This is a genomic window from Pantoea sp. A4 (assembly GCF_000295955.2).
In the GTDB taxonomy this organism is placed as follows: Bacteria; Pseudomonadota; Gammaproteobacteria; order Enterobacterales; family Enterobacteriaceae; genus Pantoea; species Pantoea multigeneris.
Genome location: NZ_ALXE01000033.1, coordinates 1 through 57671 on the forward strand (window position 1 = coordinate 1; position 57671 = coordinate 57671).

41 protein-coding genes (1 of these 41 running past the window's edge) are annotated in these 57671 nt (G+C 52.0%); 24 read left to right on the plus strand and 17 right to left on the minus strand.

Translation table 11 applies throughout. The features are described from left to right. A partial coding sequence (locus tag B880_RS25110) for a porin (protein WP_017348361.1) occupies positions 1 to 324 on the plus strand: 324 nt, incomplete at its 5' end. A 47-nt stretch (positions 325 to 371) separates the two neighbouring features. On the opposite strand, the gene accC is transcribed toward B880_RS25110, so the two are convergent. Continuing rightward, a complete protein-coding gene (gene accC / locus B880_RS0115540) occupies positions 372 to 1718 on the minus strand; it encodes an acetyl-CoA carboxylase biotin carboxylase subunit (protein WP_017348362.1) in 1347 nt (448 codons plus the stop codon). A gap of 11 nt (positions 1719 to 1729) precedes the next feature. Next, positions 1730 to 2176, minus strand: a complete 447-nt coding sequence (gene accB, locus B880_RS0115545) for an acetyl-CoA carboxylase biotin carboxyl carrier protein (protein ID WP_017348363.1) — start codon at positions 2174 to 2176, stop codon at positions 1730 to 1732. A 297-nt stretch (positions 2177 to 2473) separates the two neighbouring features. Between accB and B880_RS0115550 the strand changes: the two genes are divergently transcribed. Then, positions 2474 to 3076: a cupin domain-containing protein gene (locus B880_RS0115550; RefSeq protein WP_017348364.1), complete on the plus strand. Its 603-nt coding sequence runs from the start codon at positions 2474 to 2476 to the stop codon at positions 3074 to 3076. A 30-nt stretch (positions 3077 to 3106) separates the two neighbouring features. Next, on the plus strand, positions 3107 to 3412 hold the full coding sequence (locus tag B880_RS25115) for a hypothetical protein (RefSeq protein WP_017348365.1): 306 nt from the start codon (positions 3107 to 3109) through the stop codon (positions 3410 to 3412). Between the two features lie 21 nt (positions 3413 to 3433). Here B880_RS25115 and B880_RS0115560 read toward each other — a convergent pair whose 3' ends face one another. Then, positions 3434 to 4225 carry an AraC family transcriptional regulator gene (locus B880_RS0115560; RefSeq protein ID WP_017348366.1) on the minus strand — a complete coding sequence of 264 codons (792 nt, stop codon included), beginning with the start codon at positions 4223 to 4225 and terminating at the stop codon, positions 3434 to 3436. 105 nt (positions 4226 to 4330) lie between these two features. Between B880_RS0115560 and B880_RS0115565 the strand changes: the two genes are divergently transcribed. The 10 genes from B880_RS0115565 to B880_RS0115610 all read left to right on the plus strand — a co-directional run bounded on the left by B880_RS0115565 (position 4331) and on the right by B880_RS0115610 (position 15669). After that, positions 4331 to 5506 (plus strand): MFS transporter, encoded by a 1176-nt coding sequence (locus tag B880_RS0115565; protein WP_202813424.1) that lies wholly within the window; start codon positions 4331 to 4333, stop codon positions 5504 to 5506. Between the two features lie 184 nt (positions 5507 to 5690). Then, a complete protein-coding gene (locus tag B880_RS0115570) occupies positions 5691 to 5909 on the plus strand; it encodes a hypothetical protein (protein WP_017348368.1) in 219 nt (72 codons plus the stop codon). Positions 5910 to 5952: 43 nt separating this feature from the next. Further along, positions 5953 to 6216, plus strand: a complete 264-nt coding sequence (locus B880_RS0115575) for a hypothetical protein (protein ID WP_017348369.1) — start codon at positions 5953 to 5955, stop codon at positions 6214 to 6216. Positions 6217 to 6686: 470 nt separating this feature from the next. Further along, positions 6687 to 7577 (plus strand): GNAT family N-acetyltransferase, encoded by an 891-nt coding sequence (locus tag B880_RS0115580; protein ID WP_026042693.1) that lies wholly within the window; start codon positions 6687 to 6689, stop codon positions 7575 to 7577. Positions 7578 to 7700: 123 nt separating this feature from the next. After that, on the plus strand, positions 7701 to 8861 hold the full coding sequence (locus B880_RS25120) for an efflux RND transporter periplasmic adaptor subunit (protein ID WP_051005709.1): 1161 nt from the start codon (positions 7701 to 7703) through the stop codon (positions 8859 to 8861). 1 nt (position 8862) lies between these two features. After that, positions 8863 to 11982 (plus strand): efflux RND transporter permease subunit, encoded by a 3120-nt coding sequence (locus B880_RS0115590; RefSeq protein WP_017348372.1) that lies wholly within the window; start codon positions 8863 to 8865, stop codon positions 11980 to 11982. Beyond that, positions 11982 to 13358 (plus strand): efflux transporter outer membrane subunit, encoded by a 1377-nt coding sequence (locus tag B880_RS0115595; RefSeq protein ID WP_017348373.1) that lies wholly within the window; start codon positions 11982 to 11984, stop codon positions 13356 to 13358. The genes B880_RS0115590 and B880_RS0115595 overlap by 1 nt, the downstream gene beginning before the upstream one ends. A gap of 46 nt (positions 13359 to 13404) precedes the next feature. Continuing rightward, positions 13405 to 14103, plus strand: a complete 699-nt coding sequence (locus B880_RS0115600) for a response regulator (RefSeq protein WP_237761020.1) — start codon at positions 13405 to 13407, stop codon at positions 14101 to 14103. Then, positions 14100 to 15176, plus strand: a complete 1077-nt coding sequence (locus B880_RS0115605) for an ATP-binding protein (RefSeq protein ID WP_017348375.1) — start codon at positions 14100 to 14102, stop codon at positions 15174 to 15176. Before B880_RS0115600 ends, B880_RS0115605 begins: the two co-directional genes overlap by 4 nt. A 10-nt stretch (positions 15177 to 15186) precedes the next feature. Then, positions 15187 to 15669 carry a glutathione peroxidase gene (locus B880_RS0115610; protein ID WP_017348376.1) on the plus strand — a complete coding sequence of 161 codons (483 nt, stop codon included), beginning with the start codon at positions 15187 to 15189 and terminating at the stop codon, positions 15667 to 15669. A gap of 160 nt (positions 15670 to 15829) precedes the next feature. Here the strand turns inward: B880_RS0115610 and dctA are convergent, their stop codons facing one another. Together dctA and purB are read right to left on the minus strand one after the other, a co-directional pair. Further along, complete coding sequence (dctA, locus tag B880_RS0115615) at positions 15830 to 17122, minus strand: C4-dicarboxylate transporter DctA (RefSeq protein WP_017348377.1); 1293 nt, start codon at positions 17120 to 17122, stop codon at positions 15830 to 15832. A gap of 58 nt (positions 17123 to 17180) precedes the next feature. After that, positions 17181 to 18536, minus strand: coding sequence for an adenylosuccinate lyase (purB, locus tag B880_RS0115620; protein ID WP_026042695.1), 1356 nt, complete (start codon positions 18534 to 18536; stop codon positions 17181 to 17183). A gap of 103 nt (positions 18537 to 18639) precedes the next feature. On the opposite strand from purB, the gene B880_RS0115625 reads away from it, so the two are divergent. After that, positions 18640 to 19371, plus strand: coding sequence for a GntR family transcriptional regulator (locus tag B880_RS0115625; protein WP_017348379.1), 732 nt, complete (start codon positions 18640 to 18642; stop codon positions 19369 to 19371). A gap of 98 nt (positions 19372 to 19469) precedes the next feature. Here the strand turns inward: B880_RS0115625 and B880_RS0115630 are convergent, their stop codons facing one another. Further along, on the minus strand, positions 19470 to 25352 hold the full coding sequence (locus B880_RS0115630) for a DUF3320 domain-containing protein (RefSeq protein WP_017348380.1): 5883 nt from the start codon (positions 25350 to 25352) through the stop codon (positions 19470 to 19472). Between the two features lie 1184 nt (positions 25353 to 26536). Between B880_RS0115630 and B880_RS0115635 the strand changes: the two genes are divergently transcribed. From B880_RS0115635 to B880_RS0115660, 6 genes are all read left to right on the plus strand, one after another. Continuing rightward, a complete protein-coding gene (locus B880_RS0115635) occupies positions 26537 to 28966 on the plus strand; it encodes a membrane-bound PQQ-dependent dehydrogenase, glucose/quinate/shikimate family (protein ID WP_017348381.1) in 2430 nt (809 codons plus the stop codon). A gap of 82 nt (positions 28967 to 29048) precedes the next feature. Next, positions 29049 to 29873, plus strand: a complete 825-nt coding sequence (locus B880_RS0115640) for a sugar phosphate isomerase/epimerase family protein (RefSeq protein WP_026042696.1) — start codon at positions 29049 to 29051, stop codon at positions 29871 to 29873. Positions 29874 to 29981: 108 nt separating this feature from the next. Continuing rightward, positions 29982 to 30896, plus strand: coding sequence for a myo-inosose-2 dehydratase (iolE, locus tag B880_RS0115645; protein ID WP_017348383.1), 915 nt, complete (start codon positions 29982 to 29984; stop codon positions 30894 to 30896). Positions 30897 to 30910: 14 nt separating this feature from the next. Then, complete coding sequence (locus B880_RS0115650; protein WP_017348384.1) at positions 30911 to 32341, plus strand: sugar porter family MFS transporter; 1431 nt, start codon at positions 30911 to 30913, stop codon at positions 32339 to 32341. 258 nt (positions 32342 to 32599) lie between these two features. Further along, complete coding sequence (locus B880_RS0115655; protein ID WP_017348385.1) at positions 32600 to 33715, plus strand: metallophosphoesterase; 1116 nt, start codon at positions 32600 to 32602, stop codon at positions 33713 to 33715. Between the two features lie 376 nt (positions 33716 to 34091). After that, positions 34092 to 34919: a radical SAM/SPASM domain-containing protein gene (locus tag B880_RS0115660; RefSeq protein ID WP_017348386.1), complete on the plus strand. Its 828-nt coding sequence runs from the start codon at positions 34092 to 34094 to the stop codon at positions 34917 to 34919. A 118-nt stretch (positions 34920 to 35037) separates the two neighbouring features. Here the strand turns inward: B880_RS0115660 and B880_RS0115665 are convergent, their stop codons facing one another. The 3 genes from B880_RS0115665 to yncE all read right to left on the minus strand — a co-directional run bounded on the left by B880_RS0115665 (position 35038) and on the right by yncE (position 39139). After that, complete coding sequence (locus B880_RS0115665; protein ID WP_017348387.1) at positions 35038 to 35961, minus strand: Gfo/Idh/MocA family protein; 924 nt, start codon at positions 35959 to 35961, stop codon at positions 35038 to 35040. Positions 35962 to 36066: 105 nt separating this feature from the next. After that, complete coding sequence (locus B880_RS0115670; protein WP_017348388.1) at positions 36067 to 38067, minus strand: TonB-dependent receptor domain-containing protein; 2001 nt, start codon at positions 38065 to 38067, stop codon at positions 36067 to 36069. Between the two features lie 13 nt (positions 38068 to 38080). Next, positions 38081 to 39139 (minus strand): 7-bladed beta-propeller protein YncE, encoded by a 1059-nt coding sequence (gene yncE / locus B880_RS0115675; RefSeq protein ID WP_026042697.1) that lies wholly within the window; start codon positions 39137 to 39139, stop codon positions 38081 to 38083. Positions 39140 to 39386: 247 nt separating this feature from the next. Here yncE and B880_RS0115680 point away from each other — a divergent pair, with 247 nt between their 5' ends. Then, complete coding sequence (locus B880_RS0115680) at positions 39387 to 41120, plus strand: ABC transporter ATP-binding protein (protein ID WP_017348390.1); 1734 nt, start codon at positions 39387 to 39389, stop codon at positions 41118 to 41120. A gap of 101 nt (positions 41121 to 41221) precedes the next feature. On the opposite strand, the gene B880_RS0115685 is transcribed toward B880_RS0115680, so the two are convergent. The 3 genes from B880_RS0115685 to B880_RS0115695 are packed head-to-tail and all read right to left on the minus strand — an operon-like array spanning position 41222 to position 46602. After that, positions 41222 to 42811, minus strand: coding sequence for an ABC transporter substrate-binding protein (locus B880_RS0115685; protein WP_017348391.1), 1590 nt, complete (start codon positions 42809 to 42811; stop codon positions 41222 to 41224). A gap of 3 nt (positions 42812 to 42814) precedes the next feature. Next, a complete protein-coding gene (locus B880_RS0115690) occupies positions 42815 to 44500 on the minus strand; it encodes a hydantoinase B/oxoprolinase family protein (RefSeq protein WP_017348392.1) in 1686 nt (561 codons plus the stop codon). Then, positions 44497 to 46602, minus strand: coding sequence for a hydantoinase/oxoprolinase family protein (locus B880_RS0115695; RefSeq protein WP_017348393.1), 2106 nt, complete (start codon positions 46600 to 46602; stop codon positions 44497 to 44499). The genes B880_RS0115690 and B880_RS0115695 overlap by 4 nt, the downstream gene beginning before the upstream one ends. A 225-nt stretch (positions 46603 to 46827) precedes the next feature. Between B880_RS0115695 and B880_RS0115700 the strand changes: the two genes are divergently transcribed. Genes B880_RS0115700 through B880_RS0115710 form a run of 3 tightly spaced genes read left to right on the plus strand, consistent with a single transcriptional unit; the run spans position 46828 to position 50372 of the window. Then, positions 46828 to 47817 carry an ABC transporter permease gene (locus B880_RS0115700; protein ID WP_017348394.1) on the plus strand — a complete coding sequence of 330 codons (990 nt, stop codon included), beginning with the start codon at positions 46828 to 46830 and terminating at the stop codon, positions 47815 to 47817. Further along, on the plus strand, positions 47818 to 48690 hold the full coding sequence (locus tag B880_RS0115705; RefSeq protein ID WP_017348395.1) for an ABC transporter permease: 873 nt from the start codon (positions 47818 to 47820) through the stop codon (positions 48688 to 48690). It abuts the gene before it with no gap. Further along, a complete protein-coding gene (locus tag B880_RS0115710; RefSeq protein ID WP_017348396.1) occupies positions 48690 to 50372 on the plus strand; it encodes an ABC transporter ATP-binding protein in 1683 nt (560 codons plus the stop codon). The genes B880_RS0115705 and B880_RS0115710 overlap by 1 nt, the downstream gene beginning before the upstream one ends. A 100-nt stretch (positions 50373 to 50472) precedes the next feature. Here B880_RS0115710 and solL read toward each other — a convergent pair whose 3' ends face one another. The 5 genes in view from solL to B880_RS0115735 are tightly spaced (at most 46 nt apart) and all read right to left on the minus strand, a layout consistent with a single transcriptional unit that may run on beyond the window. Beyond that, entirely contained in the window at positions 50473 to 51906 is a 1434-nt protein-coding gene (gene solL, locus B880_RS0115715; protein WP_017348397.1) for a solanimycin export family MATE transporter SolL, read from the minus strand. Positions 51907 to 51952: 46 nt separating this feature from the next. Further along, a complete protein-coding gene (locus B880_RS0115720) occupies positions 51953 to 52495 on the minus strand; it encodes a MaoC/PaaZ C-terminal domain-containing protein (RefSeq protein WP_017348398.1) in 543 nt (180 codons plus the stop codon). A gap of 27 nt (positions 52496 to 52522) precedes the next feature. Next, positions 52523 to 53788 (minus strand): glycosyltransferase, encoded by a 1266-nt coding sequence (locus B880_RS0115725; protein WP_017348399.1) that lies wholly within the window; start codon positions 53786 to 53788, stop codon positions 52523 to 52525. A gap of 36 nt (positions 53789 to 53824) precedes the next feature. Beyond that, positions 53825 to 55123, minus strand: coding sequence for a solanimycin biosynthesis cytochrome P450 SolI (gene solI / locus B880_RS0115730; RefSeq protein ID WP_017348400.1), 1299 nt, complete (start codon positions 55121 to 55123; stop codon positions 53825 to 53827). A gap of 24 nt (positions 55124 to 55147) precedes the next feature. Then, a protein-coding gene (locus B880_RS0115735; protein WP_017348401.1) for a non-ribosomal peptide synthetase crosses the window boundary here: on the minus strand, positions 55148 to 57671 show its 3' portion. 2288 nt of this gene lie beyond the right edge of the window; 2524 of the gene's 4812 nt are visible here — the last part of the coding sequence; its start codon lies off the right edge, out of view — the gene reads right to left on this strand; the stop codon is at positions 55148 to 55150.

Consider the following 57671-nt stretch of genomic DNA (forward strand, 5'->3'; position numbering starts at 1 on the left):
AAGGTGGGGGAGGATGTCAACAGTAATAGCCTGACGGGCGAGAGTGGCTTTGCCAATCAAACCGAAAGCTTTGAAGCAACGTTGCAATATCAATTCCTGAACGGTTTACGCCCGACAATTGCTTACGTTCAGACCAAGGCGAAGCATGTGGAAGGTGTGGGTGATGCCTATGTGCTGAAATTTATCGAGCCGGGATTAACCTATAACTTCAATAAAAATATGAAAACGTTTGTCGCCTGGAAAATTAACCAAATTAACAGTAATAATAAATTAGGCCTGGCCGGTGATGACCAGGTGGCACTCGGTATTGTTTATCAATTCTGACAGCAAAAAAAAGCCAGCAAATATGCTGGCTTTTTTCTTCTCTGCATTCAGGTGGCTAATCCGAGTTTTTTCTCCAGATAGTGGATATTGGTGCCGCCCAGCTGGAAGTTTTCGTCTGCCATAATTTTCATTTGCAGCTCAACGTTGGTTTTAATCCCATCGATGATCAGTTCTGCCAGCGCATTTTTCATGCGAGCAATCGCCACATCACGGTTTTCACCGTAAGCGATCAGTTTACCGATCATGGAGTCATAGTACGGCGGCACGCTGTATCCGGCGTAGATATGCGACTCCCAACGCACACCAAAACCCCCTGGCGCATGGAAGCGCGTGATTTTGCCTGGGCTTGGCAGGAAGGTATTCGGATCTTCCGCATTGATACGGCACTCAACCGAATGGCCGCGAATGATCACATCTTCCTGTTTGATCGACAGTGGCAGACCGGCAGCAATACGCAGCTGCTCTTTGATCAGGTCTACGCCCGTGATCATCTCGGTCACCGGATGCTCAACCTGAATACGGGTGTTCATTTCAATGAAGTAGAACTCACCGTTTTCATACAGGAACTCGAAAGTCCCCGCGCCGCGATAGTTGATATCGATACAGGCTTTGGCGCAACGCTCGCCGATGTAGCGACGCAGCTCTGGCGTGATGCCCGGTGCTGGTGCTTCTTCCACCACTTTCTGGTGACGACGCTGCATAGAGCAGTCACGTTCAGCCAGATAGATAGCGTGACCCTGACCGTCCGCCATCACCTGAATTTCGATGTGACGCGGGTTCTCAAGGTATTTCTCCATGTACACCATGTCGTTGTTGAACGCCGCTTTGGCTTCCGCTTTCGTCATGTTGATGGATTGTTCCAGGTCTTTGTCGCTGCGCACAACGCGCATACCACGACCACCGCCGCCGCCAGATGCTTTGATAATGACCGGATAGCCAATGCGTTTTGCAAACGCACGGTTTTTTTCCATGTCTTCAGTCAGTGAGCCGTCTGAACCCGGAACGGTAGGAACGCCGGCTTTTTTCATCGCGGTGATGGCCGAAACTTTATCCCCCATCAGACGAATAGTTTCAGCGCGCGGGCCGATGAAGATAAAGCCAGAGTTTTCAACCTGCTCTGCGAAGTCGGCATTTTCAGACAGAAAGCCGTACCCTGGGTGGATAGCCACCGCACCGGTGACATCGGCTGCGGAGATCAGGGCTGGGATATTGAGGTAGCTTTTAACCGACTGCGCCGGGCCGATGCAGACGGTTTCGTCTGCTAACAGCACATGTTGCAGGTCACGGTCAGCCGTTGAGTGAACCGCAACAGTTTTGATGCCTAACTCTTTACACGCGCGCAGGATACGCAGGGCGATCTCACCGCGGTTAGCAATGACAATTTTTTCGAGCATGGTATCCCCTGTTATTCGATGACGACCAGCGGCTCGTCATATTCCACCGGCTGTCCACTTTCAATCAGGATCGCTTTCACGACGCCCGCTTTATCCGCTTCGATCTGGTTCATCATTTTCATCGCTTCTACGATGCACAGGGTATCACCTACATTGACCCGCTGGCCCACTTCCACAAACGCTTTCGCATCCGGGCTAGGGGTACGATAAAACGTCCCCACCATGGGTGAGCGAACCAGATGGCCGCTGACTTCAGCCGCTACAGGTGCAGCTTCCGCAGTAGCAACAACGGGTACAGCAACAGGCTGTGCAACGGGGGCCGCATACGCCTGCTGCATCACAGGAGTCGCTGATGCACGGCGGATACGCACAGACCCTTCGCCTTCGGCAATTTCCAGCTCAGCGATGCCAGACTCTTCTACCAGTTCGATCAGCTTCTTAATTTTACGAATATCCATGGTTTCGCTTCTTTTCGATTGAGTCAGGATATTGTTATAGCAGGGGAATGAGATAAAGAAGGCATAGGGAGTTCAGGTGATGTGATAAGCAAAGGTTAGATAAATGCCACGAAACCCCCGCCCAGGTTCAGGTTCTCTCTGCTTTGGGACGCTGAAACAGTGACACATACCACGATACCGTTGGCTTCAAGCGAATTAGTTTCATGAGAAATAATGTAACAATCGTAATGTTGGCAAGGCGATGACTCTCGCTATACTTTGATCGCTGTCACAAATTCATCGTAAGAGGGAACAGTTATGACTGAGTTATCGCGCAGACATTTTATGTCCTGGATATCCGGCCTGGCCCTGGCGGCTCCCACCCTGTTTAGTCGTTATGCGGCTGCCGCTCCCCACGCCGACAATGTGCAGTTACTGCACCTGGAACGTAACAGCTGGGTTCCTAACAATGCTCACTTGCCGGTTATCCTCTATAAACAGGCGTTGGCTCCCGCAGCCGATCGAACCGGGGTGGCTGAAGCGCAATTTGAACATCATCAGTGGCCGCCTCAGTGGGTGGCCTCCATTTTTGACTATCACCATTATCACAGCACTGCCCATGAGGTGCTCGGCTGCGTAAGCGGCAAAGCGGACGTGATGCTGGGTGGTCCTGGCGGGCATGTCGTCACGCTCTCCGCAGGTGATGTGGTACTGTTGCCAACGGGAACCGGGCATTGCAATCAGGGAAGCAGTGATGATTTTCTGGTGGTGGGCGCGTACCCGCCACAACAAAACTGGGATATCTGCCGTGAAGCGCCCACGCAGGCGATGATTGACCGTATGGCACATCTCCCGTTTCCGGCCAGCGATCCTGTGACGGGTGCGCAAGGCCCACTGATTAGCCAGTGGCAACGCAGTTAATCAGGTATTTCGCCTAACAAGGAGCGAGCAGTGCAACAGGATGAGGTCGCAGCCCTTTTGAAAGACAAGAGCGACTTTCAAAAACGGTTGAAGCTGATTGGCGTATTAAAGGGACGCACCGATAGCCACAGCGAAGAGGCGCTACAGTATCTGGTGAAACACGATTTTGTCTTTCAGGTAAGGTTAGCCGCCTGGCAAGCGCTGAGCGACCGGGGAGTCACGTGCGATAAACCGGTCGAACGTGCCCGCTATGTGGTTTTTCTGGAAAAGCGCCTGAACAACCTTGGCGGTTTTTTGACCTGGCGTGGCAAATGGACAGATCTGTTTCTCTGGTAAGCCCGGAGCGGTTGGACCGGTTCAGGAAAAGTGCTTCGGAGACTGGCCAAACAGTTGCCTGAAAGCATAAATAAACGCCGAGGGTGTCGAGTACCCGACGGTTAGCGCGACCTCAGTGACCGTCCTGCCGGAACGTAGCATTTCAAGGGCGCTCAACAGCCGCAGACGCTGCCGCCATTGATGAAACGGTAACCCCGTTGCGCGCAGAAAATGCCGTGAAAATGATCGCGTTGACATGCATGCGAGATCGGCGGACTGTTCGAGTGTATGTGGTAGATGCGGTGCGGCCTGAATCGCAAGGCAGACATCAAGCAGCCTGGCGTTGGCAGGAAAGGGAAGGTTCAGCGGGGCATCTGGCAGGGACTGGAGTAAATCCAGCAGCACCTCTACTTTTCGGCCCTCAGTCCCCGTTTCGTCATAGTGCACCGGGAGTGACGTGCAGCCGTGATGAATAAATGCACGCACAAAATCATCCACCATCACCACCCGGGTTTCATCTGGCTTGAGGGTAATGGCCTCCGCCTTGATGTATAAACTCTCCAGCTCAACCTCTTCGCTGACCCACAGCGTGTGAAGGCATCCTGGCGGTATCCAAACGCCATAATCAGGCGGCAGTAGAATCGTCATTTCCCCAGCCTGAACCTGCATCAGGCCTTCTCGTGCGAACAGAAATTGCCACCAGCTGTGCTGATGTTCCTGTACACAGGTTCCGCCCTGAATACCGTATGCGCGAAAGTACACCTGCCGTGGCAATGTTGTCAGCGAAGAGGTGGTGGCCAGAACCCACTCTTTGTTATTCAGACTCGCTCGCACCGGCGCGCTCCTTTGGCATCTGTTCGATATATATTGTCATTATATCGAAAGCATGGATGCGGGACGACCGCTACCCTGTGTTGATTTTGCAACGGGATGAATGGAATGAAAGACAGAATGTTATTGCCCTGGTTGATGGTTTTTGGCGCAGGGCTTTGCCTGCGTACCGGTATCTCATCGCTTTCACCGATGCTGGACACCATCCAGCATCAGCTGGCGATCAGCAGCAGCTATCTTGGCCTGCTGACCGCAATCCCGGTGGTCTGCATGGGGGTGTTATCCCCACTTGGGCACGCTTTCGATCGCCGGTTTGGGCTAAAGACCTCGATGATGCTGGCTTTCATCGTGTTGATGGCTGGCCTTGCACTGCGCCTGAAAACCGAAACCTTTGGCCTTTTGTTGTTAACGGCAGCGTTGGTTGGTATCGGTGATGCTATTATTCGGCCGCTGTTAAGCGGTTTTATCAAAGAGACGTTTCACGATAAGACCCACGCGGCGATGGGCGTTTACGCCACGGCCATGGGGGTAGGCTCTGCCGTTGCTGCCTATACCACACCTTTTTTGTCCACCGCCTACGGGAGCTGGCAAGGTGGTCTGGCATTTTGGGCTATTCCGGCACTGATTGCGGCGATGCTGTGGGTGATGTGGTCAGGCGGTGCTAAGCATGAGGTTGCTGAGGTCTCGCGTGGACAATCTCAACGTCTGGATCGTCTGGGGATGGTGGCCTTGACGCTGTTCTTTGGCTTACAGGCTGGCATTAACTATACGATTGTAGCGTGGTTGCCCAGTTTATACCTCGCTTCCGGCTTTTCTCAGCAGGCGAGCAGCGGGTTTATTGCGGGATTTATGCTGTTGCAGACCCTCACCAGCCTGTTTTTCCCGCTGTTGATGCGCCTGATGCGTGTAAAGGTGGCGGGCGCGATGATCATTTTCACCGTTTGCGCGCTCACCGGCTTCCTGATGCTGGGGGATTTATCTCTCACCGTTTGGGCCCCCGCTGTGTTTCTCGGTATTGCCACCGGGGGCTTGTTCCCGATAGCCTTGCTGCTGCCACTGGAGTTTTCCTCCTCGCGTGATGAAGCGACCCGGATCAGTGGTGTGACACAGTCCGGCGGTTATCTGCTGGGTGGCGCGATGCCGTGGGTTGCCGGTATCGCCACGGCCCACATGGGGCCAGTAAAGGGCATTACCGCACTGTGTTTAGGCATGGGGATAATATTGCTTATCGTCGTTGCACAGGTACGTAAACGCTATTTACAGCGTGTTCAACAGGCGGAATAGGTGCCATAGCTGGCTTAGCGCTACTAACGCCAGATCGGCGGTTACTAAGGTTTTTTCATGCGGTTGTTCCAAAAATAGCCATAAACGCAGGTATTGTGTGTTGACATGTAGGCCCATTGGGCCCATTGTGTTTAACATAGGGCGGCGCAAGAGGCGCGGCCCGGAAATCCCGAAAGGATGAAAGATGAGTGACAACACCATGACCGCTGATGAAACCGTTAAATTGCAGGCCGAAATTTCTAAGCTGATGGCCGAAACCGTAAAGCTGAACGCTGAAGCCCAGAAGATGAATGCGGAAAGGCTGAAAATGACCCGCGAAACCTTCTGGTATCCAGTGGCCATCGCAACAGGGCTTATCGGTGCTGTGGTAGCCTGCACCACGTTGTTATCGAAAATACTGTAGTAAAAAAGCCCCCGCAAAGGGGCTTTTTGCATTTGAGGCATCTATGCGCATTTTAAAAAACTACTCAGCCCCAACCACAGACGATCTAACCCGTCTTAAAGATGAATTAGGCTACACCGGTAATCAGATGGCAGACCTTGCCGGGCTGGCCGATAGCAGACAATGGCGTAAGTACACGGGTGGCGATAAGCCTCGCTCTATCAGTGCACCTATGCTTTTCCTACTCTCCGCACAGTTGGTGCTTGATGAGAGCCAGATTGACGCCATATTCGCTAAAATGCGCGATATCGGCGCAGAGCTGACTTAATCCCCTGCCGATATTTTTCCTGTCATCCGGGCTGTTTATTCTGTCCGGTTAACTACAAGTTGTGTATTCACCTTCTCAATCGCTGCTAACAGTGGATCAATTGAAACGCAATTTACACCGTGCCAAAGCGATTTAATCCACGTTACACCTGAATCATCAGGTGCCATTCTCAGGTTGCAGGGCGTCAAAAATTCGCTCAGCCTATAAAGATCTGCATTGCAAATTTTTCTTAATTTTATTTTGAACTTTGTGTATATTTTGAGAGTGATGAAAGTTTTATTTATATCTGTGTAGAATGCGTGTAGTTAATGTGTAGGATGTGTGTAGAAATGAAATTAACAGGATTTCATTGAATTTCTCCTGCGCCCGTTTATATTTGGTTTAATCTCACTGATTTAAACAGTCACTTCCTTGTGAAATCAACCGTAACAGGTTGTCGGTTTTTTACTGTTTAACTTCAGGTGTTAATTTTGTTTCTCACACATTTAAAACTTAAACAAACGGGCTGGGAAGAGTGCGATCTTACTGCCTACACGCAAATTTATAATACTTTTGGGGGAAGTTTTTGTACCCATCCCAGGGTGCTTTCATATCTCTCTGAACGGGAGAGTCTCAGCGTTCAATACTATTTAAAATGTTCAGCTTCGGGTCCTGTCGCTGCTGTCTTTTCGGTCAATGGTTCTCTGGAATATAAAAACCCCGGCATCCCCTTTGTTTTTGATGACTTGATCCTCCCTGTGAAACCAGGGGTGAAAGTCATGCTTCCTTTTAAAACCAAACGGTTATCCCCATACTCTCAGACATCTGTACGCAACAGCATTCGCCATAACCTCTTCAAGAAGAAAATTGCTCACATTAAGTCCGATTTTTCCGCTAAATCGGTAAAAAAAAGAAATGGCGAAGTCAGACGATTTCAACAAAATGGCGGGGTTATCGAAGATGTTACCGCCTTTTCGCCTGGTGAAATCTCAACCATTTACCATCAGTTGTTTAACTTACGCTGGCAAAACACGGTTAAATGTATAAACAGAGACGTTTTGCATGAAACATTTACCGAATTCAGGGACATGATTTTTGGCAAGGTTTTATTCGTCAATGATACGCCTTGCGCGTTCGACCTTAACTATAAAGTGGAGTGCCCATCCTGGTACTACTTTGAAGACTTTAATGGCGGATTAGATCCGCAGTTCAAGTCACTGGGTATTGGCAGTGTTTTACTGTGGGAAAACATCCGCGAGGCAAAAGCGTTGTCAGCGTCAGCGAATAAAAAATGTATTTTTTCACTTGGTGCTTACAACCAGGCATGGCAGTACAAAAAACAGTGGTGTGACATTATGCCTTCGGGGAGAACGCTGTTTTAAAATTAACCCACTCTTTAAATTTACAAAATTATTTATCGTCTACACACAACCTAAACACATCCTCAACGGCCAGTAAACGCAACTTCGCTACCATTGGCCATCATTTTCTAATACGAGAGTACCATGCCCGGTATTAAACATTTCCCACTACCGCTACTTCTGATTTTAACCGGTGCTGTCCTGACGGGTTGTGATAAGAAAGTCAGTCAAGAGACAGACGTTCATCCTCCTCATGTCGCTGTTGAGGTCGTTCAGCCTCGCGTTTTATCAGTTAAAGAGACGCTGCCCGGTCGGGTTACCGCCTGGCGCACGGCCGAAATACGACCACAGGTTAACGGAGTGATCCAGCATCGCCTGTTTGAACAGGGCGCAGAGGTGACCAAGGGCGTGGCACTTTTCCAGATTAACGCCGCCCCTTTTGCAGCGGATGTCGCCAATGCGAAAGCCGGGTTACTGCGGGTAGAAGCGGCGAACGATAAAGCCCAGCAGCAAGTCAATCGCCTGAAGCCGCTGATGTTATCCGAAGCCGTCAGCCGTCAAAGTTATGACGATGCGGTTGCCAATGCGCGTCAGGCAGCGGCGGACGTTGCTCAGGCCCGTGCGACGCTGGCGCGTAAACAGCTCGACTTAAGTTTCGCCACTGTTGAAGCCCCGATCTCAGGCCGGATTGATCAGACGCTGGTGACAGAGGGGGCATACGTGACGCCAGGGGATACCAGCCCACTTGCCCGTATCTATCAAACCGATCCTATCTACGTTGACGTACGCCAGCCTGCCGAGGTCTATAACCAGCTTCGCCGTCAAGTAGGCGGTGAGCAGGATACTGCTGCTGCGCTTCCGGTGCAGGTGTTATTACCGGACGACACGGTCTATCAACACCCTGGAAAGATACTTTTCTCAGGAATTTCTGTTGATGCTGGCACGGGCGAAGTGCTGGTGCGTATTGAGCTCAAAAATCCAAATCGCGAATTATTGCCGGGCATGTTTGTACGTGTGCAGATCCCCCGGCAGCACTACGACGACGCTTTGATGGTTCCGCAGCAGGCCGTGTCCCGCCACGAGGGAACTCCCACGCTTTGGGTGGTGGATGAACAGCAGCAAGCACACCAGGTCAACGTCGATGTTGGAGAGTTATCACAGGGAGAATACCGCATATCCTCCGGTTTACCGGCAGGGAGCCGTGTCGTGGTCATGGGAATGGAGAAGCTGGCTGACGGCGTCAAAGTCGCGGCGGCGGTGGCTCCGGCGTCTCCGACATCTCTGACGATGACAGCAGGAGAGTAAAATGGCTCAGTTTTTTATTAAACGTCCGGTGTTCGCCTGGGTGTTGGCGCTGTTTATCATTTTGTTTGGCGTCATTGCGATACCTAAACTCCCGGTTGCACGCTATCCCTCCGTGGCGCCGCCGAATGTCACCATCACTGCAACTTACCCTGGGGCTTCACCGCAGACCATGAATGACTCCGTGGTGGGGCTGATTGAACGCGAACTGTCCAGTGTTAAAAATCTGCTTTATTTTGAATCATCTACCGATACCTCTGGCCAGGCGACGATCACCGTCACCTTCAAGCCGGGCACCGATCCAGAGCTTGCTCAGGTGGATGTACAAAACCGGATCAAGACGGTAGAGCCCCGTCTGCCTCAGACCGTGCGTCAAAATGGGCTGCAGGTCGAATCTGCCAGCTCAGGCTTCCTCATGATCGTCAGTCTGACCTCAAAGCAAGGCCAAATGAACAGCGAGGCCTTAAGCGACTATATGGCCAGAAATGTGGTTGACGAACTGCGCAGAATACCTGGTGTGGGTCGCGTTCAGCTGTTTGGGGCCGAAAGAGCCATGCGCGTCTGGGTGGACCCCATCAAACTGGTGGCTTTCAATCTGACGATAGGTGACATTTCCACGGCGATTTCCCAACAGAATGTGCAAATCGCGCCGGGACGGGTAGGGGATGAGCCTGCGATGCCGAATCAAGGTGTCACTATCCCTTTAACGGTACAGGGACAGCTCTCTACGCCTGAGGCGTTTGCCAATATTGTCCTGCGTGCCAATCAAGATGGCTCCAAAGTGAAGTTGTCTGACGTGGCAAAAGTCGCGCTCGGTGCGCAAAGCTACAGCATGATGATCCGTGACAACGGGAAGAGTTCAACTGGTGCTGCGATTATGCTTGCACCAGGTGCAAACGCCGTAAAAACCGCGGATGCGGTGGCGGCGCGTATGCACGAATTGAGCCTGTCAATGCCGCAGGATATTCAATATTCCCTCCCTTTCAATACTGCCCCCTTCGTAAAGCTCTCCATCGAGAAGGTGATTCACACGCTTCTCGAGGCTATGGTGCTGGTGTTCATTGTCATGTATCTGTTTTTACAGAACATCCGCTACACCTTTATACCCGCGATTGTTGCGCCAATCGCTTTGTTGGGCACGCTATCCGTGATGCTGCTCGTTGGCTACTCCGTCAACGTGCTGACGATGTTTGGGCTGGTTCTCGCGATCGGCATCATCGTCGATGATGCGATTGTCGTGGTGGAGAATGTCGAGCGCATCATGCGCGAAGAAAACCTCGAACCCCGCGAAGCCACCTCACGTGCGATGCAGGAGATCACGGGCGCGATCATCGGGATTACGTTGGTGCTTACGGCGGTCTTCATTCCGATGGGGTTTGCCAGTGGTTCAGTGGGCGTTATCTACCGCCAGTTTGCCTTCTCAATGGCGACGTCCATTTTGTTCTCCGCGCTCCTGGCGCTAACGCTTACCCCTGCGCTGTGCGCAACGCTGCTTAAAAAAATCCCGGAAGGGCATGCGCAAAGGGGCATTTTCGGCCTCTTTAACCGCGGGTTTGATCGGCTGACAAATCGCTATTCACAGTGGGTGAGAACCACGCTGAAGCGCTCAACGCGAATGCTGCTATTGTTTGTGGCGATCAGTGCGGGAATGGGGATGGCATTTAGCCAGTTGTCCTCAAGTTTCCTGCCAGAAGAAGATCAAGGGTATTTTATGACCGCGTTTCAATTACCTGCGGATGCAACCCAGCAGCGTACGCTCGCGGTCGTCAAAAAATATGAGAATGCGGTGGCTTCACGTCCCGCAATCGCGACGAACCAATCGATTATTGGTTTTGGCTTCTCTGGCTCCGGTGCCAATACCGCACTTGCCTTTACTGTCCTGAAAGACTGGAAGGAGCGGGGTAACACGTCTACCCAAGAGGAGAGCGCGTTTGCGCAGCAGGCGATGAGTGACTCGCCGGAGGGTTCAGTCATGAGCCTGATGCCACCCGCCATTGAGGAGTTAGGAACCTCTTCAGGCTTTACCTTGCGGCTTGAAGACCGCGCTAACCAGGGCTTCCAGGCACTGGAGGCTGCGCAGACTCAGCTGCTGCAACTCGCCGCGAAAAGCCACAAAGTGGTACAGGTATACCCTGATGGTTTGGCCCCAGGAACGAACATTCGCCTTGATATCGATCGTGAAAAAGCCAATGCCATGGGGGTCTCCTTTACCAGTATCAGTGACACGCTTTCCTCTGCGATGGGTTCGCTGTACGTCAATGATTTTCCTGATAAAGGTCGAATGCAGCAGGTCATCATTCAGGCAGATGCTAAAGATCGCATGCAAATCGATGACATCCTGAACCTGTATGTACGCAACAGCGATAACCAGATGGTTGCGCTGAAAACGTTTATTCACCCTGTGTGGTCAGATGCACCGCTGCAACAGGTTCGTTATCAGGGATATCCGGCAATGAGGATATCAGGCAGTGCCGCCGCAGGCGTTTCCAGCGGCGATGCCATGGCGGAAATGGAAAAACTGGCTTCACAGCTGCCGCCAGGGTTTGCGGTGGAGTGGACCGGGCAGTCGTTACAGGAGCAGGAGTCATCAGCCCAGGCACCTATGCTCATGGCACTTTCCATCCTGGTTATTTTTTTAGTCTTAGCCGCGTTATACGAAAGCTGGGCCATTCCACTGTCTGTGTTGTTGGTTATCCCATTGGGTATTGTGGGGGCTGTTCTTGCCATCATGGTACGAGGATTACCGAATGATGTGTTCTTTAAAGTCGGCTTGATCACCGTGACTGGACTGTCAGCGAAAAACGCCATTCTTATCGTGGAGTTTGCCAAACAACTGCATGAAGAGGGGCAGAGTCTCTGGCAGGCCGCCATGACCGCAGCCAAAATGCGCCTGCGCCCCATCATCATGACCTCCCTGGCGTTCGGCTTAGGCGTTGTTCCGTTGATCATTGCTTCTGGTGCAAGCAGTGAAACCCAGCATGCTATTGGCACTGGCGTCTTTGGTGGGATCGTCAGCGCGACGCTACTGGCCATTATTTTTGTCCCGCTTTTTTTTGTCAGCGTCATGTCATTAAGAAATAAACTGGCGCATCGTGGTGCCAAAAAAGCGCAGGAGAATCAATAATGAACAGAACGCTTGTTTTTATGGCGTTATTCGTCAGTGGATGTTCATTAAATCCTGCGCTAACACATGGCCCCTCGCCAGTGGCGCAACATTACGCACAGCAGAATGCGGTAACAGGGAATGGCGCAGACCTCGGCTGGCGGGAAATGTTTAAAGATCCCCAACTACAGCAGGCCATTGCCCTGGCATTATCCAATAACCGGGATTTGCGTATTGCGATGTTAAATGTCGACACGGTGCAAGCTCAGTACCGCATTCAACGCGCTGCACGTCTGCCTGGCGTGGAGATGAATGGAAGCTGGACGCGTCAGGATACCGGAACTAATGCGGCTTCAGGCACGGGAGGCATCACGGATCAGACCACGGCAGGTGTGAATCTCAGCGCGTTTGAAATTGATCTCTTCGGCCGGGTGAAGTCTTTATCTACCGCCGCTTATGCCAGATACCTGGCGACAGAAGCCGGTTCGCGGGCTGCCCGGATATCCCTGATTGCCTCGGTTGCGCGTGCCTGGTATAACCAGATGCAAACCGCAGAGCAGTTGGCGTTATCCCGGCAAACCTTACAAGACTGGCAACACTCCTTAGTGCTTGCGCGTCAATTGCAGGCCGCTAATCAGAACAGTGCGATCGATGTTGCACAAGCTGAGGGGCAGGTTGCGACGGCGGAAGCCGACGTCCAGGCGAACGAACGGGCGTACCTTCAGGCTGGAAATGCATTAAGGTTACTGGTGGGCACCCGCGAGACGCCACCTGTGCCGCAAAGTACGTTGATGAAGAGCGACATCGAAACCGAGTTGCCCGCAGGCATTCCGTCAGATTTACTGACGCGCAGACCTGATATCATTCAGGCGGAATTGAACCTGCAAGCGGCGAATGCGGATATTGGTGCAGCACGGGCTGCCTTTTTCCCGAGGATTTCCCTTACCGCGTCCTTTGGTCAGGCAAGTCCGCAGCTGTCACAGCTGTTTGACTCGGGGAGTCAGACATGGCAATTCCTGCCACAGGTCTCTATACCGCTCTTCCAGGGAGGACGCCTGCAGGACGAACTGGATGTCGCAAAGCTGAAAAAATCCACAGCAGTGGCCGACTATGACAAAGCGATTCAGGTCGCCTTCCGCGAAGTCTCTGATGGACTGGCGGGCAACGCCACCTACCGTAAACAGATGTCTGCGCAACAGCGTGTCGTGGAGAGTGCCGAACGCAGATTGCATTTGTCGATGCAGCGCTATCAGGCAGGCCTGGATAATCGCCTTGAACTGCTGGACGCTCAGCGCCAGCTTTACAGCGCGCAGCAAACGTTACTCACTTTACGGCAGAACGAGATTGATAACGCCATCACTCTGTACAAAGCGCTTGGCGGTGGTATCAACGAGTAAGGATTTATCACCCGCCACGGCGGGTGATTGCAATCATATAAGAGTCATTATGCATAACACACTGATTTTGATCGTCGAAGATGACCACGAGATAGCCGCGATATTAACCGCATATTTACAAAATGCGGGTTATCGCACTCACCATGCTGAAAACGGTGCGTTAGCGCTGGAGTATTGTGCTTCATCGCCCCCTCACTTAATCATTCTTGATGTGCGTATGCCCGTCATGGACGGGTGGCAAGTCCTTGCTGAGGTCCGACGTCGTGGCAACACCCCGGTAATCATGCTGACCGCGAATGATGATGACGTGGACAAGCTTTCAGCGCTGCGTATTGGCGCAGATGATTACGTTGTAAAACCTTTCAATCCAGCCGAAGTGGTGGCGAGGGTTCAGGCGGTGTTGAGGCGCTCACGGGCGGCGAGTTTTTCCGAAGAAATTCTGTCTACTTCCTCGCTTTCCATCAACCTGGCGCAGCATAGCGTTATTGTAAAAGCCAGCTCAGTGGATATCGCGCCGCGTTTAACCACCACTGAATTTCGCTTAATCACGCAGTTTGTGCGGGAACCGAACCGTGTGTTCAGCAGAGAGGAACTGCTGGAGGCCTGCTTCCCTGAAGGTGATACGCTTCCCAGAACCGTTGACAGCCACATCAGCAAACTGCGTAAGAAACTTGAGGATGCCGAGGCTACAGGGCTTTTGCAAAATGTCAGGGGCTTCGGTTACCGTCTTGGAGAGCGGAAATGAAGCGTCGTGGTCTCAGCCAACAGCTAAACTGGCTGATTATCAAAATTACCTTTTATTCATTTCTGACTTCATTCGCGACCTACGGATTTTATCCCACCTTTATGGGATTCTTTTCAGGCAAATTTCTGCCACCGGATTTCGACATAGGGAACGTGGGAGACTGGATAACAATGATCGTCACCACGATATTAACCATACTGGTTTCTGTCCTTGTTTCCGCAAAGTTTGCGCGTCAAATGATCGTGCCGCTTGAATCGCTAACGCAAAGCGCAAAGCGTGTTGCTGAGGGCGATTTAACCGCACGAGCCGTGGGTGGGGCAGTGGAACTTGGGGAGATCAGCGCCCTGGTAAAAGATTTCAACCGTATGGCTGAAACGTTAGAAACCATGTCTCAGGACATTCGTACGTGGAACGCCGCTATTGCTCACGAATTAAGAACGCCAGTGACGATTTTACGGGGCAGGCTTCAGGGTTTAGCCGATGGCATATTTGCGCCGGACAATAAGCTCTTCGTCAGTCTGGTCCATCAAACGGACAGTCTCACGCGGCTCATTGAAGATCTGAGAACACTTAGCCTGGCCCAGTCCGGACATCTGCATATTTATTACGATCGCGTGAATATCGATACTGAAATCTGTGCGTTATCAGGACTGGTAAAAGAGGATTTTAAAGAGAGCCACCTTTCGCTGGTGCTCAAACTTAATCCCGTTGTGATTGAGTGCGATGTTTCGCGCTTCAGGCAAGTGATGTTGGCCTTTCTGGAGAATGCACGCCGCTACTCTGTTCCCGGCGTTATCATGATTTCCTGTGAGGAAGATCGCGAAGGCGTCATGATTCATATTGATGACGAAGGGCCGGGTATCGATCAGGCGCTGGCCTCAACCCTGTGGGATGCATTTGTACGTACTGATGCATCTCGTTCGCGCAACAGCGGAGGAACAGGTCTGGGGCTTGCGGTGGTGAAAGCGATTGTCCAGGCCCACGGCGGCAAGGTTTATTGTGAACAGAACGCGCTAAAAGGCACGCGTTTTTCCTTCTGGCTTCCGAGGGCTAAACCTTCACATCTTATTTGAGGATTGCAACATGACCCCTTTTTATCAATTCACTGCCACTAGCCTTGCCGGTGAGCCTGTCTCAATGGCTGACTACGCGGGGAAGGTGGTTCTGGTGGTGAACACCGCCAGTCATTGTGGTTTCACGCCACAATATGCAGGCCTTGAAACGCTCTACAAAAAGTATGCCGACAAGGGTTTGGTGGTGTTGGGTTTCCCCTGCAACCAGTTCGGCAAGCAGGAGCCTGGCGGCGCTGACGACATCGCGAAAACCTGCCACATCAACTACGGTGTCAGCTTCCCGATGTTCGGGAAAACAGAGGTCAATGGAAGTGCAGCACACCCGCTGTTTCGGTATTTGAAAACCGCACTGCCCGGTGTGCTGGGTGGGCGGATCAAGTGGAACTTCACCAAGTTCCTGATCGGCCGTGACGGCAAACCGCTAAAGCGTTTTGCGCCGTTCACTACCCCGGAGAAGATGGAAACTGCGATCCTGGCGGCACTTGGCCGCTAGGGGGCAGCTTTCCTTTATGCCTGCGGCCCGGTGTAACGCTCATGCTCGCTTCGGCATATTGCCAGGATGGTTTCCCGTAGCCAGCGGTAAACCTGGCGATTTAACATCCTCTCCACCTTTTCGCCACGCGAATCAGGCGGGGAGGATGTCAAGACGATGCTTATAACGACAGCTCACTCTTTCGGCCCAGCATTCGGCTGTACTCCTTTTTTGCCTCATCCTCCTTAAATTCGCCACACCAGCGTGCAATCACCACGGTTGCAACACTATTGCCAATGGTATTGCAGGTGGCTACCGCCATCGACATAAAGCGGTATACGCCGAAGATCAGCGCCAGGCCTTCCACCGGCAGATGTCCTACCGTTGCCACGGTGGCGGCAAATACCACGAAAGTCCCGCCTGACACCGCGGCTGCACCTTTAGAGGTCACCAACATAATGGCGAGGATGCCAAGCTGCTGCTGCCAGCTCAAATCAATACCGTAAGCATTGGCAATAAACAGCGTACACATCGACATATAAAGACTGGTGCCGTCGAGGTTAAAGGCATAGCCGGTGGGCAGGATCAACCCGACACTTTGACGTGAGCAGCCAAACCGTTCCAGCTTCTGCAACAGGCGCGGCAGTGCGCTTTCCGACGAGGCTGTGCCCAGCACAATAAACACTTCATCTTTGATATATTTCAGGAAGCGCATCAGGCTAAAGCCAGAGAGACGGCAAATCGCGCCCAGTACAACAAAAATGAACACGGCCACGGCGACGTAAAACATCAGGACCAGATTCAACAATGACAGCAGCACAGAGGTGCCATTGCTGCCGACTGCATAAGCCACTGAACCAAAAGCACCGAGAGGGGCGAGGCGCATGATCAGGTTAATGAACTCAAAGAAACACTCTGAGATACGGCTCATCCCGTTTTCTATTACGGTGCGTTTTTCCTGGGTCAACGCCAGCAGCGCAAAACCAAAGATAATCGAAATCACCAGCACCTGAAGCAGTTGGCCGCCAGCAAATGCCCCAATGAAGTTGTCGGGAAAAATAGCGTAAATAAACTCCATGGTCCCTGACGGCGCGTGACCTTTTGCCAGCGTAGCATTCACCGCTGATGTTGCTGCCGCGCTGACGCTACTGCCCATGCCTGCACCAATATCCACCAGGTTAGCCCAGCCGAGGCCCAACGCTAACGCCAGCGTGGAGATGACTTCGAAATAGATCAGCGCGCGAATGCCGATTTTACCGACCTTTTTGATGTCTCCCGCCGAGGCAATCCCATGCACTACAGTGAAAAAAATTAGCGGGGCAACGGCAGTCTTAATTAGCTTAAGGAAGATGTCGCCGAGGATTTTAAATTTTACGGCCAGCTCAGGCTGGGCAAAACCCAGCGCTATCCCGAGCGCCATCGCAGCAAGCACCTGAAACGTCAGCCCTTTCCAGAACGGTTTTTGTGTAGACATAGCATTGTTCTCTTATTGGCAGGTAGGGTACAGGGCAGTTTGTCTGCCCTTGTCGTTATTAATTTTTTACTTTTGCAGAGGCAAGCAACGTGCGGTCAACCATTAAAGGGGCCAGACCGGTGTAATTAGCCGGTTCAGTCAGTGCCTGTAATTCCGCCAGCGTCAGTTTGGACGTGACTGTTTCATTGGCAAGCAGTGCATCCAGCAGAGAGATATTTTCGGTATTGGCAACGCGACACGCGTCATAGACCACATCATGAGCCGTCTGACGACCCAGTTGAGGAGCCAGTCCCATCATCACCGCTTCAGCAACAATCAGACCGCGCGTCATATTGAGGTTCTTACGCATGTTGTCTGGCTTCACTTCTAATCCGCCCAACATATAAACCGCCTGTTCGAGCGCGGCACTGCTTAGCATGAACGCTTCTGGTATTGCCACCCATTCGGCCTGCCACGGCCCCGTGGAACGTTCGAAGTCCTGAACCATCGCATCCAGCATTAGCCCGGCATGCTGGCGTACGCCTTTCGCTGCGGCATAAATAATCTCACAGGAAATAGGATTACGTTTCTGTGGCATGGTGCTGCTGGCTCCGCGCCCTTTGACAAAAGGCTCATATGCTTCGCCCAGTTCACTGGTCATCATCATCATGATGTCCAGTGCCACTTTCCCAAGGGATCCGGTGACCAGCCCGAGGAAATTCAGCACTTCAGCGAAACCATCACGGGCCACATGCCAGGTCGCTTGAGGAACGCCAAGACCAAGCTCTTTCATCATAGCAGTCTGCACGCTGAACCCGTCGTTACCCAGTGAAGCCAGCGTTCCGGCGGCACCGGCAAACTGGCCGACTTCAACCCGTGGGCGTAACTGGCTTAAGCGTTCTGCATGACGATCAAACATACTCAGCCAGACAGCACACTTGTAGCCAAAGGTAATGGGCAACGCGTGTTGCAAGTGCGTTCTGCCTGCCATCGGCGTATCGCGGTGTTCTTTAGCCAGTCGGGTAAGTACTTCTCTGATCTGATGAATATCGGCCTCGACAATATTCAGTGCCGCACGGATTTGCAACACCACCGCCGTGTCCATAATGTCTTGCGTGGTGGCTCCCCAGTGCACATATCGTCCAGCCTGACCGCAGAGGGTTGAAAGCTGTTCAACCAGAGGCAGGATCGGATAGCCCACAATTTCAGTTTGATGCTGCATCTCTGCCAGATCGAGGGCTTCATAGCGGGCTTTATCGGCAATTTCGGCGGCAGCTGTCGCAGGGATCACCCCACAGCTGGCCTCGGCTTTTGCCAGTGCCACTTCGGTTTCAATATAACGTTCGATCAAGGCCTTATCAGAAAATACCGCGCGCATTTTTTCTGTGGCGAACATGTTCCTGAAGAGCTGGGAATCGTATACGGTACTAGACATAACTACTCCTGGTGAATATGTACGTACAATTAAATTATGTCCGTACATATACGAGGGGTACAGGTATGCTGTCAATTTGAATCGATAACGGAATGTGAGAAATATGATCCCGGTTAGATATTTAGTCGTTGCCAGAGCACTTTCAGATGCGATCAATAATGGACAGTATCCGGTCGGATCGCTGCTGCCAACGGAGTTTGAGCTGTCCGAAATGTATCAAGTGAGCAGACATACCGTCCGGGCAGCCATTGCCCGCTTGCAAGAGCAAGGTCTGGTGTCGCGTAAAAAAAGGGTCGGCACACGGGTAACGTCCTCCACGGCACAGCAGGGCTATTCTCAGGCGCTGGCCTCGCTTTCTGACCTGGCACATCTGGCTCAAACGCAGACCAGAGAGATCAAAACGGTTGAGCATTTCATCGCCGAATTGTCAGTTGCTAAAGCACTGGGACTGGAACCCGGCAGAAAATATTTCCGTGTATCCAGCATCAGAACCGACAGTGAACACCCAGGTCAGCCGATTTGCTGGACGGATGTCTATGCGCCTGAAGAGTACGCTGCGGTTATCCCACTGGCGAAAGAGCGTAAAGGGGTGTTGATTGCCGCCATTATCGAAATGGAATTTGGTCAGACCATTTCCACCGTGGAACAACGTGTTGAAGCGGTATTACTGACCGAAACGTTGGCGCAAGTGCTGAACTCGCCAGCCGGTGAACCGGCTTTGCAGATCACTCGTATCTATCGAGATCAAGACAATCAGATGATGGCAAGGTCAGTCACCATCCATCCACGTGAACGTTTCACGCTAGTGATGCAAATTGCACGAGAGAATATTTGAGGCAGTGGCTCGACAGTAGCCAGACTGCCTGATCGTTTTAGGTGCGTTACGCCATACATTGGTGAATCTACACCAATGTATGGATGCACTAGCGCTATTTACTTAACTGCCTCAAGTCGCTGCCTTGCCTGATTCGTAAGGCGTTTAATGCCAAGTAACCTCGCCATTTCATTCACCTGATTCGCACTTGGCGTAGATAATGCCAATGCACGTAACTCTTCCATAGCAATCGAATCAATCTGACGAATATCTCTATCAGATTCCGGCAAGCGGAAAATATTCCACTCAGTACGTTGCGTCTCTGAAAGCCAGACAAAATCTTCTCCGGAATGGTCGGTTGCTAAATGGTAGTGCAGATCAACAATTTCCATAACACGTTCACGGATGAGTCTTCCGGCACGGTTAAATCCATGAACACGAGCAACCCTTTGTACAAGCGTGGTGTCGAGAAGAGGGGACTCATCGTTTACGAGCTCTGAGATCATCGTTTTCAACGTGTTGTCGTACTCTGGACTATAAAATTTTTCCGCATCTACTTTATCGCGCCATGAATGCAGTTCATTGATAACGTATTTGCCTGATTGCGCAACGGTACTGGTTTCAGGAGGAAGTGCATTTGCATATTTCAATTGGGGTGATGTCTCTTCCTCCTCTGAATGAATATGCTTCACTCCGACAACATCCTCTACAGATGTAACGATGTCCTCATCATTGGCCACTAACTGTACTGTAGTCGTTGTTTCTAGATTGTCGCTATCTACATCTATAGTGGCAATTACATTAATCGCGTGTTCTTTATCATCTGCTTTTGATATTTCAGCTTGTAAAACACGGGATTTTTCAAGCAAACTTTTGATAGCCACATCAAGCCTGTCAAGCGCACTCTCTTTATCAATCCACCATTCTGTTGACCAGAGACGAAGAAGCTTCCAGCCCAGCCCCTGCAAGATTGCACTACGCACTTTGTCACGGTCACGTGCTGTCGCTGCACTGTGATAGGTGACACCGTCACACTCAACACCAACAAGATAATCACCCGGCTTATCTGGATGAACAATCCCAAGATCGATACGGAAGCGCGATACGCCAATCTGTGGCACCACATGCCAGCCTTTTCTTCTTAGACCATTAGCGACAGCTTCTTCAAAAGGAGAGTCATAACTTCCAACGGAACCACGTACAGCCTGTGACAACGCCATGGGCCCGCGTTGAGCAAACTCAATAAAGTGTTTGAGATCGGCTACTGCTCTTGCACTGGTACGGTTAAGATCAATAAATGATGGGTCAAAGGAACTGAATACCATCATTTCTTGACGAGCCCTTGTGACGGCAACATTGAGTCGACGCCATCCTCCATCACGATTCAGGGGGCCGAAGTTCATCGACATAGTATTGGCGCCGGGCTCTGTCGGACCATACCCAATACTCAGCATGATAAGGTCTCGCTCATCTCCCTGCACCGTTTCCAAATTTTTTACGACAACCGGTTCTTCCAGATGTAACTGGAAGAATGGTTCAATTTCTGGTTGTAGTTGGCGTGCCCGGTCCAGCATGTCGATGATTAGTTTCTGCTGCTCCGTATTCAGCGTAATAATGCCAATAGATTTTCCCGATGCGATGAAAGTTTTATCCGTGAGGCGCTTGATCGTCTCTGCAACAATCGCCTCCGCTTCAGCTTGGTTATGACGGCCTTTACCTTTTGAGTACGTTCCAGCAACTTTGCACCATTGCACAGCACTCTGCTTCGTTTCTGACGCAGGGAAAGTAATCAAATTACTGTCGTAGTAGCGGTGATTTGAGAATGTGATAAGGCTTTCGTGACGGCTTCGATAATGCCAGCTCAGGCTGTGATTGTATAACCCAGCGGCAAGACATTCATCGAGAATACTTTCCATGTCTTCTTCCGTGTCATCATCAACTTCGTTTGCTGCACGGTTAAAGAAGCTGGTAGGCGGCATCTGCCTTGGATCACCAGCAATCACAACCTGTTTGCCACGCGCCATAGCACCTATGGCATCCCAGGGGGAGATTTGAGAGGCTTCATCAAAGATAACGAGATCAAATAAAGCCTGCTCGGAAGGCAAGAACTGGGCAACAGAGAGTGGGCTCATTAGCATACAAGGTGCTAGTTTAGTCATAGCCTCGCCCATATCTGTAGCCATCTGGCGTACGGGTTTGTGGCGACGCGACTTTTGCAGTTCATGTTTAAGCAGGGCAAAACCACCTTGCTTACTGATTTCATTTTTTGCGGGTATAACTCCACATAATCTGGCGCGAATATAACGGACCGTTAGTTTGGCTAGCCGATCGGTTTGTATTTGGTAGGACTCAATATCACTCATGTGCTCAGCAGGAACGAAATTATGCAGTAGCGGCTCGGAGTCAATCATCCATGAGGCAAACCAGCGGCAGTAAGCTGTTTCAAAGAGATCGACTGCACGTAATTCATCAGCATCTATATGGACCAATGAATGGACCAATGGCAATAATCCTTTGGATATTGCCTCTTCTCTTACGCGACACCAGTCACTCCAAGCCTTGAGCGCTGATTGATTCTTCACAATATCTGCAGCACTACTGCGTAAGACGACTATGGTCATTCTCTGCTCTGGTGCATTAATCAGTTGGCAGAATTGTGACTTAACGTCATTAAACTCAGTTAAACTGAGCTGCAGTTTCTGCGTTAACAATCCAATTTTCCCATCTGAAGCAATTAGCTCGTTAGCATCAATAACCAGGTTTTTAACTGCATTACGTATCTCAACAAGTTGCTGTGGTGATGAGGCCAGTCCCGCCAAAGAACTGCGAATCGCATCGGATAATCCCAGCACCTGCTCCAGATGGGCAGAGTCCGTATCTAAACCCTTCCAGGCCGGTAAATACGTCAGTACTGGTGCAAGCTCTGCTAGTCGTTGCTGCAAAGACTGCAATCTGTCAATGATTGCCAAATCTGTATCCAAATTCGGTATTCCACTGAGTGAATACTGCTGCGTCATTCCTTCTATGACTTTTTTACGGGCAATAGTGGCTAAGAACCAAAACTTCTTATCGGCCGCTTCCAGATTATTTCTAACCTGCTGTGTCTGAACATTTGCCCAGCTGTTGGCCAAATAAGATACCGATAAGCCTAATTTTGTAGTTTCAATATCCCTTAACAGGTTGATAGCTAATTTAGCCGATTCTGTGCGACCAAAAGCATCCGGAGCAAACATGAAGCTAAGGTCTATACCAGCAGCGCGGGATAGAAGTTCACAAAGTATCGTTAGCTGTAGAAGTTTTCCCGGTTCAGTGGAATCCAGGGTAATGCCGGTTGCATCGAGTAACTCCTCAGTCACTTTTTCCAACTTACTGATAATGGTAGGGACTTTATTTGCGATGGCTACCAGAGAGGCTTGCCAGCCATTCGTCCAGTCAGACTGGTTAATCCATTCAAAGTCTGCCCCATATTGCCTAAAAGCATTACGGTTAATTTCCAGACGACGCGCGATATCACGGAATGATGCCATTTGTTCGCTGTTGTGGAGAGTATTTGCAGGCCAGGTAAACTCTGGTGTTGCAGCATTTGCATCTTTTATAACCCGCCCCATCGCCTGATGAAGAGTCATGCCACTGGGCCAGCGCAGATGGAGTAATCGAACAACCTCATTAAGCTTGTCACGCAAACGCTGCACCTTTTCCGCTTCTTCTGCCCATTCTTCCGAGGAGAGGGTATCGCGGACATCCCATGCACGCTCTAGCTGTTTGAGGAAATCTATTTTTGAGGTTTTACTGGAGTGGAGTTCCAAACAAAATTCGCCTAAACCTTGGGCTTCCAGCCGCCGGTAAACAACATCCAACGCGGCTTTTTTCTCCGCAACGAAGAGTACCCGCCTGCCCAGGGCTAGGTTGTGTGCGATCATGTTAGCAATTGTCTGAGATTTACCTGTTCCGGGTGGCCCATCCAGCACAAAGTTACGTCCTTTTGCCGAAGCAACGACCGCAGCAATCTGTGACGAATCGGCAGGCAAGGGTAGGAAGAGATCTGCAGTGTTGACCAGATCATCAAGTTTCTCGACCTCAATGATCTCGCCACTATTTTCTAAAATCACATTTTCTTGGCCACGTTCGATGAGATACTTAACCAACGGACTCTGCATCAGCTGTGGTGCTCTATCAATGAGATCTTTCCACATTAGATATTTCGCAAAAGAGAAGGTGCCAATCACGACATCCCGAGTGACTTCGAATCCAGGAATATCTCTTACCGCACGTCTAACCGTGTTCCAGATACCGTCCACGTCGATGCCGCTATCATCAGTGGGTAATTCTCCATCCAGGCCGTTAATCGTCAGTGCAAAATCATTATGCAGGAGCTGGAGTAGCGTCAGGTTAAAGCGAGGTTCTTCTTCAAGCAAACGCATGGTTATACCGGAAAGTGCGCTTTTACGGTCAAGCTGTATTGGTAGCAAAATCAACGGTGCAGAATAACTTTTCGGATCTTCAGCCGATTTTTTCCATTTCAAAAATCCTACGGCAAGGAAAAGAGTGTTGGCTCCACCCTCTTCCAAATCGCTTTTGGACTTGCGATATAAATCGATTAATTCTGCTTCTAGTTTGTCCTTTTCTAAAGGAGAAACAACTTCTCCACGGTCCAGTGCCAGCCTGGCATACTCTTCCGTTAGATTTTCGTTAGTCTGCTGCTTATATAGTTCAGCATCTCGCCCGCCTGACTCCAGATTAGGCTGTGAAACGATGCGGATTCGTTTACCCTCTGCCAGTTTATCTTCCAGATGTCCGGGGTCAGAGCAGACCAGCCGGATCCCTTTGGCACTGTCTGGCAGATGGAGTAAACGATTTCGAGTGGTAAGGTCGAGTAACTTACGTTGCCACTGCACTAGACGACCAGAGGCGACATGAACACTTTCCGTCTCTATATCGAGGTCAAAGGAGGGAAGCAGAGGAGCAGCTTCAAATCCATGATGAACCTCATTAACGCTATCTCCACTGTCTTCAAGCCTGGTGATTCCCAACGCAAGCGGACGGATTTTTTGCATTCGCGCCCGGTGAGTATCAATCGCAGCATGAAAAAGTTCCTCCGTCAGATGCTTCAGCGCTTCCTCATATGCCTGACTAAATGAAGGAGGCTGGGATCTTGTGACAAGCGTAGCTTCAAACACAACTATTTCTTTCAAATCAATGCGCTTACGCACGGATGAAACATCCTCAGTGACTAGTTGTGCAAATTCCTGAGGTTGAAGCCACAAACCGGCGAAAGCATGGCCTTCACTTAGAAAAACCAACGCATTGAGTCCCATCTGCTCAAGAGCCGATGTAAATAACAGGGTCGTATCGAGGCAGGTAGCGACCTTGCCTTCAAGAATGGCACCAGGAGTACGAATTTTCTGGCCGTTACGTTCAAAACTCGCAGGAGGTAAGGCATAGCTAATGCTGAGATTACAAATCGCTGTCCAGAGCGCTGATGCAACTTCCCAAACACGCGTCCTTGAATTGCTTTTATATCCATCAAGAGCGTCATTTTTACCGGCACCGCGTAGCACATCTGAAGTTGCCTTGAGGACTCGATCAACTGCTGGGTCATTTGGCATTATGAATGAAGGTAGCAGTTCTAGCATGGCATTGCCGCCCCATTCGTTTTTAGCCAATGCTTCAAGAGGATAATTTAGAGAAAAGACTTCATTTTCACCTTCACGTAGAGTCAAGGTCACTTCACAGATTACACTCTCCGTCAGTTCAGCCAGCCATTCACCATCCAGCTTGATATCGCGGTCCCGGATGTCTAGACAGGAGCCTGGGAGCAAGCGGTCAATATTCCACTGTTTACTTTCCAAAACCGCAGGAGCCGTATGCAAATGCAACGTCAGATTTTCGTATGCTTCTTCAGATTCATTATGTAGGACGAGTTCGCGTAATAATGGAACCGCATTCTGGTGAGAAGTGAACCCCAACTTACTTGCAATGCTCACCTGCGCCTTGATGCCCATATAGACCGATCTCCTTAAGGACGTACACTCAAAAATTTAAATTGGTATAAAGAAAGGGGATATGAAACTGACCGGGGCTAGATAGATGAGTTGTTACAACGCAGGAACACAAAGCTAAAGGCACTTAATGGTTGACGGAAAAGCGCAAAAATAGCAAATGTTAAATATCAACTCATAAAACGGCGCTGGAAATCTAACTCTCAGAATCATCCTAATTTCCGATACCATAAAGTATAAAGGGATACTAATCTATAGGGATGTTACTGTTGTAGGCTCCAAAATCCCTCTTTGCAATAAAACCAATCAACTATTTGATTTTTAATCACTTATTTTTAATAAAAGGATTATTTATGATCCATTACGATAAAAAAATTTAAAAAACAGCTTCAATTCCCGATAAAATCCCGTGAAAAGTCTGTATTACCCCCTATGCCAATGCTGAGTCTTTCAAAAAAATCCAATGTTCAATATCTTTATGACGTCGTTATTTGAATGAAGCAGGGGCAGTCAACAGAACAGTATCCCTGAGTGTATAGGCAAATACCCGATGTAAAAGGATTAGTGCCTACACCCGGCATTCATTAGATCAGAGCTCGGCATATAAGCCTTGAGGTTAACCTATCACCACTGAGGTCGGTATACTCAATCTTATCAGTCAAACTAATAAGCATAGTTTTTGTACGTGATTTTTTTATCATTTGCGTTAATTGTTCCAATTTAGATGGTGATGCAAAGCTCTTACAGCTTCTAGTGCATCTGTCTCTTAGACTGCGCGGCTAAAGACATGCCATACCTTTTGCAGCGATCTATCCGGTGGTAGGCGGTGAGTAAGCGTCTAGGTAAAAGCAATCATCACTCAGATAAAATGAAGCCACTGTCTCAATTTCCCCTTCAACGCTATCTAGCCAAACACGGACAGATGAGTCTTTTTGTCTCAATTTGCCTGAGCTAACGCTATCCGCAGCCCGATTCATGCACTGCTTTAGATCGTACGGTTCATTGCAAGTCATTTCTGAAACAAAAATTCGATTTGCATCTCAGTTTTGATCATCTTTCGTTGTGTCTGTTATCAATAATGATCTATTTTGTCTCTGATGCATTTCGTAATGTGTCAATAAGAGTCAAAATGCGGCATCTATCGATACCTCATAGATAACAATGGCACGTCAGTGGAAGAAGATAAAATGAGAAAATCTGTTTGGCTACTGGGTGCGCTTGGCGCACTGGTGACTATTGCGGGGGCAGCACTGGCAGCGGGCGGTGTGTATCTCGCGGTATTAGGGGGAGCCTGGTTCTACTTATTCGCAGGGATTTTGTTGTGCATCACCGGCTACGGGCTGCTGCGCAGGCGTTTCTTTGCCTGGCCGGTGGCGCTGGTACTGGCGCTCTACAGCGTAGTGTGGGCGTGGTGGGAAATTGGCGATGACTTTTGGCAATTTTTGCCGCGCGTCACGGTGTTCCTCGGTTTCGCCATACTGGCGTCGGTGTGTGTGCCGTGGCTGAGCCGTAAAAATGGTCTGCCGGTCCCTAAGAAGTCGGCTTTCGCCACGGCGGGTGCCTTCTTGATTGCCCTGGTCGCGCTGATCAGCGGCATTTTTGTTCCCCATGCGGAAGTTACCGCCTCCGGGGAAGCCGCGCCGGTGATTAATCCTCAGGCCGATCACGAGGGAGGCAACGACTGGTCAGCCTGGGGGCGTAATACCCTCGGCGAAAAATATGTCCAGTTTGACCAGATCAACAAAAGCAATGTTAAGGACCTGAAAGTTGCCTGGACCTATCGTACCGGCGACATGGCGGTTGATGGTGCCGAATATCAGGTTACGCCGTTAAAAGTGGCTGATACGGTTTATCTCTGTACTCCGCTGAATAAAGTGATTGCGGTTGACGCCACCACCGGCAAAGAGAAGTGGCGTTTCGATCCCCACCCAACCGTATTTGAAAGCGACAAAGGCTGGAAACGCTGCCGTGGGGTGGGCTATGCCGATCTTGATCAGCTGTCGGCTCAAAATCCCACCTCTGGCGAGGTTGCTGCTACGGCTGTCACTACAGCGGCCACTTGTCGCAAACGCATCATTGAAACCACCATTGATGCCCGCATCGTGGCGCTGGATGCCGAAACTGGAAAGCTGTGTGAAGGTTTTGGTCACGGGGGTTACGTCGATCTGACAGTGAACATGCCCTCTGACGCCAAAGGCGGGCAGCAGGGTAGCTATAACGTGACCTCTGCGCCACTGGTGGCCGATGGCGTGATCATGGTGGGTGGACGTTTGAACGATAACCTTACCGTGGGCGAACCTGGCGGCGTGGTCCGTGGATATGATGTGGTCAGCGGTAAAATCCTCTGGGCCTGGGACGCGAAACGCGGTGCCAGCGACAGCAGTCCGCTGCCCGCGGGTGAGACTTACCCGCGTGAAACGCCTAACTTCTGGGGCACGGCCGCTTACGATCCTAAACTGGGTCTGGCCTATTTCCCGACAGGCAACCAGACACCGGACTTCTGGACCGGCGATCGCCATCCGTACTCGAACGAGTATACCGATGCTATCGTGGCCGTTGATCTGAAAACCGGCAAAGAGCGTTGGCACTTCCGTACCGCCAACATTGACCAGTTCGACTACGACGTTTCTACACAGCCGATTCTGTACGACATGCCGCAAAAGGATGGCACAACCATTCCGGTGATCATCCAGGGCACGAAACGCAGCCAGATCTTTGTACTGGATCGCCGTACCGGCAAGCCGGTCTACCCGGTAGAGCAGCGTAAAGTGCCGACCGATGTGATGCCAGGCATGCAGGTCTCTGAAACTCAGCCGTATTCCGCGCTCTCCGTGGGCGTTGACAAGCTGAAAGAGTCTGACATGTGGGGAGCCACGATCTTTGATCAGCTCTACTGTCGCATCCAGTTTAAGAAACTGCGCTATGAAGGTGAGTGGACACCGCTTTCGGATAAGCAGGACACGCTGATTTGGCCTGGCTACTACGGCGGCCAGAACTGGGGCAGCATGGCGATCAACCCGGCCACCGGTACGCTCTATGTGAATGACATTCGCATGGCGATGGTGGGGCGTTTCCTGTCTCGTGAGGAAGCGGCAAAAGGCGGTCTGAAACCGTCCACCGAAGGCGAATACTCCGAGCAGAAGGGCACGCCGTGGGGCGTGGAACGCGGTATGTTCCTGTCACCACTGGGTACGCCATGCTTTAAACCGCCGTTCGGTTCACTGACCGCCATCGACCTGGCGAATAATAAAGTGAAATGGCAGGTGCCGCTTGGTGGGATCCAGGATGCGCCAATCCACAATAACTTCTTACCGAAAGAGGGCATTGTGCCCAACCTGTACATCCCACTGGGCATGCCGAACCTCGGTGGTCCGCTGGTCACGGCGGGGGGCTTGAGCTTCTTCCACGGCACGCTGGACTATTACCTGCGCGCGTTCGATAACGATACCGGCAAAGAAGTCTGGCGCACCCGTCTGCCGGTCGGCGGCCAGGGTACGCCAATGAGCTATATCGGCAAGGATGGTAAGCAGTACATCGTGGTGGTGGATGGCGGCGCGACGCGAACCGGCACCAACAAAAATCGCGGCGATTACGTTATCGCCTACACCTTACCTTAAATAGTCTGTTAAACGGCGCTCTGCCTGTGCAGAGCGCCTGGCGAAAACACACGATTATTATCTGCATACTATGGTGATTATTATGCTGACCTCTTTACACGGTATTTCGACCAGTCACGGCAATTTAATAACCGATGTCCGTCTCGCTAAAGAGGCGGGTTTCGATGCGTTGGAAATCTTTTATCCTAAACTGGTGCGTTATTTAGAAAATGGCGGCACGACACAGGAAATAAAACACATTATTGCGGATGCCGGGCTCTCTGTTTCTTTTCTCAGCGCGCTGGACAGAATTGAACGGCATCAGGGAAGTGAAAAACAGCAACTGCTGGCTGAAGCGGAAAAGATCACCCGTGAAGCCGTTGAGCTGGGCACGAATACCGTCATGGTATTGCCGCGTAACGGGATTGACCACTTTTCGGATGAAAAGATCATGGACATCATGAGCGAAAACATTGCCGCTATTGCCGCCATCGGTGAACCGCACGGTATTCGCTATATGATTGAGCTGCCTGCTTTCACCAAATTCCGTACGCTGAGCCAGGCGCGGGAAGTGATCCGCCGCATTGGTAAGAAGAATGTCGGTGTAGTGGTGGATTTCTGGCACTTCTACGCCTCTGGTGCCACGCCAGAGGAGGTCGCAAAGATGGATAAAGCGATGATTTTTGGTGTGCACTTCGGCGACGGTCGCGTGCCGCACAGCCCTGAAGAAGCCTGGGATGAAACGGTATTACGCGACTGCATACCCGGCGAAGGGGAAATTGATCTGCGCGCCTGGTCAGAAGCGGTTAAATCCACCGGATATAACGGAGCCTGGTCGATTGAATTAATCAGCCCGCGCTTATGGGAACGAGATCCCGCGTTGTTAACCAGGGAACTGCTAGCCTCTGTTAAGCAATACGTTTTTTAATTTAAACAACATCAGACTTTGGGTGATAACAATCATTATTCATTAATCACTTCGGATGGTTATCGCCTGTATTACCTCCCTGCATCAATGAGTGACTGAGAAAATAATATGAATAATACGATCAAAGCTCCGCGCTTATCAGTGAAAGTGGCCATCAGTCCGCTCTCCTGGGCCAATGAAGTGATTGAAGAGTTTGGGAAAGATGCCACCGCGGATATCTGCCTGACGGGTGCCCAGGCAGCGGGTTATGAGGGCGTCGAGATGAGCCGCTTATTTCCCCGTAATCCAGACGAACTGAATGCGCTGTTATCGGGTTATCACCTCTCCCTGGCATCTGGCTGGCACAGCGGCTTTCTGGCTGAGCGCAGCGTGGATGAAGAGCTGAGTGCGGTGCATGAATTTGCCACACTGCTGCAAAAAGCCGGAGCGCAGGTGATGGTGTATGGCGAGTGTGCCGCAATGGCAGAGAATGCGCTGGATGTTCCCATGTCCCGCCGCCGCCGCTTGAACCCAGAACAGATGGCTGCCTATGGCGCACGCCTGACCGAATTCGCCAGTAAGCTGGCGCAGCGCTACGGTCTGGCCATGGCCTACCATCACCACCTGATGATGGTGGTGGAAACGCAGGATGAAGTCCGCCAACTGATGGCGGTAACCGGTGATGAAGTTGGCCTGCTGCTGGATACCGGACATGCGCTGACCGGTGGTTTCAGTTATGTCGATCTGATCACCGAGTTTGGCCCACGGATTAAGCACATCCATCTGAAAGATGTACGCACGCCAATACTGGACGCCGTACGCAGCAACGATCTCTCTTTCAACGAGGCGGTTCGGGCCGGCCTGTTTACCATCCCCGGTGACGGTGCGATCGACTTCCTGCCGCTGGTCGAGTTTATCCACGACTCGGGTTACGCGGGCTGGCTTGTGGTGGAGGCTGAGCAGGATCCTTCACTCGAACGTCCGGACATCACCGTGGCCAGAGCTCGTGACTGGCTCAGCACTGTCCTGCCTGGCCGAGCGTAACGGAGAGCAATATCATGTCTTATCAACACAAGTTTAATGCCCGGTACGTCTATATGCTCTGCCTGGCGGCTTCCGCGGGCGGATTTATGTTTGGTTACTCCGAAGGGGTGATTGCCGCTACGCTGGAGTCGATTAAGAAAAGCTTCGGGCTGAACTCGATGGAAACCGGCTGGGCTGTGTCCAGCATCATCTTTGGCGGCGTCATCGGCGCGCTGACCGCCGGAAAAATGGCGGATAAAACCGGTCGTAAACCGGTGATGCTGGCCAGCGCCATCCTGTTCGTCATCACGTCTTATCTCTCTGCCGTAGCCCATTCGTTTACGCTGTTTACCGGCGCAAGGCTGATCTGCGGTATCGCGGTGGGACTGGCGGCGACGGTGACGCCGATGTATATCTCTGAAATCTCGCCGGCCAAAATGCGCGGGAAAGCCACCGGTACTTACGACCTCTCGATTGTGGCCGGGGTGCTGGCGGTATTTACCGTCAACTACCTGATTGCGCGTGGCATGCCGCAGGCATGGATGGTTGAAACCGGCTGGCGCATCATGATGGCGGTACAGCTGGTGCCTTCGATGGCGATGCTGGTCTTGATCATTCTGGTGCCTGAGTCACCGCACTGGTGCGTCCGGCATAACCGCAGCGAGCAAGCAATCAAAGTGCTCTCGCGTATCTATCCGGAGTTTAATCAGGAAGAGGCGCGTCTGCTGTTCCAACTGCCATCGTCTGCTGGCAAAAAATCCACTACGGCACGTAAGGGCGTGATGCCGGAAAATCCGGTGCTGCGCTATATCCTGGTGGTTGGGGTGGCCATTGCCGTTCTGCAACAGTTCACCGGCATCAACGTCATTAACTACTACACGCCGATGATGCTGGAAGGCACCACCAGTAATAAAGACATTATCTTCTTCGAGACCATTTTTGTGGCCCTGCTCAATGGTATTGGCGCGTTTATCGGCATGCACCTGTTTGACCATTATGGCCGCCTGCCGATCATGAAGATTGGCACTGTGGGGGCGATCACCGGGCTGCTGATCGCTTCCTGGGGTCTGTATACCAATGATGTCGGTTATATCGCCATTAGCGGCATCCTGATCTTTACGTTGTTCTTTGGCATGGGGTGGGGCGCAGGTGCCTGGGTGATGATCTCGGAGATTTTCCCGGACAGAATCCGCGAATCCAGCATGGGGCTGGCCGTGGGCCTGATGTGGGTCACCAACTTCCTGATCACGCTGGTGTTCCCAATCGTTAACGACAATGCCTGGTTGCAGGAGCAGTTCCATGGCGCATTCTCCATGTGGATCTTTGTGGTGTTCAACGCGTTCTGTTACTGGTTCTTGTCGCGCTATGTGCCGGAAACCCGCGGCGTCGCACTGGAAGATATCGAAAAGGTCGCGGAAGCGAAGATGCTGAAAAATACGCTGTCGGTGCAGACGGAGAAAGTCTGATCCCACGGAGATTACCAGTATTACGCCTGTCATCTGCCAGGCTCGCCGTTGGCAGATGATATTTATTGCGGCCAAAATCGGGATGCTGAATGCAAAGAACAGTGGGCCTGAGATGCAAAACCCGTAGGTAACCTGAAGGGGTATTCTGGCCGTATTACACGGCCGGAGCACCTTATATCAGGATGATGTATTGGGGATCATCGGGTTAAATCCTGTACCATGCGTGATACGTTATGTTGATCAACAGGGCAGAGAGTCATGTTTCATCTCATTTTCAGCATACCGAGTTGGTATGTTATCGCACGCTTCCTTTTTCCATTAGCCATCCCACTCGGCTTAAAAATTATCTTGTCTTTGCTGGTGTTGCTGGCTTCCCAGTACCTGTTAATAAGCCGGTTTACGCCGGGCGGAATCTTCTCTCCTGAGATGCCGCGTGCCGTGACCATCCTGTTCAACTGGGCAATTGGCGCGGTTTTGCTGCTCGCGTTTATGCAATTACTCGCCGATGCGGTGACGGTACTTTCGCTGCTGGTAAGGCATCCGTTGACGATTGCCCCATGGGGACGTTATGTGATCGCACTTGTTGCAATGGTCATCTCGGCGGTGGGGGTTCATCAGGCCATCCGCGTGCCGCCGGTTAAAGAGGTGACCATCAAAATAGAGGATCTTCCGCGCGAATTTGAGGGTTACCAGCTGCTGCAGTTGACCGACCTGCACATCACCAAACTCTTCAACGCCAGGTGGACCACCGCCATGGTGAAAAAGGCGATGGCGCTGGACGCCGATCTTATTTTAGTGACCGGCGATGTGATTGACGGAACGGTGGAAAATCGCATTAACGACGTAGCCCCCTTACGCGGTTTGCATGCGCCAGACGGCGTATTTGCTATCACCGGGAATCACGAATACTTTTTCGAACAGCAACGATGGACTGAGCATCTCGCAACATTAGGGCTGCAGCCCTTGCTCAACAGCCATACGACGATCAAACGCGGCGAGGCCGAATTAGTGATTGCAGGTTTGCCCGACACCTCAGCGTCCCGCAGAGCGGCTACCGGCCCTGACCTTGAGAAAGCGCTGCAAGGAAGCCCCGCGAATGCCCCGGTTATCCTGCTCGATCATCAACCTAAAAATGCCCGTAACAACGCGACGAAAAAAGTGGATTTGCAGCTCTCCGGCCATACCCACGGCGGACTGATTCTGGGATTTGACAGGCTGTTTGTTAAACCCAATGCGGGTTTTGTCTCAGGGCTTTATCAGGTTGATGGCATGCAGCTGTATGTAAATAACGGCACCGCACTCTGGCCAGGCATGGCAATAAGACTGGGACGTCCTTCAGAACTCACGCGCATAACATTGCAACGCAAAGAGTAAAATACAGGCCTCTTTTGGAGGCCCATCGAATATCCGCTGGCGGCACACAAACCGTGATACCTTACCATGCAAAAAACACTCAAAGTCTTATGCGGGGCTGAAACGACAAAACCGCCCAAAGGCGGTTTTATCTGAAAGGGGTGGTCCTGCCAAACAGGACCAAAACGAACCTGGTGTCATCACCGATATGGTCGTCGGGAGAGGACGCTAGCCCAGGGCTGCGTTGCAATTTTATCAATCCCGCAGGGATAGTAAAAGAGATAATAGGGCGTAAAGAGTAATGCCGGCTTAATAAATTTTAAATTCTAATACCGGTTGTTTTTCATCTCGCGGAAGGGTGTAATAGGAAAAATCCTAAACCGCATTGGGAGGGCAGATGAAATTACCGTTAATTTTAAACCCTTTGTATCGGATACTTGCGCAAAACACCCCTGAAACGATAAAGCCTACGCTGAGGGGGTGGTATAACCTGCTGAACAAAATCGTCACCTATGGCTTCTTTAACCGGGATATATTTACCGCCATTGATTTTGAAATAAACTCGCATTGCAATTTAGAGTGTAGCTATTGTCCCACCTCTTTTGAGGGGGGAAGAGGGACAAAGTACATGGATGAACTGATGTTCAGGAAGGTGATTGACGATCTCGCGACCATTAATTATTCAGGTCGCGTATCGCCGCATTTTTTTGGCGAGCCCTTGCTGGATGAGAGACTGCCGAGGTTGATGGCCTATGCAAGAGAAAAACTCCCCAAATGCCAGATAATCATACACACCAATGGCATTCGGCTAAGCAAGAAAACCTATGATGAGTGTATGGCTGCTGGGGTTACGGGGTTCCTCGTTACACAACACACACCAAAAATGCCAAGAAACGTTCAGCGTTTGGTTGAAGAAAAATATGCTAAGCATGGAACGCTTAAGGTGAGAACCCTTGATAACTTAACGCTCTTCAACAGAAGCGGAAGCGTCGAACCTAAAAAATCAAGAAAGTTAAAAAGATGCTTTTATATTTCAGATGAAATCTCCGTCACGCATTTAGGTAATGTCCTTTGCACCAACGATTTCCATGAAACGACCTCTTTCGGCAACGTCAAAGAAAAAAGCATCATCGAAATCTGGAGAAGCAAGGAGTTCAGAAAAATGAGAAAGGATGTGATGAAAGGCAAGTTTGAGCTTGAGATGTGTAAATCTTGCATAAGTTAAATCATGATGTACTGGTTGTTGCTCAGAAAAAATCCGTTCGTATTTTTATGCGAGGGTCACTTTTTATATCCGTGACCCTCTCACTGCATGTTAATTGATGTCCGCAGTTAAAGACGATTTACCCTTTATGCGCATCGATCCATAATTTTTCGACCACCCGTTGCGCAATAAGCGCCTGATCACCGCTTATCAGAGGCGCTGTCTGATTTTCAGCACAGCGAATGAAATGTAACGCACAACCCACAAAACCACGCTGCTCTAGCGTACTCTGCCAGCCCGGAACAAGGTCTGTAATCAGCTTTCCTTCCTGTTCACACTGCCAGTCACGCATCTCACTGATTTGATACAGCGCACCGTTATCCACTACAGAAATACGTTCAGCCTGACTGCCAGCGTTGCGGTGCATGCTGGTTGTCACTTGTATGTTATCTACCGTGAAATGATGTTCGGCATACACCAGGCATCCCTGGTCATTGACTTGAAGGGTACCACTTTTCAATGTGCCTGCTCCGCCGCTCAGCCATAGCGCACTGTCCAGCACATGCAGATAGTCGTCTAGCAGCGTGAATATTGCATCTTCGGGTCCAATACTGTTGCTTCGATGTTTGTCCATGCGTATTGAAGCCGGCTGTTGCAGCGCAGCCTGTAGCTGGAGATAACGGGGCGCAAAACGGCGATTAAAAGCCACCATCAGTTTACGGCCTGACTTAGCAGCCAGCTCTACCAGCTGTTCCGCCTCACTTAACGTAGCCGCCAGTGGCTTATCAACGCAGACATCCTTACCCGCCCGCAGAAGCTTATCAACTATCGTAAAATGGCTTGCTGTGCTGCTATGCACAAAAACGGCATCACTGGCCTCTGCGAGCGCATCTAGCGATGAAAAAAGCGGTATGCGGTAGCTATCGCAAACTGGCTGCGCCTTTTTTAAATTAGGCGAAAATGCCCCAGCGACCTGCCAGCTGCCGGTACAGGTGATAACGGGCAGCCAGGCTTTTTGCGCAATCGCACCCAAACCTACAATACCTACGCGTAGTTTACTCATCTTGATATCTCTCTGGATTCTGCTCAATGACAGGATAGCAACTTTACATTCAGCGGCTGTAGTCGCGAACCTGTTTGCCGGGCCTTATTATCGACCCGGCTTCCATCAGAACTCGATTCGTGCACCTACGTTATAGCGTCGTCCTTCCAGCATTGCCGACTGGTTGTATGTGGTCTTATAAACAGGATTGGCATCAAACAGGTTATAAATCCCCGCCATTAATGTCATGCTCCTGTTCAGACGGTAGCGAGCGCCCAAATCAACCAGGGCATAGGCATCGGTAGCGCTGGATTTTCCAATGTCGGGAGAGTTGCTGCGCCAGCTTGCCTGGGTCCACAGTTCCAGATCGCTCATCGCCATCCAGCTCAGGGAAACATTCGCCATGCTGGTCGGGAAGTCACTCAATGCATATCCCTTATACTCACCGCTTTTCTGCTCGCTGTGCGTATAGGTATAGTTGGCGTTAATCTTCAGGTTAGCAGTGGCCTGCCAGTCACCGTTCAGCTCTAAGCCATAGATTTCCGCATCACTGACGTTGAAATATTGCGCGACGCTTTCCGCAACATAGCCATTGTAAACGCATTGCTGCGTGGCCGTCTGAGTACAGATCGTGTAGTCACTGATCTTATCTTTAAATTTGGTATGGAAGACAGTGGCATCCAGGGCCAGCGCATCCTGCTGCCAGTAAAGTCCCAGTTCGGTATTGATACTCTTTTCCGGTTTGAGCTCATCATTACCGATCCCGATGAAAGAGTAGGGATAAGCGCCGTACACGCTGGTAAAGCCTGCATTATTTTCGCGCAAATCTGGCTTCTTATATCCGGCAGAAACGCCGCCTTTGAGCGACCAGTGCTCATTGAGCGTCCAGTTACCGTAGAGTTTAGGCGTGACGTGGTAACCAAAATAGCTGTCATGATCAAGACGGGCAGACGTTGTCAGCGTAAAGTCCGGCACCATCATCCAGGCGTCTTCGGCAAATAATGCCCAGCCATTACGCGATATTTTGCTGACCGGCGTTACGCCTGGTGCCACCTTATCTTCCACATCAAAAGTGTCATTCAGCGCGTTATGGGTAAAGTTGGCCCCCAGCGTTAACTTATGGTCACCCAGCGAGAACGTATTGGCGCTGTTCGCTTCAAAGTTACGTTGTTCGATGAACTGGGGTGACATCTCAGGAACGCGATATTCGGTGCGTGCCTTTTCATAGCTGATGAAGTTTTTCGCCTCGATCATGTCGTTGGCATACCAGGCGTGTTGCGAGAGCGAGACGGCATCGCGATCAAAGCCCCAGTACCAGGGACTTGCCGCTCTGTGCGTCTTTTCCTGATGCCCGCGCGAAGCACTCAAATCCCACAGTTGGGTGTCGGTTGGCGACATTGAAACCGTGGCATCGAGATTGCCAGACTGATGCTTCACAAAACGCTCATCGGATGGGCTGTCATCATCGCGACGATCCAGATAGTCGGCACCCACACTGACGCCCAGCTTACCCGGAATAATCGGCCCCATCAGAAACGCGTTGGTCTGATTGGTGTTGCCATACTCACTTTTTTCCTGCAGGAAATAGTTATCCTCCAGCACACCGGTCCATTTATCGAGGTTGTAGGCTTTTTTCGTAATAACGTTAACAACGCCACCAATCGAATCAGAACCATAGAGAGAAGACATCGGCCCACGTATAACCTCAATGCGCTCAATAGCCGCCAACGGGGGCATAAAGGCGGCTTCGGTTCCTATGTGGTGTCCGTAGGGCCGAGATTCACGGGTCGCCTGTTTGATGCCATTCACCATGTATGAGGTATAGGTTGAATCCATACCGCGCATCTGAATATCGCCGGTGGCCAGGCTGCCATGCCCATTGCCGACCAGTACACCCGGTATCTCGCGTAGCGCTTCCGTAATATTCTGATTAGATCGGGTGTTTAACTCCTTCTCCCCGACCACCGAGATACTTGCAGGCGCATCTCGCCGTTCCTGGCTGAAACCAGAGGCGGTCACGACAAGATCTTTCTCATTATTCTGTGTGCTGTCATCTGCATAGAGAACTGCGGGCAGCTGACTCAGGGCGAGCGTGACCGCCACGGCCAGGCGTGTTTGATTTTTCAAGGCAAAATCCCTTTTAGAGTTGGGTTAAATCAATTTTGAGGACGTAGTCATCCTGATTGCTCTTTTCGTCCTGCTTCACGCTGACGTAAAGGGTGCGGGCATCGGGTGAAAGTACCAGGCTATTAGGCATAGCAGAGGTATCGAGGGTGTGTTTTACGCGATAGCTGTCGGCATCAATAATGCTGATCTGACGTGCATTGCGGTGGGTCACATAGATTTCATTGCGGGCAGCGTTGTAGAGCACCGCAATAGAGTTGGGTGTAGAGATACGATGAATGAGTTTACCGGAATCCAGCTGGACGACCAGCACATCGCGGGTGTTGGTATCCGCGATGTAGCCAATCCCGGCGTGAGTATTGAGGGCGATATTCAGAAAATAATGTTTGGTTTCTGCCGGGTCGACTTTTACCTGTGAGATGAGATCAGAAGACTGACCATCTAATGTCAGGATTTCCCCTTTCCCGGTCACGGCATACACTCTGTTGCCCGCTTCATCGACCGCGAAGCCCACAGGCTCCATCTTATCGAGCGTTTTGATAAGCTGCTGCTTCTGGGTATCTACCACCCACAGCAGTCCTTTGTCTTTACCGCCAATACCCGATACGTACAGACGATGGTGTTTTTTATCGAGAACCACTTCACGCACATGCGCTTTTTTCTCTGGGACGGCATCATCGCTTAACTGAATCGTGCGCAATTCTTTTCCGGTTTGGCTATCCAGTAAGGTCACGGAACCATCCAGCGCGTTGCCGAGATACAGCAGGTGATTCGCTTCATCCAAAGCCACGGAAAACGTGCGACGCTCTGTGGGGATTTTCTTATCAATCTGGAGCGAATCAGCATTCAGCTGAAATACCATGCCCGACGTTTTATCCTTGTCAAACGAGGGCGATGAAGCGACGAAGAGTGCATTACGATCCTTAACCAAGGCCATTTCATAGACACCATGTCCTAATGGCTGCACCTTAAAATCCCTTTCATTGAGAGTCTTCGCCATCCCAGAGGTAGAGATGATCAGTTGCGAAACCGCAAGAGAGAGTAGGGCACGCTTTGTAATTTTTTTGATAAGCACGAGATATTTCTTTACAGTTAATTACAGGTTCGTGAATGATAATCACTATCAGTAGCGTTATCAATAAGGAACTTTGACGCATTGTGAACTTAACCTGGCGACAGTATCTTTGTGGTTAAACAGGACACCGTAGCCAGATGAATCGCCCATCAGGCATTGAAGGGAAGGATAAAGGGGTTATATCCGAAGATTTTGTAGCGCCACTTATTAATGAAGTTATCGATTTTAAAATCACAAGGAGGACGCTATGTTGCGCCGTTTTTTTAATTATTACCTTCCCTACAAACGGCTGTTTTTTCTCGATTTTGGTTGCGCAATCTTCGCCGGGCTTCTGGAACTCTCTTTCCCCATGGCAGTCCGCATGTTTATCGATAAATTACTGCCAGCCCAAAACTGGGAATTGATTGTCGTTGCCTCCATTGCGTTATTGGCCATCTACCTGATTAACACTGGCCTGATGGCTATTGTGAACTACTGGGGGCATGCATTAGGCGTCGGTATAGAAACAGATATGCGCCGCGAAGCGTTTGAACATCTGCAAACCCTGTCGCTGCGCTATTACGACAATACTAAAACCGGTCATATCATTACCCATGTCACCAAAGACCTTGAAGAAGTCGGCGAGATAGCCCATCACGGTCCGGAAGATCTGTTCCTGGCCATAATGACGTTTATCGGCGCGTTTATTCTGATGGCCAATGTACATCTTAACCTGGCACTGATTACGCTGGTTCTCGTACCGGGCATGGTCTGGCTGGTCAGTCGTTATGGCGGGCAGATGACGCAGACCTGGCAAAATCTTTTTAACCAGGTGGGTAACTTCAACACCCGCATTGAAGAAAGTATTGGCGGTATTCGGGTGGTGAAGGCGTTTGCCAATGAACAGCAGGAATCCAGGCTGTTTAACCAGGATAACGCGCTGTACAAAAAAACCAAACTGCGTGCGTACCGCATCATGACCACCAGCATGACACTGAGCTACCTTTCAACGCGCTTAACCCAGCTGGTGATCATGGTGGCCGGAACGGCCTATGTGCTGCGAGGTGAACTGAGCTATGGCGGGTTCGTCGGCTTTCTTTTGCTGACCGAGGTATTCTTCCGGCCGGTCGAAAAAATCTCTGCGGTTCTGGAGAGTTATCCAAAAGGCATCGCGGGTTTTCGTCGCTTCACCAACCTGATCGATACGCTGCCTGATATTGTTGACCGTCCTGATGCCCAAGACGTGACAACCCTGAAGGGGGAGATTGTTTTTGAGCGTGTTTCTTTCGGCTATAGCGACGCCCATCAGGTACTCAAAGACATTTCACTGACAGTAAAAGCCGGGGAAACGGTCGCATTCGTCGGGCAAAGCGGGGCGGGAAAAACCACGCTTTGTGCGCTGATCCCGCGTTTTTATGACGTTCAGGACGGCGCAATTTGTATTGATGGCGTAGATGTACGCGATTACCAACAACGCGCACTGAGGAATCAGATCGGTATCGTGCAGCAGGATGTGTTTTTGTTCGGCGGCACTATTCGCGAGAACATTGCCTATGGCAAGCTGGACGCCAGTGAAAGTGAAATCCTGCAAGCTGCGCAACGCGCCCACCTCGACACGCTGATCAATAGCTTGCCTGACGGATTAGATACCATTGTGGGTGAGCGCGGCGTAAAACTCTCTGGCGGCCAAAAGCAGCGTCTGTCGATTGCCCGTGTTTTCCTGCGCAATCCGCCGATTTTGATTCTGGATGAAGCAACCTCGGCTTTAGATACCGCGACAGAGCAGTCCATTCAACAGTCGCTGAATGAGCTTTCACAAGGCCGCACCTCACTGATTATTGCTCACCGCCTGTCGACCATACAGCATGCGGATCGCATTGTGGTCGTCGGAGATCGGAAGATCATTGAGGAGGGCAGTCATGATGTCCTGATGGCGAAGCAAGGCGTATACGCCGCACTTTATCAGGCCCATCTGGCTGGAAAATCCATCGCCGCTCTTTGACGGGTTCGCGGTGATGGGTGGCTTAGTTCAGCAACAGTGCGTCGGGCGCTAATATTGTACCCGCCCGGATAAATTTGCGCCCCGAAAGGGGCGCGTTGAGTCTACTTTTTATCCAGCCACACCTGCGACAAATTACCTTCAATCCCATCTGCGGTGACCGAGTGGTCGTGCACCTTGCGGTTATAAATGGTGATAAATTGCGGCGAGATCAAATTAATATCCGGTAATTCCTGCTCGACAATTTTTTGGAACGCTTTGAACTCTTCTACCCGCTTCTGCGGGTCGTTCTCGGTTTGTGCCGCTTCTAACAGCCGATCCACTTCTGGGTTGTGGTAATCCGATGCGTTAGAGAATGGCACGCCTTTGCGGAAATTTTTCGACCAGTAAATGCGCTGAACACCTACGGTCGGATCGTAAAGATTACTGTGACCATTAACGGTGAAGGAGAAGTCCCGATCGGTATAGATACGTCGTACAAAGCTGGAAAGATCCTGCGCACGCAACGTCACCTTTATGCCGATTTTTGCCAGTGCAGAACGGGTGTATTCCGCCGTCTTACGCATATCTTCAGCAATTGGGTTGTAATCCAGTGTCACGCTGAAGCGTGTCCCGTCGGGTCCTTTCGGGAAACCGGCCTGGTCCAGCAGCGCATCGGCTTTCTTAATATCAAAATCGTAGGGCGAAGGCGAAGGGTCATAATACGCCTTAAGACCTGGCGCAATCGGTGACGCGGTCACTTGCCCCAGGCCGAAGTAGGCCACTTGTAAAATCACATTGCGATTAATCGCATGCGCAACGGCCTGGCGTACGCGTAAATCCTTAAAGTGCGGGTCATCAAGGTTGAATTGCAGCGAACTGACGTTATACGAATAGCTGTTGCCTTTGGTCTCAAAGCCCAATTGAGGCAGGGTTTTGAGGCGCGCGACATCATTCAATGCCACGGGAGTGCGATAACCCAGATCGGCTTCTCCGGTCTCAAACGCGACCGAACGGGCAGCCGCATCGGGAATGAATTTCACCACCAGCTGGTCGAGATACGGGCGGCTTTTATCCCAGTAATGTGGGTTGCGCTTGTAAAGGATGTAACTGCCACGCACCCATTTATCAAACACATAGGGACCGGTGCCAATCGGCGCATTATTATGCGGATTGGTCAGCGGATCGGTGCCCTCATAAATATGTTTGGGCACAATCGGTGACTCTGCTGCGGCAAAAGCCTTAATCAGATAAGGCGCGGGCTTCGACAGCACCAGCACGGCGGTTAAGGCATCCGGTGTTTCGACCCTGATCACATTGGCGAAGGTACTCGACGCGCGAGGATGCACCTTTTTAAGCAGCTCGATGGAGAAGGCAACGTCCGCTGATGTAAAATCCTGCCCATCATGCCACTTCACACCCGGGCGCAGGTGGAAAGTGTAACGTGTGCCATCAGCGCTCACTTCCCAACGGGTTGCCAACTGCGGTTTGGGATTCAGATCGAAATCATAGCTGAGCAAACCTTCGGTGACTTTTGCGCTAACACTCAGCGCGGGCGTGGCTACCGTCGTTAATGCAATCAACGCCGGAGGTTCATAGTTGAGCACAAGATTTAGCGTTCCACCCGGTTGTGGATCAGCCGCATGGGCAACATTTCCCAGAAGTGTTGCGCTTAATGCCGCTGCCAATAATGAGCGGCGAAACAGTGAAGTCATCAATTACTCCGTTTTATCAGACTGTTGGACGTTATGACCATAAAGGTCTTCGGCTGCCTGAGGGCTAACCAGTTGATTAGCTAAATCACGTGCGATCAGCTGTGGTTGCCGTTGCAGAGGCTGACCCAGACCGCCGCCGCCAGGCGTCTCGACAATCAGACGGCTGCCTGGAGGAATGACCTGTCGTCCCTTACCTGACAGCGTTTCACCCGTGGAGAGCGTAACGCGACCGGGCGCTCCCGCTGATCCACCTTCTGCACCTTGCGCCGGGAAGTGAATGCGATCCCAGGCTGCACCCAGTTCCATCGGCAAGTCCTGGCCGTGAGAAAGCTCAATCACCTGACCAAGCCCGCCGCGTTGCACACCCGCACCGCCAGAATCCTGACGATACTCTTTGCGCCAGAACACCACCGGACTGATCGACTCCAGAATTTCCAGCGAGACATTGCGCACGCCGCTGGGGAACGAGGTGGTAGAAAGCCCATCGAGTTGTGGGCGTGCTCCGGTCCCTCCTGTTGAGAAACTGGTGATGGAGAATCGCGGTTGGGTCAGCGTATTTTTGGCGTCGTACTGCGCCAAAATATGGCCGCCTGACAGCTGGATATTCCACAGGCAAGACGCGCCTTCCGCTGGGACTTCGCCAGGCCGTGCCTGACGCAGACAATTGAACACAATGTCCGGCAGCATCTGACCAATGATATGGCGTGAAGTTACGGCCGCGGGATAGGGCGCGTTGAGGATCGAACCTTCCGGCGCGTCAATCTTAATCACACCTAACGATCCCGCATTGTTGGGGATGTCAGCCCCAATCAGGCAGCGGATGCCAAACGAGGTGTAGGCATCGGTATAGGCTTTGACCACGTTAATGCCTTTGGCGACAAAACCTGCGCTTCCGGCAAAATCAACGTGAATCCCCTCATCGCTAAGGGTCAGTTTAGCCTGCAAACGTAGCGGCTCATCGTACCCATCAACCCACAATTCGCTCTCCCAGCTTCCGCTCGGCCAGCTCCGTACGGCGTCCAGCATGGCCTGCTCAGAACGGGTCAAAATAAACTCACCCACCGCTTGCAGATCCGGCAGGGCAAACTCATCAAGCACTGTCAGCAAACGGCGTGCGCCAACGTCATTGCAGGCCACCAGCGCCAGAAAATCGCCTTCGACCTGAGCCGGTTCACGTACGTTGGCTTTAACGATATTCAATACCGTTTCATCAAGCTTTCCGGCATGAATGAATTTGAGAATGGGCAAGAAAAGACCTTCATGCCAGATTTGCTGACCATCCGGACCTGGGCCGAGACCGCCAATGTCAATCACGTGCAACGTGGAAGCAAACAGCGCCACCGGACGATTTTGATGGAAGACCGGCGTCACCATCGTAATGTCATACAGGTGGCCAGTGCCTTTCCACGGGTCGTTAGTCAGCAGCACATCTCCCGGTTGCAGGCTTTCAATGGGAAATACGCGTAGAAAATGTTTTACCGATTCCGCCATGGAGTTAACGTGGCCAGGGGTGCCCGTGACCGCCTGCGCTACCATGCGCCCATCCGGTAAAAACACGCCCGCGGAGAGATCGCCTGCTTCACGCGTTGCGGTGCCGAAGGCGGTACGAATCAGTGCCTGCGCCTGCTCTTCAACCACTGAAATCAGCCGATTCCAGATCACCTGATACTGGATTTCTTTCTGGCTCATTGTGCAGCTCCTTTGACCGTTTGGCGTTCCAGCAAGAGATGACCTTCGCGTGTGCGACTAACGGCAAACAGTTCATCTACCCATGTGGTGGTTTCCGCATCGGCCACTAACAGTGGGCCTGCGAGGTTGTCACGAAGATGTGCACGCGTGTAAACCGGCACCTGAATACGCTGCTGTTGCTGGGGGGAATAGATCTCTCGTTGCGTAATGGCTAAGGCTGGAGGTGTATCTTCAACGACGGCCGGGAAGGTAACCTCTGGCGCGGTGGTTGAAGCCGTAACGGTCCAGCTCATAGCCTCAACGGCCACGTGATCGAGGCTTCTGCCATAGAGCTGGCGGTAGATCAGCGTGAATCGCTCGTGCAGCGCTATCACCGCCTGTTCGTCCAGGGTGTCACTTTCCAGCGCCACAGGAACCTCATGCCCTTGCCCGGCATAGCGCAGATAAACACTGCGCTGCAATGAAACGTCTGCGCCTGCATCCGCTTGCTGCACGATGCGCTTCGCCTGTTCGCTCAGCGTGGCCAGCAACGTGTTGATTGCCGCGAAATTGGCATTATCTAAGCGTTGATAAAAGCTGCGCACCGCCTGATAAGCCACCGGCGCCCACAGGAAACCCAGCGCAGAGCCAACGCCCGCAGCATGCGGTATGACTACGCGATCGATGCCAAGCTTAGTCGCAAGACGGGCTGCATGGAGTGGGGCCGCACCACCAAAGGCGATCAGCGTGTAGCTATCAACTTGCTTGCCGAGTTCGCTGGCATGCACGCGCGCTGCATTCGCCATGTTCTCAGCGATAATTTCCGTCACGGCAAGCGCTGCGTCATCGGTGGCCAGTCCTAGCGGTTCACCAATCTGTTGCACGAGGGCCTGTGCCGCTTTGCTGACGTTCAGTTCTACTTTTCCGCCGGCAAAGCGGGCCGGATCCAGCAAGCCCAGTTGCGCATTAGCATCGGTTATGGTCACTAACTCGCCACCAAGGTTATAGCTGACCGGACCGGGCGCGGAACCTGCGCTGTCTGGACCGACTTGCAGGCGTTGCAGATTGTCGATACGGGCAATAGAGCCCCCTCCAGCACCGATCTCCACCAGATCAATCACCGGAATGCGAATGGGTAGACCGGAGCCTTTTTGATGACGGTGCACACGACCAAATTCAAAGCTACGTGAAATTTGCGGCTGGAAATTATCGATAAAGCAGATTTTGGCGGTCGTGCCGCCCATATCAAACGACAGCACTTTTTTCAGGCCAAGCTGGCTGGCAATGTTACTGGCAAGTATGGCTCCACCGGCAGGGCCGGATTCCACGAGTCGTACCGGCTCGCTGATCCCATTTTCTAACGTGGTGATCCCCCCGCCGGAGGTCATCAGATAGGGCTGCACCCGAAGACCACGCGTGCGTAGCTGCTGTTGTAAGCGCTGCAGATACCCTGCAACCAAGGGCTGCACATAGGCATTCGCGGAAACGGTGGAGAGACGTTCATATTCGCGAATCTCCGGGCACACTTCGCTGGAGAGCGAGATAGTCACATTGGGCAAAAGGTCACGCAGAATTTCAGCGGTGCGCTGCTCATGTTGCGGATTGATAAAACTCTGGAGGTAGCCAATAGCGAGGCTTTCAATATTCAGCGCTTCCAGTTCACGCGCCAGCGCCACCACCTGGGGTTCGTTCAGGGGAATGCGCACGGTGCCTTGTGCATCAATACGCTCCTCCACGGTAAAACGCCATTCACGCGCCACTAACGGACGTGGCTTTTGCAGGAATACGTCATATTGCGCAAAGCGATCTTCTTGACCAATTTCTACCAGATCACGGAACCCTGCTGTGGTAATCAGCGCGGTACGCGCGCCCTTGCGTTCAATAAGCGCATTCGTCGCTAGCGTGGTCCCCAGTATCAACAGATCAATGGCGGCGAAATCCAACCCCGCCTGATGGAGTACTTCATCTATACCCGCAATCACTGCGCGCTCTGGTGCATCGGCGCTGGTCAATACTTTGGCTGAATATTGAATTGTGCCCTGTGTTAATACTATGTCGGTAAAGGTGCCGCCCACATCTACCGCTACCCGATTGGTGGGTTTTACTGCGTGTTTTTCTGACATCCCTTCGCCTTTGCAAAGAATTGAAAGTGGAGGGCGTCATTAACTGACATCACATCAGGGATGACTACTGAGTATTTCGCGTTAGCTCAGTGAATATTTGCATAAGCTCGCTTACTTCCCGAATATCTTTATTTTGGCAATGCTTTTGCTGAATGATTATTAAGCCCTGAATACATCGCCTGCTAGTTTTGCTGCTCACCAATATGCCATGCAAGGACGTCATTAATGCAGCGAGAACGCCATTGGTTGCTCTCATTTATGATAAAAACTGCGCTTCAGGTCGTGCCAACGTTTATTGGTATCTTACTGATCATGTTTATTATTCTCAAAGCAATCCCCGGGGATGCCGTTGACGTTTTGGCCGGTGAGTCTGGAGGCGCGAGTGCAGCCAGCATGGCCTTAATGCGCGAGCAATATGGTTTGAACTTACCCGCATGGCAGCAGTTCCTTAGCTGGGGACATCATATTCTGCAAGGTAATCTCGGGTTTTCGCCGCGCTTCAATACGCCAGTGACCACACTGATAGTCTCTCGACTGCCCGCAACGCTGGTTTTGATGATAGCGGCACAATTAGTCGCCTTAATGGCGGGCGTTTTGTCTGGTGTCATTATGGCGTTATTCGTTGGGCGTTGGCCCGACAGATTATTGTCCTTCGCCAGTTTACTGCTCTACTCATTGCCTGGTTTCTGGATTGGCTTAATGCTGCTGGTCTTATTCTCGGTACATTTAGGCTGGTTGCCGAGTAGTGGCAACATGACCATTGGCGCGAATTTGCAAGGCTGGGATTATCTGCGTGATGTCATTTCACATGCGGTTCTGCCGGTCTTCTCGTTGGCGAGTTTCTTCCTGGCAATTTATGCCCGGCTGACGCGCGCCACCATGCTGGAGATTATGCACCAGGATTTCGTTCGCACTGCGCATGCCAAGGGACTTTCACCGCTGCGTGTCACGCTGGTGCATGTACTGCGCTGTGCATTGATCCCGCTGGTTACCGTGAGTGGCATGCATATCGCCACCTTGTTAAGTGGTGCGGCAGTGGTGGAAACCGTGTTTTCCTGGCCAGGCCTTGGCAGGCTGGCACTGGATGCGGTGATGGCGCGTGACGTCAATATTCTGTTGGGCATCTTGCTCTTCTCCTCTTTATTGGTGCTGATCGCCAACTTTGTGGTTGATCTCATCCATGCCTGGCTCGATCCGCGTATTGCGAGAAATTAAATGGCGACGCTTTCACTCCTTTCTGACAAAAACTCATCCACTCATCGTGCCCTGCGCCAGTTTTTACACAATCCTGCGGGCCTTATCGGTCTGCTGATTTTGCTTGCGGTGGTGGTCATGGCCGTCAGCGCTCCCTGGCTATATCCGGGCGATCCCCTTGACATGGTGGCTTCTCCTTTGCTGCAACCCGGCACGGATATGCAGTGGCCGTTGGGCACCGATGCAATGGGCCGCGATCTGGCGGCAGGGATTTTTCACGGTGCGCAAATATCGCTACTGATTGGCCTTGGCGCAACGTTGATTGGGTTGGCCGTTGGCACAGTGATGGGGAGCCTGAGCGGCTATTATGGCGGCGTCATTGACAATGTGATCATGCGGATTACCACGCTGTTTCAGACCATGCCTGCGTTTTTGCTGGTTATTATTATTTTGGCCATCTCCACGCCCTCGGTTGAACTCATCACGATCAGCATTGGCATCACCACCTGGCCAACCATTGCACGGCTGGTTCGCGCCGAATTTCGCAGCTTACGTGAGGCCGACTTTGTGCTCGCAGCACGCTGTCAGGGATTCTCATCTCTGCATATCATTTTCCGCGAAATGCTGCCCAATGCGCTGCCCGCCATTATCGTGACGTCATCCGTGATGGTGGCATCAGCCATCCTGATGGAAGCCGCACTCTCATTTCTGGGACTGGGTGATCCCAACGTCGTGAGTTGGGGATTTCTGATTGGCAGTGGCCGTGAAATGTTGCGTACCGCGTGGTATCTCACCGCCGAACCGGGCCTGGCGTTAGTCATCACCCTACTGGGGCTCAATTTGCTGGGTGATGCACTCAACGATGCCCTTAATCCAAGACTGAGTGAGCAATAATGCAGCCGCTACTGAGCGTTGAGAATTTACACATCCAATTCGGCCAGCACGCGGCCGTTAATCACGTGAATTTTACCCTGGCGCGGGGTGAAATGCTGGCTTTGGTCGGTGAGTCCGGCAGCGGTAAATCAGTCACTGCCTTGTCGATCATGGGCCTGCTGAGCAATCAGGCAAAGGTGCAAGGCCGTATTCTTTTTGCTGGTCAGGAGCTGCTTAGCCTGCCGAAACCGCAATTACGTAGCCTGCGTGGCGATCAGCTTTCGATGATTTTCCAGGAGCCGATGACCTCGCTCAACCCCGTTTACAGCATCGGCGCACAGATTGCAGAGAGCCTGCGCGTTCATCAGAACCTCAGTCGTCAGCAAGCACGAACCCGTGCCATTGAACTCTTAAATCTGGTCAACATTCCTGACCCGGCACGACGCGTGGATGATTTTCCGCATCAACTCTCCGGCGGTCAACGCCAGCGTGTGATGATCGCGATGGCCGTAGCCTGTGAACCCAAATTACTCATTGCAGACGAACCGACCACCGCACTGGATATGACGGTGCAAACGAACATCATGTTGTTGCTGGACAAACTCCGCCGCGAGCTTTCCTTGGGTATTCTGATGATCACCCACGATCTGGGGCTGGTTTCACGGTGGGCTGATAAAGTGGCGGTGATGCATCATGGTGACATCGTAGAGCAGGGCCAGGCAGAAGCCATTTTCAGCGCTCCTGAACATGACTATACGCGTGGGCTGATGGCCGCTTCGTTGTTGGGCGAGAACGATCTGCACTACCGACAGCGCTTACTGACGGAAATTCGTCACGAGGGTGGCGCACAATTTCATTTACACCAGCCCGTCATGTTGCCTTTTGCGCCATTAATCCAGGAGAAGCGCCGACCCGCTTTGCTGTCTGTTAACGACCTTAACGTGAGCTATAAACAGGGCCGAAAAGCGATACCCGCGCTGAAACAGGTGAGTTTTGAGCTCTACCGTGGTGAAACACTGGGATTAGTGGGGGAATCCGGTTGCGGAAAATCGACGCTTTCACGCACCTTATTAAGGCTGCTCCAAAGTGATAGCGGCAATATTTTGCTCGATGGCGCGGATATCACCCATCAACCTGAAGCGTCTTTGAAGACACTGCGTAAAAGTGTGCAGATGATTTTCCAGGATCCTTATGCCTCGTTAAACCCGCGCCACACCATTTTTACGATTCTCGATTCGGTGCTGCGATTGCACGATCCTCTGCCTGCCGCACAGCGATTGCAGCGAATACACGCCATGCTTGACCGCGTGGGGTTGCCTAAACAATCCCTGCATCGCTATGCCCATGAATTCTCAGGGGGTCAGCGCCAACGTATTGGCATCGCCCGTGCGCTTATCGTCAAACCCCGTTTAGTGATTTGTGATGAAGCCGTTTCTGCGCTGGATGTCTCTGTTCAGGCGCAAATTCTCAATCTGCTGCTGGAAATGAAGCAGGAGTTTGGTCTTAGCTACTTGTTTATTTCCCACAACCTTGGCGTGGTGAGATACATGTCGGATCGTATTTTAGTGATGCAACAGGGAGAGATTGTGGAGTCTGGCGCCGTCGAGCAGATCTGGTGCCAACCCCAGCATACATACACTCAACAACTGCTTTCGGCAGTCAAAGGTGAGAGTGATATCCCTTTCATAAAACGCTCTGCCTAAAGATAAAAATCATTGCCCCGTAAATCCTCGCCATCGGATTAACGCCTACCGGCGTGACAGCAAGACGCTGCCACGCACCGGTTTCCCCGCGATCAAATGACTAAACAGACGGGGCATCAGCCCGGGTGGCAATCGCGCCTTGGGGTGTTTCTTCTGTTTGATTTACCAGGCTAGAACGCTGCCAATCCGTGCGAGCAAACAAAACTACGGCCACCACCGCGATCAACAGATTGGTGATCGGGAATGCATACCACAGCCCGGAGATGCCGAGCGAGGTGGAGTGCGAGAGCACCCAGGCCAGCGGGATCAGCACCACCCATTGCGAAACCAGTGCCAATATCATGGTGGTCATGGTGCGTCCCATCGCGCGGAAAGCACCGTTAATCACCATCTGTAACCCGATCAGGCCGTAACTGGGGCCAACGATATGCAGAAAATGGCTGCCCTGTTCGATAACCTGCGTCTGATGGGGGACGAAGAAGGCCACAATATCGGAGGCAAAAATAAAGGCGCACAGGCCCACCAGCGTCAACGCGACAAAGGCGATGAGGGCACTTAAACGCCCGATTGCCTGCGCCCGCCTGAAATGGCCTGCGCCAATGTTTTGGCCCACCAGCGTTGCCGTCGCTATCGACATACCAATCGCCGGCACAATCACCAATGCATTGATGTTGTTGACCACGCCGTAGGCGGCCGTCACGGTGGTTCCCAGCACGGCAACCAGCGCCACCATTCCGCTGGCGCTCAAGGCATGCGCACAAAGCTCAATAGATGCTGGCACCCCAAGCCGCAGGACGGACTTTAAGAGATCGAGGCGAGGTCTCATGGCGCGAAAATGGACTTTAAGCACCACAAAACGTGAATGCAATACGACAAGCCCAGCCACCATGGCGATACCCTGGCTGATCAGCGTCGCGATGGCCGCTCCCGTTACGCCAAAGGCAGGGAGCGCTCCCCAACCGTAGATCAATAACGGGTCCAGCACCGCATTCAGGAACAGGGTGCCTAGCGTTATCATTAACGGGATGCGGACTTCACCTGCGCCTCTCATCAGTGACTGCAACATCGCAAACCCAAAGGTAAACACCATGCCGCTGACGATCACCCGCAGAAAACTCAGCGCCAATGCGAAAATATCGTCTTGCGTGCCGAGGGTTCGCAGCAGCGCGGGCGACAGCAGATAAGCCCCTGCGGAAATCGGGATACCGAACAGCAGCGCCAACATAAAGACCTGCGAGGCAATCGTATTCGCCTCATGATGCCGGTTAGCCCCGATATACTGTGCAACCAGCGTCGCTCCCGCCACGCTAAAGCCGATCCCCAGAGCAAAAACGAGAAAAACGATCGGCTGACTGACCGATATCGCGGCAACGGCTTTGTCCCCCAGACGGCCAACCCAGAAAGCATCCACCATGATGTAACCGGATTGCAGGAGATTGGCGACAATCACCGGGACACCAATTTGGGCCAGAGAACGCAATATTGAACCTTGAAGCAACGTATTTTTTTCGCTGCCAGAAATATCAGTGACCACGCAGTGTTTCCTTAGGTTGAAAGCGACGAAGCACTTATTGTTCTGTTTAACAGGTCGCGGAGGGATCTTTTTCCCGCAAAATAAGTAAATTTCCGACCAGCTCTTGCCGTATTTTATTATCCTGACCAATGGTTGAAATATGAATGCTCACCCCGGCGCGGTCTGGACGGGCGGGAGAACGTGTGATTTTCGTGATAGTGGCGCTGATTCGCAGTCTGTCTCCGGGCCGCGTCGGCCGGTGCCAGTTAATTTTCTCCACGCCGGTACCAATAATCCCCTGCGCCAACGGCAGGCTTTTCACCAGGAGATTCATGGTGATACTGACCGTAAGCCAACCGCTGGCCGTCAGGCCATTGAAGATAGAGTCTTTCGCCAGCTCATCGTCCATATGAAAAGGCTGAGGATCATATTTGGACGAGAATGCCCTGATCTCATCAGCGCTGACATAATATTCATGGCTGTGAAAAACCTGTCCCACTTTAAGGGCATCCAGATGCAATCTGTCAGGAATAATATCCGTTACCTCACTGCCTGAGGCGTATTCACCGGTGTGATTAAAATAGTCTTTTGCAGAAGTTCCGTTATACATATTCACAAACCTCTTTTATTTATTCTTTCACAGCAAGCCCCAATGCTGCAGTTCCGTAATGGTGTTATCTACGCCGTTCTCAACGCTGATTTTTTGCCTGAGCGTATGCGCGCATTGAGCCACCTCCGGGGAAAAACTTTTCTGCAGGGCATTTTCAATGTCACCTTCCTCGATGCGTTTGACATTGAGGCTGCCGCCGCTGACCCCCAGCATCTCCAGCTGCCATGCCCAGTAAAACTGGTCATAGATAAAGGGCATAACGACCTGTGGTGCTCCGGCGCGTGCGGCGGCGGCTACGGTGCCACTGCCTCCGTGGTGGAAGACGGTTTTCACGCGTGCGAAAAGCCATGAGTGAGACACGTTCTCCACGCAAAACACGCCCGGCAGATTGGCTGCCGCAATCAATGCCTTATTAAGCGCCCCCCCGCCGGTCATGATTACAGCACGCAGACCTGAACGTTTAATGACGTTGATGATTTTTTGCGTCAGACTTTCGGGATCAACGCAGACCATACTGCCAAAACCGATATAAACCGGTTTCTCACCGCTGACGATAAACTGCTCCAGCTCCGGTGAAACGCCTTGTGTACTGCTCATTTCACCGGACAAGCTGCCCGCTATCTTGATGGAGGCTTCCGGCCACTCCTCTGGCCTTGGCACTAAATACGGGCTAAACGCATAAATGATTTTTCTGGAATCATAGACTTTGTCGGACCAGGGGCCGCCCCACTTCCAGGCGGGAAGCCCCAGGTTAGCCCGGCACGCTGCATAGGACTTCGCCACAACACGCCACATCACAAGGCGTAGTACTTTGCTGAGCGCGATATTGAGAAACCCCGGCAGCCTGATGATGGGCTTCAGGAAAAGGGGCGGTATGGAGCGTGACGGCGTTAAAGGGGCGAAATAGAGAGAGACCACCGGGATATCAAACTTTTCGCCAACAGACAGGGCGAGGGGAACCGCCTGATTCGCAGCAATGATCAGGCGGCTACCTTGCACAGCCTGGGTGGCTTGCTCGACCCACAGCGACATCAGTTTATCGACCACGCCGGACATTTTTTTCGCGGCCTTATGGGCCGAGTCACCGTTCATCAGGCCTTGCTCCACCTGACGCGCTTCGGGAAGGTCGAGATCCCATTGGTCATACTCCAGTCCCTCGTCGGTCACGATTTTTTCGTTTCTTTCGCCCGACATGATGGCGCACTGATGCCCCATCTGTTGCAGCCGTTTACCCAGTACAATAAAGGGGCGAATGTCGCCCATAGAACCCGCGGTGAACAAGGATATTTTCATCGAATACCGCCCTTATATGCGCGGCAAACCGCTAAATTACTGATTCGCATCTTGAGTATTCTTTGGAATGATGGCCTGAAGGTTCTCGAACCCGTGTAAAAAATTGGAGTAGCTGCGTGTCGGCTCGCCGAGCACCTTGATGTGAGAGAAGCGCTTGAGGATCTCCTGCCAGATAATCGATAACTGCATTTCGGCGACCCGGCTGCCGATACAGGCATGAACACCCACACCAAACGAGAGATGACGACGTGCGCGCTCACGATCGATGCAAAAGGTATCCGGGTCGTCAATCACCGCAGCGTCCCGGTTACCGGACAGATACCACATCAGGACACGGTCACCCTGGCGGATCTGCTTGCCACGGATCTCAACATCGCGATTCGCCACGCGGCTCATAAAGTTAATCGGCGTCTGAAAACGCAGCGTCTCTGACACCATTGACATCACCAGTTCCGGGTTAGCCTTGAGTTTGGCGTACTCCTGGGGGTATTTGTCCAGCCAGTAAAGGCTGGCGGAGATGGTGTTACGCGTCGTGTCATTGCCGCCGATAATCAGCAACACGATGGTGCCCCGAAACTCCTCAAGGGTCATGTTGCAGGTCTCAGGGTGGTGAGCGAGCATCGATATAAGGTCATGAGAAGGCGGTTCGTTGCGGCGTTTTTCCCACAGCGCCTCAAAGGCCTGATAACATTTCACCGTCTCTTCAGCTTTGTGTTCCCAGCTTTTTACCGGCCCGTGCCCAGGCTCGTACATCAGCATATCTGACCAATGGGTCAGCAGGCGGCGATCCTCAAACGGGAAATCAAACAGTGTCGCCAGCACGGTGGCGGTCAGCTCTTTGGAGACTTTGTCCACCCAGTCAAAGGGGAGGCCCACCGGCAGGTTATCGAGAATAACCCCCGCACGCTCCCGCAGCAGCGGCTCCATCTGGGCCAGGATGGCCGGCCCCATACCCGGTGCCACGGCTTTACGGTGTTTGGTGTGTTCCGGCGGGTCCATGGTAATAAACCCGACATTCTTGCGGCGTTTATGGCCGAGCGCCTTTAACGCGGCTTCGAGATTGATTTTTTCTTCGATCGACTTGAGGTCAATATTTTCCGTGGAAGTAAAATCGTGATGGTTATTGCCTACGGCACGAATGTCCTCCCACAGCGTCAGCGACCAGTAAGGGCCAAATTCGCTGTCCGGCGTGTAATGCACCGGATCTTCCCGGCGTAAACGTTCAAACACCGGCAGTTCGGTGGCATTCACAAACCGATCGCGGCGGGCAGGGTTCAGCTGCTCTAGCGGAAGCGTATTAATATTTTCTTCCATAACATCAATTAACTCAGTCATTTACGCTCACTCAGTCTATTGTTATCAACGGCCAGAAAGGCCACCCACGGACAACTGCGCAATCGGCCTCTCGGGGGACTCTGCCATCGCTTCCAGGGTGGCGAGATACCCCGTCACCAGCATTTCAGCGGTTTCCCGGCTAAACAGATCCACGGCGTACTCCAGGATGCCCTCCATGCCCAGCGGGGTGCCTTCATCGCCGTATTTTTCGTACAGCATGTAGTAGAGATCCCACTTGGTGTTGCCGCTGTGAACCGGCAGGACGCGGGCTTCAAGGCCAGGCACGTTGAACACCTCCGCAGGGGTGTTTTGCAGGATCATCATGGTCTGGAACAGCGGATAGTGCGCCGGTGAACGCACCGGGAGGAGCTCGCTAACCAACTTCAGGTAGGGAATGTCCTGATGATCATAAGAGGCCAGCGCTTGCGTCCTGACTCGCTCAAGAACATCGTTGACGCAAGGGTTCCCCGAGGTATCAACGCGCATGACCCACTGCGTCAGGAAACATCCCACCAGCTCGTTGAGCGCCTCGTCACTGCGCCCGGCCAAAATGGCCCCCAGTGGAATATCCTCCCCGGCACCCAGGCGGGTGTAAAAGATCCCCAATGCGGCCTGCAATACCATCGACAGTGTCATGTTGCGTTCGCGTGCCAGCCTGCTCAGACGCTGATGCAGAGCAGCAGGAATATGCAGTGGCAAGACTTCTCCCCGGTAGCTTGGGCGCTCCGGGCGTGGGTAGTCTTGCGGGAGGGACAAGGTCGCGGGCACACCGTGGAGGGTGTTTTTCCAGTAGGCCAACTGTTCGGCATACAGGCTGTCTGGCTGATTCGGATCGCCGAGTAACGCCCGATGCCACACCGCATAGTCGGCATATTGCACCGGCAACGGAGTGAAGTCAGGCGCACGGCCTGCGCTACGCGCCTGATAAGCCAGCGTCAGATCACGCGTTAACGGCGCGAGTGAAAAGGCGTCACAGGCAATATGGTGGAACAACAGCACCAGGATGTGCTGATGTGGCGTGACGCGCAAAATAGCGGGACGGAACGGATAATCAACGGCGAGATCGAAGACACAGGTAATCGCCTCAAACACGGTTTGATGAACCTTCTCCGCGCTGATGTCAATGCAGGGCACCTCGATCTGCATCTCGCTAAAGGGTGAAATCACCTGCACCGGCTGATCGTTGACGACGGCAAAACGGGTTCGCAGTGTTTCATGACGTTCAACCAGATCGTTCAGCCCGGCGGTTAACGCGGCCAGATCGAGTGTGCCTTCCAGTGAAACCACAATCGGCGTGTTGAGCGACGAGTTGTTGCCGCGCGTATTCTGTCCAACCCACATCAAATGCTGACTGTAGGAGACCGGGAGCGGGACCGGACGCGGCGTTATCGGGGTGAGTGGTTGACGGATTTTGTGCGATGCATTGAGGTGTCTGGCCAGTCCCACCACCGTGGGATGCTCAAACAGCACCCGAACCGGCAGTTCGACGCCCAGCCGGGCGCGGATACGGGCAATCAGGCCCGTTGCCAAAATGGAATGGCCGCCCAGCGCAAAGAAATCGTCATCAATACCGACACGCGGCACCTGTAGCAATTCAGCGTAGAGCTGACAGAGCACCTCTTCTTGCGCCGAACGCGGTGCACGCCAGGCGATTGTTTCCGTGAACGCTACAGCGGGCAGCGCTTTGAGATCCATTTTACCGTTCGCCGTTAACGGGAACTGCGCCACGGTGACGATACGGTCAGGCACCATATAGTCCGGTAGCCGCGCGTTCAGATAATCCAGCAACTCCGCTTCTGCTGCGGTGCTGATGACATACGCGACCAGGCGCTTACTTCTGCCGTCATCGAGAGCCAGCACCCGCGTTTTTTCCACCAGGGGATGTTCGGCCAGACGGGCCTCAATTTCGCCCAGTTCGATACGGAAACCGCGCAGTTTAACCTGCTGATCGTTACGGCCAACGAACAGCAGATTGCCGTCTTCACGATAACGCACCAGATCGCCTGTGCGATACATCCGTGCCGCAGGATCAGCGGTAAAGGGATCGGCCACGAAGCGCTCGTTAGTCAATGCCTCACGGTTAAGATAGCCAAGGGCGACACCGTCACCACCGATACAGAGTTCACCCACGGCCCCTAACGGAACGGGATGTTGATGGCGGTCCAGCACATAGGTGCGGGTATTGCCGATAGGGCGTCCAACAGGGATAGCCGCTGCGGCGACGCTGGCCTCATCAATGGCGTAGGTGGTTGCGAACGTGGTGGTTTCCGTTGGGCCATAGCCGTTCACCAGCTTCGCGCACGGTGAGGTACGCAGGACCTGAGCAATCACACCCGCATCGAGCACATCACCGCCGATAAACAGCGACGTGAACTGCGGGATCACCGGGGCCAGTTCGGTATACAGCTGGTTGAACAAACCCACCGTGAGCCACATCTGCCGGACATGATGTTGCCTGAGTACCTGCACCAGCTCCGCCGGGGAGAGCAGTGTCTCCGCCGGGATCACCACGCAGGTGCCGCCCGTCAGTAACGGCCCCCAAATTTCC

What these genes read in the sequence shown, in the direction of transcription:
- B880_RS0115630 (WP_017348380.1), bottom strand. Translation starts at nt 25,352, where the DNA reads ATGGGCATCAAGGCGCAGGTGAGCATTGCAAGTAAGTTGGGGTTCACT.
- B880_RS0115650 (WP_017348384.1), top strand. Translation starts at nt 30,911, where the DNA reads ATGTCTTATCAACACAAGTTTAATGCCCGGTACGTCTATATGCTCTGC.
- B880_RS0115635 (WP_017348381.1), top strand. Translation starts at nt 26,537, where the DNA reads ATGAGAAAATCTGTTTGGCTACTGGGTGCGCTTGGCGCACTGGTGACT.
- B880_RS0115595 (WP_017348373.1), top strand. Translation starts at nt 11,982, where the DNA reads ATGAACAGAACGCTTGTTTTTATGGCGTTATTCGTCAGTGGATGTTCA.
- B880_RS25120 (WP_051005709.1), top strand. Translation starts at nt 7,701, where the DNA reads ATGCCCGGTATTAAACATTTCCCACTACCGCTACTTCTGATTTTAACC.
- B880_RS0115625 (WP_017348379.1), top strand. Translation starts at nt 18,640, where the DNA reads ATGATCCCGGTTAGATATTTAGTCGTTGCCAGAGCACTTTCAGATGCG.
- accB (WP_017348363.1), bottom strand. Translation starts at nt 2,176, where the DNA reads ATGGATATTCGTAAAATTAAGAAGCTGATCGAACTGGTAGAAGAGTCT.
- B880_RS0115570 (WP_017348368.1), top strand. Translation starts at nt 5,691, where the DNA reads ATGAGTGACAACACCATGACCGCTGATGAAACCGTTAAATTGCAGGCC.
- B880_RS0115565 (WP_202813424.1), top strand. Translation starts at nt 4,331, where the DNA reads ATGAAAGACAGAATGTTATTGCCCTGGTTGATGGTTTTTGGCGCAGGG.
- B880_RS0115700 (WP_017348394.1), top strand. Translation starts at nt 46,828, where the DNA reads ATGCAGCGAGAACGCCATTGGTTGCTCTCATTTATGATAAAAACTGCG.
- B880_RS0115655 (WP_017348385.1), top strand. Translation starts at nt 32,600, where the DNA reads ATGTTTCATCTCATTTTCAGCATACCGAGTTGGTATGTTATCGCACGC.
- B880_RS0115710 (WP_017348396.1), top strand. Translation starts at nt 48,690, where the DNA reads ATGCAGCCGCTACTGAGCGTTGAGAATTTACACATCCAATTCGGCCAG.
- B880_RS0115685 (WP_017348391.1), bottom strand. Translation starts at nt 42,811, where the DNA reads ATGACTTCACTGTTTCGCCGCTCATTATTGGCAGCGGCATTAAGCGCA.
- accC (WP_017348362.1), bottom strand. Translation starts at nt 1,718, where the DNA reads ATGCTCGAAAAAATTGTCATTGCTAACCGCGGTGAGATCGCCCTGCGT.
- B880_RS0115695 (WP_017348393.1), bottom strand. Translation starts at nt 46,602, where the DNA reads ATGTCAGAAAAACACGCAGTAAAACCCACCAATCGGGTAGCGGTAGAT.
- B880_RS0115680 (WP_017348390.1), top strand. Translation starts at nt 39,387, where the DNA reads ATGTTGCGCCGTTTTTTTAATTATTACCTTCCCTACAAACGGCTGTTT.
- B880_RS0115660 (WP_017348386.1), top strand. Translation starts at nt 34,092, where the DNA reads ATGAAATTACCGTTAATTTTAAACCCTTTGTATCGGATACTTGCGCAA.
- dctA (WP_017348377.1), bottom strand. Translation starts at nt 17,122, where the DNA reads ATGTCTACACAAAAACCGTTCTGGAAAGGGCTGACGTTTCAGGTGCTT.
- solI (WP_017348400.1), bottom strand. Translation starts at nt 55,123, where the DNA reads ATGACTGAGTTAATTGATGTTATGGAAGAAAATATTAATACGCTTCCG.
- iolE (WP_017348383.1), top strand. Translation starts at nt 29,982, where the DNA reads ATGAATAATACGATCAAAGCTCCGCGCTTATCAGTGAAAGTGGCCATC.
- purB (WP_026042695.1), bottom strand. Translation starts at nt 18,536, where the DNA reads ATGTCTAGTACCGTATACGATTCCCAGCTCTTCAGGAACATGTTCGCC.
- B880_RS0115590 (WP_017348372.1), top strand. Translation starts at nt 8,863, where the DNA reads ATGGCTCAGTTTTTTATTAAACGTCCGGTGTTCGCCTGGGTGTTGGCG.
- B880_RS0115665 (WP_017348387.1), bottom strand. Translation starts at nt 35,961, where the DNA reads ATGAGTAAACTACGCGTAGGTATTGTAGGTTTGGGTGCGATTGCGCAA.
- B880_RS0115550 (WP_017348364.1), top strand. Translation starts at nt 2,474, where the DNA reads ATGACTGAGTTATCGCGCAGACATTTTATGTCCTGGATATCCGGCCTG.
- B880_RS0115605 (WP_017348375.1), top strand. Translation starts at nt 14,100, where the DNA reads ATGAAGCGTCGTGGTCTCAGCCAACAGCTAAACTGGCTGATTATCAAA.
- B880_RS0115690 (WP_017348392.1), bottom strand. Translation starts at nt 44,500, where the DNA reads ATGAGCCAGAAAGAAATCCAGTATCAGGTGATCTGGAATCGGCTGATT.
- B880_RS0115705 (WP_017348395.1), top strand. Translation starts at nt 47,818, where the DNA reads ATGGCGACGCTTTCACTCCTTTCTGACAAAAACTCATCCACTCATCGT.
- B880_RS0115610 (WP_017348376.1), top strand. Translation starts at nt 15,187, where the DNA reads ATGACCCCTTTTTATCAATTCACTGCCACTAGCCTTGCCGGTGAGCCT.
- B880_RS0115725 (WP_017348399.1), bottom strand. Translation starts at nt 53,788, where the DNA reads ATGAAAATATCCTTGTTCACCGCGGGTTCTATGGGCGACATTCGCCCC.
- B880_RS0115720 (WP_017348398.1), bottom strand. Translation starts at nt 52,495, where the DNA reads ATGTATAACGGAACTTCTGCAAAAGACTATTTTAATCACACCGGTGAA.
- B880_RS0115640 (WP_026042696.1), top strand. Translation starts at nt 29,049, where the DNA reads ATGCTGACCTCTTTACACGGTATTTCGACCAGTCACGGCAATTTAATA.
- B880_RS0115575 (WP_017348369.1), top strand. Translation starts at nt 5,953, where the DNA reads ATGCGCATTTTAAAAAACTACTCAGCCCCAACCACAGACGATCTAACC.